The sequence below is a fragment of the Marinobacter sp. EVN1 genome (assembly GCF_000475375.1).
Lineage (GTDB): Bacteria > Pseudomonadota > Gammaproteobacteria > Pseudomonadales > Oleiphilaceae > Marinobacter > Marinobacter nauticus.
This window is the reverse complement of the sequence record NZ_AXCB01000016.1, coordinates 227,097-273,738: the sequence shown is the minus strand read 5'-3', so window position 1 is coordinate 273,738 and position 46,642 is coordinate 227,097. Positions and strand designations below refer to the sequence as shown.

Annotated in this window: 44 protein-coding genes (1 of these 44 running past the window's edge); 29 read left to right on the top strand and 15 right to left on the bottom strand. The window is 58.4% G+C overall.

Annotated elements, in window-relative coordinates; all coding sequences use genetic code 11:
• Positions 1 to 6 precede the first annotated feature (6 nt).
• On the bottom strand, positions 7 to 129 hold the full coding sequence (locus tag Q674_RS41560) for a hypothetical protein (RefSeq protein WP_023008678.1): 123 nt from the start codon (positions 127 to 129) through the stop codon (positions 7 to 9).
• Between the two features lie 253 nt (positions 130 to 382).
• Here Q674_RS41560 and Q674_RS29055 point away from each other — a divergent pair, with 253 nt between their 5' ends.
• From Q674_RS29055 to astB, 5 genes are all read left to right on the top strand, one after another.
• Positions 383 to 1,600 carry an aspartate aminotransferase family protein gene (locus tag Q674_RS29055; RefSeq protein ID WP_023008677.1) on the top strand — a complete coding sequence of 406 codons (1,218 nt, stop codon included), beginning with the start codon at positions 383 to 385 and terminating at the stop codon, positions 1,598 to 1,600.
• 168 nt (positions 1,601 to 1,768) lie between these two features.
• On the top strand, positions 1,769 to 2,785 hold the full coding sequence (locus Q674_RS29050; RefSeq protein WP_023008676.1) for an arginine N-succinyltransferase: 1,017 nt from the start codon (positions 1,769 to 1,771) through the stop codon (positions 2,783 to 2,785).
• Positions 2,786 to 2,812: 27 nt separating this feature from the next.
• A complete protein-coding gene (gene astA / locus Q674_RS29045) occupies positions 2,813 to 3,898 on the top strand; it encodes an arginine N-succinyltransferase (RefSeq protein ID WP_011786729.1) in 1,086 nt (361 codons plus the stop codon).
• Positions 3,898 to 5,373 carry a succinylglutamate-semialdehyde dehydrogenase gene (astD, locus tag Q674_RS29040; RefSeq protein WP_011786728.1) on the top strand — a complete coding sequence of 492 codons (1,476 nt, stop codon included), beginning with the start codon at positions 3,898 to 3,900 and terminating at the stop codon, positions 5,371 to 5,373. The genes astA and astD overlap by 1 nt, the downstream gene beginning before the upstream one ends.
• 14 nt (positions 5,374 to 5,387) lie before the next feature.
• Positions 5,388 to 6,728 carry an N-succinylarginine dihydrolase gene (gene astB / locus Q674_RS29035; RefSeq protein ID WP_011786727.1) on the top strand — a complete coding sequence of 447 codons (1,341 nt, stop codon included), beginning with the start codon at positions 5,388 to 5,390 and terminating at the stop codon, positions 6,726 to 6,728.
• A gap of 11 nt (positions 6,729 to 6,739) precedes the next feature.
• Here astB and Q674_RS29030 read toward each other — a convergent pair whose 3' ends face one another.
• Entirely contained in the window at positions 6,740 to 7,384 is a 645-nt protein-coding gene (locus Q674_RS29030) for a TetR/AcrR family transcriptional regulator (protein ID WP_011786726.1), read from the bottom strand.
• 163 nt (positions 7,385 to 7,547) lie between these two features.
• On the opposite strand from Q674_RS29030, the gene Q674_RS29025 reads away from it, so the two are divergent.
• Both Q674_RS29025 and Q674_RS29020 read left to right on the top strand, forming a co-directional pair.
• Positions 7,548 to 8,639 carry an efflux RND transporter periplasmic adaptor subunit gene (locus Q674_RS29025; RefSeq protein ID WP_023008675.1) on the top strand — a complete coding sequence of 364 codons (1,092 nt, stop codon included), beginning with the start codon at positions 7,548 to 7,550 and terminating at the stop codon, positions 8,637 to 8,639.
• Positions 8,639 to 11,665, top strand: a complete 3,027-nt coding sequence (locus tag Q674_RS29020) for an efflux RND transporter permease subunit (protein WP_023008674.1) — start codon at positions 8,639 to 8,641, stop codon at positions 11,663 to 11,665. The genes Q674_RS29025 and Q674_RS29020 overlap by 1 nt, the downstream gene beginning before the upstream one ends.
• Positions 11,666 to 11,689: 24 nt before the next feature.
• Here the strand turns inward: Q674_RS29020 and Q674_RS29015 are convergent, their stop codons facing one another.
• The 6 genes from Q674_RS29015 to Q674_RS28990 all read right to left on the bottom strand — a co-directional run bounded on the left by Q674_RS29015 (position 11,690) and on the right by Q674_RS28990 (position 16,833).
• The gene (locus tag Q674_RS29015; RefSeq protein WP_023008673.1) at positions 11,690 to 12,748 is read right to left on the bottom strand and encodes a succinylglutamate desuccinylase; all 1,059 of its coding nucleotides are present in this window, start codon (positions 12,746 to 12,748) and stop codon (positions 11,690 to 11,692) included.
• Between the two features lie 160 nt (positions 12,749 to 12,908).
• Positions 12,909 to 13,631, bottom strand: coding sequence for an ABC transporter permease (locus tag Q674_RS29010; protein ID WP_022990753.1), 723 nt, complete (start codon positions 13,629 to 13,631; stop codon positions 12,909 to 12,911).
• Positions 13,632 to 13,634: 3 nt separating this feature from the next.
• Positions 13,635 to 14,339 (bottom strand): ABC transporter permease, encoded by a 705-nt coding sequence (locus Q674_RS29005; protein WP_023008672.1) that lies wholly within the window; start codon positions 14,337 to 14,339, stop codon positions 13,635 to 13,637.
• A 46-nt stretch (positions 14,340 to 14,385) separates the two neighbouring features.
• Positions 14,386 to 15,138, bottom strand: coding sequence for a transporter substrate-binding domain-containing protein (locus tag Q674_RS29000; RefSeq protein WP_023008671.1), 753 nt, complete (start codon positions 15,136 to 15,138; stop codon positions 14,386 to 14,388).
• A gap of 106 nt (positions 15,139 to 15,244) precedes the next feature.
• Positions 15,245 to 16,015: an ABC transporter ATP-binding protein gene (locus Q674_RS28995; protein ID WP_022990754.1), complete on the bottom strand. Its 771-nt coding sequence runs from the start codon at positions 16,013 to 16,015 to the stop codon at positions 15,245 to 15,247.
• Positions 16,016 to 16,074: 59 nt separating this feature from the next.
• A complete protein-coding gene (locus Q674_RS28990) occupies positions 16,075 to 16,833 on the bottom strand; it encodes an FCD domain-containing protein (RefSeq protein ID WP_014422557.1) in 759 nt (252 codons plus the stop codon).
• Between the two features lie 338 nt (positions 16,834 to 17,171).
• Between Q674_RS28990 and dctP the strand changes: the two genes are divergently transcribed.
• From dctP to Q674_RS28945, 9 genes are all read left to right on the top strand, one after another.
• Positions 17,172 to 18,230 carry a TRAP transporter substrate-binding protein DctP gene (gene dctP / locus Q674_RS28985; RefSeq protein WP_014422556.1) on the top strand — a complete coding sequence of 353 codons (1,059 nt, stop codon included), beginning with the start codon at positions 17,172 to 17,174 and terminating at the stop codon, positions 18,228 to 18,230.
• Positions 18,231 to 18,332: 102 nt separating this feature from the next.
• Positions 18,333 to 19,043 carry a TRAP transporter small permease subunit gene (locus Q674_RS28980; protein WP_023008669.1) on the top strand — a complete coding sequence of 237 codons (711 nt, stop codon included), beginning with the start codon at positions 18,333 to 18,335 and terminating at the stop codon, positions 19,041 to 19,043.
• Positions 19,040 to 20,578 (top strand): TRAP transporter large permease, encoded by a 1,539-nt coding sequence (locus Q674_RS28975; protein ID WP_022990756.1) that lies wholly within the window; start codon positions 19,040 to 19,042, stop codon positions 20,576 to 20,578. The genes Q674_RS28980 and Q674_RS28975 overlap by 4 nt, the downstream gene beginning before the upstream one ends.
• Before the next feature lie 19 nt (positions 20,579 to 20,597).
• A complete protein-coding gene (locus Q674_RS28970; RefSeq protein WP_014422553.1) occupies positions 20,598 to 21,023 on the top strand; it encodes a GlcG/HbpS family heme-binding protein in 426 nt (141 codons plus the stop codon).
• A 12-nt stretch (positions 21,024 to 21,035) separates the two neighbouring features.
• On the top strand, positions 21,036 to 22,508 hold the full coding sequence (locus tag Q674_RS28965) for an FAD-linked oxidase C-terminal domain-containing protein (RefSeq protein ID WP_023008668.1): 1,473 nt from the start codon (positions 21,036 to 21,038) through the stop codon (positions 22,506 to 22,508).
• Positions 22,501 to 23,568 carry a glycolate oxidase subunit GlcE gene (gene glcE / locus Q674_RS28960; RefSeq protein WP_014422551.1) on the top strand — a complete coding sequence of 356 codons (1,068 nt, stop codon included), beginning with the start codon at positions 22,501 to 22,503 and terminating at the stop codon, positions 23,566 to 23,568. The genes Q674_RS28965 and glcE overlap by 8 nt, the downstream gene beginning before the upstream one ends.
• 2 nt (positions 23,569 to 23,570) lie before the next feature.
• Positions 23,571 to 24,779 (top strand): glycolate oxidase subunit GlcF, encoded by a 1,209-nt coding sequence (gene glcF / locus Q674_RS28955; RefSeq protein ID WP_023008667.1) that lies wholly within the window; start codon positions 23,571 to 23,573, stop codon positions 24,777 to 24,779.
• A 106-nt stretch (positions 24,780 to 24,885) separates the two neighbouring features.
• Positions 24,886 to 25,323, top strand: a complete 438-nt coding sequence (locus tag Q674_RS28950; RefSeq protein WP_023008666.1) for a DUF4124 domain-containing protein — start codon at positions 24,886 to 24,888, stop codon at positions 25,321 to 25,323.
• A gap of 83 nt (positions 25,324 to 25,406) precedes the next feature.
• Positions 25,407 to 26,609 (top strand): multidrug effflux MFS transporter, encoded by a 1,203-nt coding sequence (locus Q674_RS28945; RefSeq protein WP_023008665.1) that lies wholly within the window; start codon positions 25,407 to 25,409, stop codon positions 26,607 to 26,609.
• 6 nt (positions 26,610 to 26,615) lie between these two features.
• Here the strand turns inward: Q674_RS28945 and Q674_RS28940 are convergent, their stop codons facing one another.
• The 4 genes from Q674_RS28940 to Q674_RS28925 are packed head-to-tail and all read right to left on the bottom strand — an operon-like array spanning position 26,616 to position 30,407.
• The gene (locus Q674_RS28940; RefSeq protein WP_022990763.1) at positions 26,616 to 27,413 is read right to left on the bottom strand and encodes an ABC transporter ATP-binding protein; all 798 of its coding nucleotides are present in this window, start codon (positions 27,411 to 27,413) and stop codon (positions 26,616 to 26,618) included.
• Entirely contained in the window at positions 27,410 to 28,417 is a 1,008-nt protein-coding gene (locus tag Q674_RS28935) for a FecCD family ABC transporter permease (RefSeq protein ID WP_023008664.1), read from the bottom strand. Before Q674_RS28935 ends, Q674_RS28940 begins: the two co-directional genes overlap by 4 nt.
• Positions 28,414 to 29,439 carry a FecCD family ABC transporter permease gene (locus tag Q674_RS28930; RefSeq protein ID WP_031210046.1) on the bottom strand — a complete coding sequence of 342 codons (1,026 nt, stop codon included), beginning with the start codon at positions 29,437 to 29,439 and terminating at the stop codon, positions 28,414 to 28,416. The genes Q674_RS28935 and Q674_RS28930 overlap by 4 nt, the downstream gene beginning before the upstream one ends.
• 8 nt (positions 29,440 to 29,447) lie before the next feature.
• Entirely contained in the window at positions 29,448 to 30,407 is a 960-nt protein-coding gene (locus Q674_RS28925) for an iron-siderophore ABC transporter substrate-binding protein (RefSeq protein WP_023008662.1), read from the bottom strand.
• A gap of 129 nt (positions 30,408 to 30,536) precedes the next feature.
• Between Q674_RS28925 and Q674_RS28920 the strand changes: the two genes are divergently transcribed.
• From Q674_RS28920 to Q674_RS28905, 4 genes are all read left to right on the top strand, one after another.
• Positions 30,537 to 31,490 (top strand): LysR family transcriptional regulator, encoded by a 954-nt coding sequence (locus Q674_RS28920; RefSeq protein WP_023008661.1) that lies wholly within the window; start codon positions 30,537 to 30,539, stop codon positions 31,488 to 31,490.
• Positions 31,491 to 31,585: 95 nt separating this feature from the next.
• Complete coding sequence (locus Q674_RS28915; protein WP_023008660.1) at positions 31,586 to 33,616, top strand: TonB-dependent receptor domain-containing protein; 2,031 nt, start codon at positions 31,586 to 31,588, stop codon at positions 33,614 to 33,616.
• Between the two features lie 11 nt (positions 33,617 to 33,627).
• Positions 33,628 to 34,494, top strand: a complete 867-nt coding sequence (locus Q674_RS28910) for an ABC transporter substrate-binding protein (RefSeq protein ID WP_031210045.1) — start codon at positions 33,628 to 33,630, stop codon at positions 34,492 to 34,494.
• Positions 34,495 to 34,580: 86 nt separating this feature from the next.
• Entirely contained in the window at positions 34,581 to 35,435 is an 855-nt protein-coding gene (locus Q674_RS28905; RefSeq protein WP_023008658.1) for a hypothetical protein, read from the top strand.
• Here Q674_RS28905 and Q674_RS28900 read toward each other — a convergent pair.
• Both Q674_RS28900 and rhtB read right to left on the bottom strand, forming a co-directional pair.
• Positions 35,432 to 36,397 (bottom strand): calcium/sodium antiporter, encoded by a 966-nt coding sequence (locus Q674_RS28900; RefSeq protein WP_023008657.1) that lies wholly within the window; start codon positions 36,395 to 36,397, stop codon positions 35,432 to 35,434. The genes Q674_RS28905 and Q674_RS28900 overlap by 4 nt on opposite strands.
• A 90-nt stretch (positions 36,398 to 36,487) precedes the next feature.
• Positions 36,488 to 37,108, bottom strand: coding sequence for a homoserine/homoserine lactone efflux protein (gene rhtB, locus Q674_RS28895; RefSeq protein ID WP_023008656.1), 621 nt, complete (start codon positions 37,106 to 37,108; stop codon positions 36,488 to 36,490).
• Between the two features lie 75 nt (positions 37,109 to 37,183).
• Here rhtB and Q674_RS41320 point away from each other — a divergent pair, with 75 nt between their 5' ends.
• The 3 genes from Q674_RS41320 to Q674_RS28885 all read left to right on the top strand — a co-directional run bounded on the left by Q674_RS41320 (position 37,184) and on the right by Q674_RS28885 (position 38,962).
• Complete coding sequence (locus Q674_RS41320; RefSeq protein ID WP_022990772.1) at positions 37,184 to 37,339, top strand: hypothetical protein; 156 nt, start codon at positions 37,184 to 37,186, stop codon at positions 37,337 to 37,339.
• A 154-nt stretch (positions 37,340 to 37,493) separates the two neighbouring features.
• On the top strand, positions 37,494 to 38,243 hold the full coding sequence (locus Q674_RS28890) for a ParA family protein (protein WP_023008655.1): 750 nt from the start codon (positions 37,494 to 37,496) through the stop codon (positions 38,241 to 38,243).
• A gap of 50 nt (positions 38,244 to 38,293) precedes the next feature.
• Positions 38,294 to 38,962: an alpha/beta hydrolase gene (locus Q674_RS28885; RefSeq protein ID WP_023008654.1), complete on the top strand. Its 669-nt coding sequence runs from the start codon at positions 38,294 to 38,296 to the stop codon at positions 38,960 to 38,962.
• Positions 38,963 to 38,989: 27 nt separating this feature from the next.
• Here the strand turns inward: Q674_RS28885 and Q674_RS28880 are convergent, their stop codons facing one another.
• Positions 38,990 to 39,634 carry a hypothetical protein gene (locus Q674_RS28880; protein WP_023008653.1) on the bottom strand — a complete coding sequence of 215 codons (645 nt, stop codon included), beginning with the start codon at positions 39,632 to 39,634 and terminating at the stop codon, positions 38,990 to 38,992.
• Positions 39,635 to 39,831: 197 nt separating this feature from the next.
• Here Q674_RS28880 and Q674_RS28875 point away from each other — a divergent pair, with 197 nt between their 5' ends.
• The 6 genes from Q674_RS28875 to Q674_RS0120710 all read left to right on the top strand — a co-directional run.
• The gene (locus Q674_RS28875; protein WP_031210043.1) at positions 39,832 to 40,080 is read left to right on the top strand and encodes a hypothetical protein; all 249 of its coding nucleotides are present in this window, start codon (positions 39,832 to 39,834) and stop codon (positions 40,078 to 40,080) included.
• A gap of 143 nt (positions 40,081 to 40,223) precedes the next feature.
• Complete coding sequence (locus tag Q674_RS28870) at positions 40,224 to 40,787, top strand: NADPH-dependent FMN reductase (RefSeq protein ID WP_023008651.1); 564 nt, start codon at positions 40,224 to 40,226, stop codon at positions 40,785 to 40,787.
• A gap of 120 nt (positions 40,788 to 40,907) precedes the next feature.
• Positions 40,908 to 41,078, top strand: a complete 171-nt coding sequence (locus tag Q674_RS41205; protein WP_023008650.1) for a hypothetical protein — start codon at positions 40,908 to 40,910, stop codon at positions 41,076 to 41,078.
• Positions 41,079 to 41,286: 208 nt separating this feature from the next.
• Positions 41,287 to 42,804 carry a phospholipase D family protein gene (locus tag Q674_RS28865; protein WP_031210041.1) on the top strand — a complete coding sequence of 506 codons (1,518 nt, stop codon included), beginning with the start codon at positions 41,287 to 41,289 and terminating at the stop codon, positions 42,802 to 42,804.
• A 14-nt stretch (positions 42,805 to 42,818) separates the two neighbouring features.
• On the top strand, positions 42,819 to 44,156 hold the full coding sequence (locus tag Q674_RS28860; protein WP_023008648.1) for a serine hydrolase domain-containing protein: 1,338 nt from the start codon (positions 42,819 to 42,821) through the stop codon (positions 44,154 to 44,156).
• 357 nt (positions 44,157 to 44,513) lie between these two features.
• Positions 44,514 to 46,642, top strand: the 5' portion of a protein-coding gene (locus Q674_RS0120710; protein ID WP_152526062.1) for a type I secretion system permease/ATPase. 127 nt of this gene lie beyond the right edge of the window; 2,129 of the gene's 2,256 nt are visible here — the first part of the coding sequence; the start codon lies at positions 44,514 to 44,516; the stop codon falls past the right edge of the window.

Here is a 46,642-nt window from a genome sequence, read left to right as displayed (position 1 = left end):
CTTTTGTTAAGGGACACTAGCGTCAACGTCGCCTGCGTTCAGGTTAAACGCCTGCGCCTGAGAAGCCAGACCCAGAACCGTCATAGCCGCCGTCGCACGAATGGCCATTCTCAATTTGTTATTTTGCATCGTTGTTGTCTCCACATCTTTATTTTTGTTGGACCCACAAACAAGTTAGTTACGGTTAGGTGACAATTCAAACAGAATTGATCACTCTTTAGACGAATGTCTATACCCCCGAATTACCCGCCCGCGATGGCCTGGCCAGGCAGGGGTTAGCGGCGGTGGGTTTGAACTCGCAACCGGCTGTTCTTATGCCCTGAGTGGCGTATTATGGGCAGATTCACCCTGTCACTTAGCAATGAGTCACTGAGAGAAACCGATGAACAGAGAACCCGTGTCCCGCGAACTTTTTGATGAAGTCATGGTGCCCAACTACGCCCCCGGAAACATCATTCCGGTGCGAGGCGAGGGCTCCCGCGTTTGGGATCAGGACGGGCGAGAATACGTCGATCTCCAGGGCGGCATTGCGGTCACCAGCCTTGGCCATGCCCACCCGGGACTGGTTGGTGCATTGCAGGAACAGGCCGAGAAAATCTGGCACCTGTCGAACGTCATGACCAACGAGCCTGCCCTGCGGCTGGCCAAAACCCTGTGTGACCTCACCTTCGCCGAGCGGGTGTTCTTTGCAAACTCCGGCGCTGAAGCCAACGAAGCTGCCTTCAAACTGGCCCGTCGCTACGCCTGGGAACACTACGGTCCGGAAAAACACGAGATCATTTCGTTCAAGAATTCCTTCCACGGCCGCACCCTGTTCACCGTCAGTGTGGGTGGCCAGCCCAAATACCTGGAAGGCTTTGAACCGGCCCCCGGCGGCATCCATCACGCCGAATTCAATAACCTGGACTCAGTGAAAGCGCTGATCTCCAAAGAGAAGACCTGCGCTGTCGTGGTCGAGCCCGTCCAGGGTGAAGGCGGCGTCATGCCGGCAGATCCCGAATTCCTGCAAGGGCTGCGAGAGCTCTGCGACGAACACAACGCCCTGCTGGTCTTCGACGAAGTCCAAAGTGGCGTAGGCCGCACCGGCTACCTGTACGCCTACGAAATGTACGACGTAACGCCAGACATCCTCTCCAGCGCCAAAGGCCTGGGCGGCGGCTTCCCCGTTGCCGCCATGCTCACTACCGCCAAAGTCGCGGCCAGCCTGGGCGTAGGCACCCACGGCAGCACCTACGGCGGCAACGCGCTGGCCTGCGCCGTGGCCCAGAAAGTCATCGACACCGTCAGCCAGCCGGACATCCTCAAGGGCGTCAAAGCCCGCTCCGAGAAACTGCGCAAAGGCATGATGGACATCGGTGAACGCTACGGCGTGTTCTCCGAAGTTCGCGGTGCTGGTCTACTCTTGGGTTGTGTGCTGACCGAACAATGGCAGGGCAAGGCCAAAGATTTCCTGAACGCCGGCCTGGATGAGGGCGTGATGGTCCTGGTGGCCGGAGCCAATGTGGTGCGGCTGGCGCCTTCGCTGATCATTCCGGAAACGGATATTGAGGAAGCATTAGAGCGTTTCGAAGCGGCAGTAAAAAAGCTGACGGCTAAGTAGCATCTAGCCCTTGGGGCTGGGGTCGCCCTCCGGAAATGTCGGAGGCCATGGATGGCCGGAGAGAAGCGCACAAGGATGTGCTCGTAGCGGTTTCCGGAGGGCGACCCCAGTTCCAAGGGCGGGCGAGCTGGCTCCATCGCTCGCACCCGTCCGATAAAGGAGCGCATCATGTGGCGAGTCAGACCAGCCAAACTGGATGACCTGCAACAAATCCTGGACATAGCCGGCGCCCAAACCGCCAGGCTCTCGTCCACCTTGCCCAAAACCGAAGAAACCCTGGCCCGGAAAATCCAGCACTCCCGGGCCTCCCTGGCCGACAACGCCCCCGAAGGCACTCCGCGCCGCTTTCTGTTCGTACTCGAAAACACCGAAACTGGCGAAATCGCCGGCACCGCAGGTATCGACAGCCGCGCCGGCAACGGCCACCCGTTTTACAACTACCGGCGCGACTACCTCATCCACGCCTCCCACGAACTCAACGTCTCGCGCCGTGTCGAAGTCCTGTACCCGAGCCATGCCCTCACAGACCTGACCCTGCTGTGCTCCTTCACCCTGAGAGAACAACACCGCAACACCCAGGTATTCGAACTGCTATCCCGGGCCAGAATGATGTTCATTGCCAGCCACCGGGAATGGTTCACCAACCGAACGGTGGTTGAAATCCAGGGCATCCAGCACGAAAACGGCAGCGTGCCCTTCTGGGACAGCCTGGGTCGACATTTCTTCAATATGGACTTTGAAACCGCCGATCAATACTCCGGCCAGCTCAGCAAAACCTTTATCGCCGAACTCATGCCGCCGAACCCGGTGTACGTCACCCTGCTCAGTACCGAGGCTCAGGAAGCCCTCGGCCAACCACACCCGCTGACCGAACCCAACTATCAGCTACTCCAGCGCGAAGGTTTTCAGCCCGGATGCTACGTCGATATCTTTGACGGCGGACCGGTGATGGAAGTGCGCACCGACAGCCTGAGAACCCTGGTGACCAGTCAGCCCAAAACACTGCACGGCAGCCACCAGGACGATGGCGAAACCTGCCTGATCAGCGTCGGCGAAGGTGAGCACTTCCGCTGCCTGTTGACCCCGGTAGCGGAAACCCTGGCCGACGATGTAAAAGTGCCGGTGAGCACCTGGCATGGCCTGGAAAGCAGCGCCGGCGACCCGGTAAGGATTTCACCGTTATGAGCACGCAAACACGGGGGAGGGCGTAAGATGCTGGTGATCCGCCCGCTTCAGTCAGACGATCTGGAAGACCTCTATGCCATGGCCCAGAAGGCCGGCAAAGGTCTGACCACACTGCCCGCCGACCGGGAACTGCTCCAGCGCAAGATTGACCGCGCCCGTGAATCCTTCAATCAACGCTGCGCGCCGGAAGCGGCCCTGTATCTGTTTGCGCTGGAAGATATCCGGGCCAGAAAAACTGTTGGCATCAGTGGCATCGAGGCCCGGGTTGGCCTCGAAGAAGTGTTCTACAATTACCGGCTGAGTGTCACGGTCAATGCCTCCAGAGAACTGGGCGTGCATGTGCGCACGCCCACGTTGAACCTCTCCAACGACATGACCGACACCACCGAAATCTGCTCGCTGCTGCTTTCGGACGAGTATCAGGGTGGTGGCAATGGCCTGTTGTTGTCCCGCTGTCGCTTTATGTTCCTGGACGATTTCCGTAAACGTTTTTCCGACAAAGTGTTCGCGGAAATGCGTGGAGTCTCGGACAAAGACGGTAAAAGCCCCCTGTGGGATGCCCTGGGCAGCAAGTTTTTTGACATGGAGTTCAGCCAGGCCGACATGCTCTCCGGGCTTGGCAATAAATCGTTCATTGCTGAACTGATGCCGAAATACCCCATCTACCTGCCCATGCTGCCAGACGCTGCGCGGGCGGTCGTTGGTATGGTGCACGACAACACCCGGCCGGCGCTGAAGATGCTGCAGGCGGAGGGTTTCAACTTCAACGGCATGGTGGATATCTTCGACGGCGGGCCTGTAGTTGAGGCCTTTGTCCATAACATCCGTACAGTGCGGGAAGCGGTCAACCGGCACGCCATGGTGGTCAATCACAGCATTGATCTGGATGTGCCGGCAGAGCAGCGGGTGATGATCTCAAACCGGTCGTTCCGGGACTTTCGGGTAACCACCATACCCATGAACTGCATCGGGCCCGACACTGTCAAAATTCCTAGAGTGCTGGCGGAGGCTCTTTTAGTGGAGTCGGGTGATCCGGTGCGTATTGCCCCCTTGAAGGAGGGTGCTTTGTCGCCGATCCGGCCAAACAATTCCGAACCGGGAGGTGGTAAATAATGGCAAACCTGACAGGCAATGTGTACATCGACGGGCTATGGCTGCCAGGCCACGGAGCGCCCTTTGAATCGGTGCAGCCGGTGACAGGTGAAACGGTCTGGGATGGCAATGCCGCCAGTCTCGAAGATGTAGACGCAGCGGTTCGGGAAGCTCGCAAGGCGTTTCTGGCCTGGCGCCGGAAAAGTCTCGCAGAACGCCAGGCGGTGATTGAAGCCTTCGGAGAACTGCTTGAGGCCAACAAGGAAGAACTGGCCCATCAAATCGGCCTGGAAACGGGAAAGCCGCTCTGGGAGTCCCGCACCGAAGTGGCGGCCATGATGGGTAAAATCCCGATCTCCGTGAAAGCCTATAACGAGCGTACGGGGCACACTGAATCTGACGTGGCTGGCGGACATGCGGTGTTGCGCCACCGCCCCCATGGCGTGGTCGCCGTGTTTGGCCCCTATAACTTCCCGGGCCATCTGCCCAACGGGCACATTGTGCCGGCCTTGCTGGCCGGCAATACCGTGGTGTTCAAACCCAGTGAACTGACCCCGGGAGTGGCGGAACTCACCGTCAGGCTCTGGGAAAAAGCCGGTCTGCCGGATGGGGTGATCAACCTGGTACAAGGCGGTTCCGATACTGGCAAATGTCTGGCCCGCCACTCGCTGATTGACGGTTTGTTCTTTACCGGCAGTTCCACTGTCGGGCATCTACTGCACGAACAGTTTGGCGGCCAGCCGGAGAAGATCCTGGCGCTGGAGATGGGTGGCAATAACCCGCTGATCGTGCAGAACGTGTCGGATCTGGATGGCGCCGTGCACCACGCACTGCAGTCCGCGTTCCTCTCGGCCGGACAGCGCTGTACCTGTGCTCGCCGGTTACTGGTGCCTAAAGGCAAGAAGGGCGATGAATTCCTGGCACGGCTGGTGGAAGTCGCGGCCCGCATCACCGTAGCGGAATTCGATGCCGACCCGCAGCCGTTCATGGGCTCGGTGATTTCCGCGGAAGCGGCGAACCAATTGCTCAAGGCCCAGGCCGCGATGCTGGAAAAAGGCGCGACCTCGTTGCTGGAAATGAAACAGCTCAAGCCCGATACCGGCCTGTTGTCGCCGGGGATTGTGGACGCGACCGGGATAGAGCTGGAAGACCAGGAGTTTTTCGGTCCGCTGCTGACGGTGTATCGCTACAAAGGCTTCGATGAGGCCCTGGAGCTTGCCAACAACACCCGCTACGGCCTGTCTGCCGGCATCCTCAGCGATGACCGCAAACTCTACAACCGCCTGGTGGAGGAAGTGCGTGCCGGTATTGTGAACTGGAATCGGCCACTTACCGGGGCCAGCAGTGCCGCACCGTTCGGTGGTGTCGGCGCCAGCGGTAACCATCGCCCGAGCGCCTACTATGCGGCCGATTACTGCGCCTGGCCGATGGCCTCTCTGGAAGCCGGCAAGAGTGAGCTGCCGGACAGCCTGGCCCCGGGCCTGAATTTTGACTGACAGGAACAGCTGCCATGGTTAAGCATGCGGTAGAAGCAAACTTTGACGGCCTGGTGGGCCCGACCCATAACTACGCCGGGCTGTCCTGGGGCAATGTGGCCTCAAAATCCAACGTCAATGCGGTGGCCAACCCCAGGGAGGCGGCACTCCAGGGATTGGCGAAAATGAAGCGGCTGGCGGACCGGGGCTATGTGCAGGGCATTCTGCCGCCCCACGAGCGCCCGCACATTCCCACTCTTCGTGCACTGGGCTTTGAGGGCAATGAACGCCAGATTCTGGAAGCCGTAGCCAAAGCAGATCCCACCATTCTGGCGGCGGTGTCGTCGGCGTCCTGTATGTGGACAGCGAACGCGGCCACCGTGTCCCCCAGTGCTGACACCGCGGATCACCGGGTGCACTTCACCCCGGCCAATCTCAGTGCCAAGTTCCACCGCTCCATTGAGCACCAGGTAACGGGTCGTTCACTGAAGGCGATCTTTGGTGACGAAAGCTACTTTGCCCACCATCCGGCGCTGCCGTCAGTCAGCCATTTTGGTGATGAGGGCGCGGCCAACCACACCCGCCTGTGCAGTCGCTACGGGGAGCCGGGCGTTGAGCTGTTTGTGTATGGCCAGGTCGCGTTCAATGAATCCGCGCCGGCGCCAGGCAAATACCCGGCGCGCCAGACCCTGGAAGCGTCACGGGCCATTGCCCGCTTGCATGGCCTGACCGATCGCCATGCCGTGTTTGCCCAGCAGAATCCGGCGGCTATCGATGCCGGCGTGTTTCACAACGATGTGATTGCCGTCGGTAATGGCAATTGCCTGTTCTATCACGAGCAGGCTTTTCTTGATGAAGCCCGGGTACTGGCAGACATCCAGGAACGCCTGACCGGTGCCGAGCTGGAAGCCGTGCGTGTTTCATCAACTCAGGTGCCCATTGAAGATGCGGTGGCCTCCTATCTGTTCAACAGTCAGTTGTTGAACACTGCCGATGGCATGCTGCTGGCGGTACCGGGTGAGTGCCGGGAAGTGGCCTCGGTCAGCCGGTATCTGGATGAACTGGTGAAAGCCGATACGCCCATCACCGCGGTGGAAGTGTTTGATGTCAAACAGTCCATGCGCAATGGTGGCGGGCCTGCGTGTCTGCGCTTGCGGGTGGTGCTTAACGACGACGAGCTGCACGCCATCAACCGGGGCGTAATTCTGACCGATGCGCTCTATGAACGACTGACCTCATGGGTTGAAGCCCACTACCGCGACCAGCTCAGCCAGCAGGACCTGGCCGACCCGATGTTACTGGAGGAAGTGCGCAAGGCGCTGGATGAGCTGACCGGTATTCTTGGCCTCGGCAGCATCTACGATTTTCAGCTGTAGGGCTTACCGGTTCAGTGTACCGGCTCGCTGGAGATAGAGCGGGTCAGCATATCCATGGTATGGCGAATCAGTGCTTCGGAGGGAAACTCCTGAGCCTGAGTTGATTCTGCCTGGCACAGCATGATCACGCCATGGAGGGCGCCGCGCAGGTAAAGCGCGGTTTGCGCTGGCGACTGGATGCGGTCGCGGCTGATAGTACCGTCTTCCAGACCGAGATGAATCGCCGCTTCCATCAGCACCATCAGTTCGTTCTTTGAACACAGCATCTCCCTGGCCTGGTCTTCTTCCGCATCGGCGATGGCGGTGGAAGCCTTGGTCAGGGCAGTGAAGTAGTCCGGAGCTTCCACAAAGAAACGATAGTAAGCCTCACCCATGGCCCGGATCTTCCCCAGCCCGGTATCGGTTGCCTGCATGGCCTGCTCAAACCGGGTCACCAGATCCTGCCCCGCCCGCAGCATGATGCCTCGCTGGATGGCGGCCTTATCCTTGAAATAAACATAGAGCAGCGCCCGGCTCAGGCTGGCCGTGCGCGCAATGTCGTCCATGGAGGTGCGGTCGTAGCCCTTTTCTGAGAACACCCGTTCGGCGGCGTCCAGAATGGCATCGTACCTGGCCTGTTTTTCCCGTTCCCGTCGTGACTTCAGCGGTTCATTCATTGTGATCCTGAGCTTTCCGGCTTTGGCTGCATGATAACTGAAAACCGATGAAAGCCGATTATTGACAATTTGTCAAAGAGTGACATGATGTCGGAAACAATGGGCAACCTCCGATGGACCGGAGGTCACAATCAACCTGTTCAGGGAAAGGGGCTGGAACACTATGTCTCTCACACTACGTCACTCTCCGTTTGTTCTGGTCAGTGCACTACTGGCCGTGCTGTCTGTTTCCGGCTGCCGCGGTGGCGGCACCGAATCCGGCGAAAACGCTGAAAATACGCCGGTCGCCGTGCGGGTATCCGCTGTCACCGGGGGCCAGCTGGAAGAAATCCCTCTGCGGTTTTCTGGCATTGTCCGTGCGGCCCAGCGGGCAACCCTGACATTTCAGGTCAGCGGGACGCTGAAGGAACGCCCGGTTGAGCTGGGGCAGACGGTAAAGCCCGGTGATGTGCTGGCGCGTCTGTACAATCCGGCGCTGGAACCGGCGCGGGATTCCGCGGCTGCCCGCCTGGATGAGCTGAGAACCCAGTTTGAACAGGCCCAGCGGGAGTGGGAACGCTCCAGCCGGTTGCATCAGCGAGGCGTGGTTTCGGAGCAGACGCTGGAACAGATTGCCGCCCGCCGGGATTCGCTGAGGGCGAGCATGGCGACGGCCGAAGCCTCACTGGCCGAAGCCACGAGGTTGCTTGAGGAAAGTGTTCTGAAGGCGCCCTTTGCCGGGCAGGTGGAAGCATTGCTGGTGGAGCGGGATGAGTTCGTGGCAGCCGGGCAGCCGGTCATGCGTTTGTCCTCGCCGCTGGGGCGGGAAGTTGAAGTGCGGGTGCCCGCGCACTTGCTCGGCCATGTCCGGATTGGTCAGGAGCTGCCGGTTTGGCTGGTGCAGGACCGCAACCGAGAACCGGCTACCGGCACTGTGGTGGAGATTGCCCAGGGCAGTTCCATCCGTGGTGAACTGCATCCGGTACTGGTCAGCCTGCCGCCAAATTCCCTGTCCTCCGGCGAGCCGGTGGAAGTGGGCATTGCCCCGGTGCGGGAATCTGCCATTACCGTGCCCCTGCTGGCGGTCGTCCGTGACAGCACCGGCACCAGTGTGTTCCGGGTGCGAGACCAGGTAGCTCAGCGGGTTCCGGTAGAGGTTGACCGGGTCATCGGTGAGCGCGTGATGGTACATCCCGGCGCATTGAGCCCGGGTGACCAGGTGGTTTACGCCGGTATGACCCGGCTGGTGGATGGTGACACCGTGGAGGTGCGCTGATGACCCGCCGACTGCTTAATTATCAACGCTTGCTGGGCATGGTGGTGACCATGCTCTGCCTGCTCGGCATTGCCGCCTACAGCACCATGCCCCGTCAGGAGGATCCGAGTTTCCCATACCGGGCTGGCATGATCACAGTGAGTTATCCCGGTGCCAGCGCCGAGGCGGTTGAGCGCCTGGTGCTGCAGCCGCTGACCGATGAGTTGCGCCAGGTCGAAGAGCTGGACTGGAGCCAGGGCACCGCCAGAACCGGCGTGGCACTGGCCCGGCTGAAACTCCGGGACCGCATCTACGACACCGATTCGGCGTGGGATCGGGTTCGTCAGGCCATGGAGCGGGCGCGCCAGGATTTCCCCGATGATGTAGGCCTGATGGAGCTGGATGACCGTCTGATCGACATCCCGGCCGTGGTGCTGGCCGTGGGCGGTTCACCCTCAGTGACTGAGCTTTCGGAGGTGGCCGAACGCCTGAAACAGAACCTTCTGGATATCCCTGGCATCTCCCGCATTGAACTTGAAGGGGATGCCGACGAACAGATTACCCTGGCACTTGACGACGCCGCGCTGTATCGGCTGGGAGTTCCGCCCAAGCGGATACTCGACACCCTGGCCCGGCGCAACCAGACCATCCCCGGTGGCTTCGTGGTGGTGGAAGGCAAGCGCCTATCAGTATTGCCGAACACTGAGTTCACGGACATAGACGCGATTCGCGCGACGCCCATTGAGCTGCCAGATGGCTCCCAGGTGCCCCTGGCAGCGGCCGCAGAAGTCTGGCGTGGGCCGGCCGAGCCCCGGCAGCCAGAGACCTGGTTCGACGGCGAGCGGGTGGTGTTGCTGTCAATTATCATGGAAGAAGGTTCCACCGACGCCATCCGCTTTGGCGAGCGGATCCGGGAACGGCTGGACCAGGTGCGCCCGGACTTTGAGCCGTACCAGCTCCGCGAGATGTTTTTTCAGCCCGACAAGGTCTCTGACCGGCTGGATGACCTGGCCTGGAGCCTGGTGCTGTCGGTACTGATCATCGTGGCGGTGGTATTTACCGGCATGGGTATCCGCATGGGCCTGCTGGTGGCGTCCATCCTGCCCATGGTGGCCCTGATCAGCGTGGGGCTCTATGACCTCGGGGGTGGGGTGTTGCATCAGATTGCCGTTATCGGGATGGTCATTTCCCTGGGTATCCTGATCGACAACGCCATTGTGATTGTGGAAAACATACAGGGCCATCTGGATGAGGGCATGCGCCGGCTGGATGCCCTGCGCAAGGCGGTCGGTGAGCTGGCCGGGCCGTTGGGTGCGTCTACCGGCACCACACTTGCCGCCTTTGCGCCGCTGTTGATGGCCAAGGGCGGCGCCGCGGATTTCACCCGGGGCGTACCGGTGATGATCATGCTCACCCTTTCTGTGAGCTATCTGCTGGCAATTTCTGCCGTGCCCCTGCTGGCGGCGCGTTTTCTGAAGCCTCGGAAAAATATTCACAAAGACCGGCTTATCGGCCTGGCCAGCTACCTCGGTGGCCTGGTGTATCGGCACCCGGGCCGGTTGATTACCGCCGGCGCCCTGCTGGTGGTGATCAGCCTGGGCATGACCCCGTTCATGGCCCAGCAGTTTTTCCCCAACGCAGACCGTCCTCGTGTCATCGTCGAGATGTACATGCCCGAAGGCACCGATCAGGCCCGAACCTCTGAAGTGGCCGCCGTTCTTGAACAGGCCATTCGGACCCGGCCCGAGGCACTGGAAGTGCACCGCTTTGTCGGCTTTACCGGGCCGTCGTTCTATTACAATCTGCAGCGCTCGCCACAGGCGCCTAACCGGGCAAGGCTGGTGGTTCGCACGCCGACGCTGGCCGATACCACCGACCTGGTGAAATGGATCCGCCACGAGGCCGCCCGGTCGCTACCGGAGCTGGATATCACCGCCGGGATTCTGGGGCAGGGACCACCGCGGCCTGCGCCGGTAGAAGTCCGTGTCTTCCATCCGGACGACAACGCCCGCGCCCGAGCCACCGAGCAGGTCTATTCCATTCTCAGGGGTGTTGAGGGCACGGTGGATGTTCGCCACGATCTCGACATTGGTGTGCCCAGCATCGCCATCAATGTGGACGACGCCACCGCCGCCCGCTATGGCCTCACCCGAGCCGATGTTGCCCAGAGCCTGTATGGCCAGAGCTACGGCGCCGTGGCTGAGCGTTATCGACAGGAGGACGACCCGATACCCATCGTGCTGCGCTCCCGCGAAGGCACGTCGCTGTCACTGTCGCGCCTGCTGTCTGTGAATACCTACAACGACCAGGGCGATGCCATTCCGCTATCGGCCGTGGCTACGGTTGAAACTACCTGGGAACCGGCGGCGGTTTACCTGCGCAACGGGGTACGGGTGAATACGGTCAGTGCCAATCTGGAGGAAGACTACAGCTTCAGCCTGGCGCTGGACGGCCTGTATGCGGGCCTGGAACAGAACCCGTTGCCGGCGGGCACGCGACTGGACATGGGGGGAGATGCCGAAGGTTCTGACCGTGCCAACTCCGCACTGCTGACCGCGGCACCGATCGGCATGCTGCTGTTGCTGTTCTTCCTGCTGTTGCAGTTCAACTCCTTCCGGCGGGTGGGCATTATCCTGCTGACCGTACCGCTGGCAACCGTTGGCATTTTCCCGGGGCTGGTTCTGTCCGGTTCGCCCTTCGGTTTTCAGTCGCTGCTGGGGGTGATTGCTCTGGTCGGTATCGTGGTGAACAACGCCATCGTGCTGCTGGACGTAATGGATCGGGAGCTGGAACGGGGCCGAGCCATTGCCGATGCGGTGCGCACCGCTGTGGAACGCCGTACCCGGCCCATCCTGCTGACCACCGCAACCACCGTGGCCGGCCTGCTGCCGCTGGCGTTCTCAAGTTCCACCCTGTGGCCACCCATGGCCTGGGCCATCATCAGCGGTCTGCTGGCTTCGACGGTTCTGACCCTGCTGGTGATACCGTCAGTCTGCACCAAACTGATCAAACTGCCGGTGGGCGAACCCGAAAACGCGCCGGCCTGAACCTGGTGTCATGTACAGGGCGGCTCAGACAGAGCCGGCCCTGTACACTTCCTTGGCTCGGATCATCAAACCCACCCGCTGGCCCACAGGCACCGCCCGGTTCGGAAACACCACCGCCTCCGGCGCGGTTCCGACCCGGTAGTCGTCCTGATCATCCTCCCAGATCACCGTGCCAGGCTGATACTCCGTGAAGTTCGCCACATCGTCCGGAACATGAAACCGGAAAGACGGCCCGGTATTGAGCACCTCATGCACCACCTCAAACACCGTCAGATGATCAAATGGTGGCCGCACTGCCGGTGCTGCCTCGCCCCGGAAACGCCGGCGCAAGGCCCGCTCAATGCCTTGGAACCGTCGCAGATCATTCCTGCCAAACGGCTCCACCTTGCCCAGTTCAATGGTAAAACTCTCCGCCTTCAGCGTGCTGGCAGTGAACGATGAAAACACTGTCGATTCCTTATGCTGCAGCAACAGGGTCTCCACCTCGGCCTCCAGCAGGAACGCACACTGGCCGGCCGGAACCGACCGCCCTTCCACGAACGGGTACAGCGCAAAGCGCTCCCGTTTCGACGGGCGAATAGCGGTATGCAAATCATAATGGCTTAACGCCAGACCCTGATGCGCCATCGCAAATTGCCGACACATTTCCTCCAGAAACCGAGCCCGCCGGCCCTCCGCAAGCCTGGAATATTCCGGTTTGCCATGGGCACCATTGAACAACCGGTTCATGTTCACATCCAGAAACCGCTCACCCTCCACCATGGCAGGAGGGTTGCCCAGGATCAGCAGCAGCGGGCACGCCAGCGACCACTCCCCGGAAAACAACTCCGACACCAGAGTGTTGAGCACTTCAATTGGCGCCGTTTCATCGCCATGCACCCCGGCAGAAATGATCAGCGCTTCCTGATTCGGGTTAGCCCTGTCAGCCGGTGGCGTCAGCCACAGAACCCCGTTGGCCTTGCGGGAAACCTGGGTGCCATCGGGCAGGGAGGTTTTGGTTTCGGGCAGATCAGCGGAAGCGTTGGCGAGGGTATGGCTAAGCCAGTCCGGGTGAAAGTCAAAGATTTGATTCGTAGCCTTCATAGACTCCCCTGCAGCGTTTGGGGGCATCTGGCTGGATAGGCTTTCCGGGAATTTCGGAGGCCATGGATGGCCGGAGAGAAGCGCACAGGGATGTGCTTGTAGCGGTTCCCGGAAAGCCTATCCAGCCAGATGGCCATGCTCCCGGCGATGGGAGCAAAAGTTAGCCATTCACCGGCCGCTGATGCCGCAAAAGATGGTTTTCCAGCTTGCGGAAAGCAAACACCAGAATAAACGTCAGCGCCATATAACAAAGCGCCACGAAAATAAACGCATCAAACGGCGCGTAAAACCGCGAATAAATGTTCCGTGCCGCCCCTGTCAGATCAACAATGGTGACCACACTGGCAATCGCACTGGCGTGCAGCATGAAAATCACCTCATTGGAATAGGCCTGAACCGCGCGACGCGCCGCGCTTGGCAGAATGATCCGGCGCATCCGCAGAAACCAGTTCATGCCATAGGCTTTCGCCGCCTCGATTTCACCATGGGGCGTAGACATAATCGCCCCCCGGATAATCTCCGTGGTGTAGGCTGCGGTATTCAGCGTGAAGGCCAGCAGGGCAGGATAAAGAGGTTCTCGGAAGATCTCCCACCAGAAAGTCTCCTGAATCCCCGGAATCTGCGCTACTCCATAATAGATAATGTACAGCTGGATCAGCAGCGGCGTGCCCCGGAACAGATAGGTGTAGATCCAGATTGGCCCGGACACCAGCGGATTCCGGACCGTACGCAGAATCGCCAGCGGAACCGCCACCACCAGGCCGATGACCAGCGACAGAAACACCAGGTGTACGGTCGTCACCAGACCGTCCCAGTACTCCATCAGCGTCATGGCCGTGAAAATTTCGTTCTTGTTCAACCACTCGGCAATGAAATCAGGCATCGTTTAATTCCCCTGAACCACGCCGACATTGGCTCGACGATCAAGCCACTTGATAAACAGCTCCGACCCCGCCGTCAGCGCCAGATACACGGCAGCCACCGGTACGAAGAAGTGGAAAGGCATGCGCTCCGCCTTGGCGGCTTCCTCCGCCACCCGCACCATATCGGTCAGGCCAATGATGGACACCAGTGCCGTGGTCTTGAGCAACACCTGCCAGTTATTGCCGATGCCCGGCAGGGCATGGCGTAACATCTGCGGGATCATCACCCGCCGGAAGGTATGCCAGCGGGAAAAGCCATAAGCCTTGGCCGCTTCAATCTGACCGACGTCCACCGCCAGAAAGGCACCGCGAAAGGTCTCGGTCATGTAGGCACCGAAAATCAGACCGATGGTCACCACGCCGGAAATGAAAGGATCAAACTGGAAGAAAAAGTCGATACCGCGGGTTTCCCACAGATAATCCGAAAACATGTTCACCGCTACCTGGCCGCCGTAATAGAACAACAGCATCATCACCAGATCCGGAACCCCGCGAATCAGCGTGGTATAGGCGGTTGCGATGCCGGCGGCAACACGACTGCCGGAGAGTTTTGCACTGGCACCAACCAGGCCAAGCGTCAGGGCCAGGGCCAGAGACAGGAAGGCCAACTCAATGGTGATGACCGCTCCTTCTGCGAGGGCCGGGCCATAGCCTTTCAGATCAAACATGGGAGTATCCGGTCAGCGGGGGCGCCGTGGCGCCGCCCCCTGGTCATTACATCTTGATATCGTAGTTGAAGTACTTCTTCATGATGGTGTCGTAGGTGCCATCTTCCTTCAACGTGCGCAGGGCGGCGTTTACTTCATCGGCCAGGTCGGCATCACGCTTGCGCATGGCAACGCCCACACCTTCACCCAGTTTCACAGGCTCGCCCACTTCCTTGAAGCCGTCTTTGGACAGAACGGTCTGCTCACCCACCGGGTAGTCGACAAAGACCACATCCAGACGCTGACCTTCAAGGTCCAGTACCATGTCATCAGCGGTGGTGTAGCGCTTGATTTCAACAATGCCACCCATGTTTTCGGTCACGTAGGTGTCCATGGTGGTACCGCGCTGAACACCGACAGTCTTGCCTTTCATGGCATCCATATCAGTGACGTCGGTGCTGAAATCGTTGGGGCCGAACCAGCCGCCCGGGGTGTTGTAGTACGGCTCGGAGAAGAGCACGCGCTCGGCACGCTCCGGTGTGATCGACATGGAAGACATGATCAGATCAAACTTACGAGCCAGCAGGCCAGGAATCATACCGTCCCATGCCTGAATGACGAATTCGCAGTTGGCGTTCATCTCTTCACACATGGCGTCCGCCAGCTCCACTTCAAAACCGGTCAGCTCACCGTTTTCGTCTTTGTACTCGAATGGCTCGTAGGGCACATCAAAAGCAATGCGCAGGTTTCTTTCCTGAGCCTGGGCCGTACCGGCAACCAGGGCCAGGGCGCAACTTGCTGCAACAATCAGTTTTTTCATGTGTCACTTCTCCAGTAATTCGCCACAAAGGCTTTATTTTTTATGGAAGTTTCGGGAGCTTTTCTTCAACTCCTCGTCCAACACCGATTCAAGATAGCACTGGTGTTCAGAACTTGGGAGCAAGAAATTGCTTCATGCGCTCGGAATCCGGGTTATCGAAAACCTTGTCCGGGGTTCCCTGCTCCTCAATCACGCCCTGATGCAAAAACAGGACCTGGCTCGACACATCCCTTGCGAATGCCATCTCGTGGGTGACCACGATCATGGTGCGGCCTTCCTCAGCCAGACTCTGCATGACCTTCAGTACCTCGCCCACCAGTTCCGGATCCAGAGCTGAGGTTGGCTCGTCAAACAGCATCACCTCCGGCTCCATGGCCAGGGCTCTTGCGATGGCTGCTCGCTGCTGCTGCCCGCCGGACATCTGGGCCGGGTAGTAGTCCTTGCGTTCGTAGATGCCGACCTTGTTCAGGTAAGCCTCTGCGCGCTCAATCGCTTCTTTTTTAGGAATCTTCAGAACGTGAACCGGCGCTTCGATTATGTTCTCCAGCACCGTCATATGGGACCAGAGATTGAAGCCCTGGAACACCATGGAGAGGCGAGCCCGGATCAGTTCCACCTGGCGGTTATCGGCGGGCACCCGCTCACCCTTGCGGTTTTCGGTGAACCGGATTGGGTCGCCGTGCACAATAATGTCGCCGGAGGTGGGGGTTTCCAGCAGATTGATGCAGCGCAGAAAGGTACTCTTGCCGGAACCGGAACTGCCAATCAGGGAAACCACATCACCCTTACGGGTTTCCAGAGAGATGCCCTTGAGAACTTCCAGCTTGTCAAAGGTCTTGTGGATGTCCCTGCAAATAAGAGGCGCTGGTTCCGCCATGGCTGGCTCCTGAGACTGTCATACAAAGGCGCATGTTTTACGGACTGTTGCCGTGGAAATCAATACCGCTTTGTTGGGTTTTCGTGAAAGTTATTGGACTCGAGTGAGACTCGAATGACCTCTGCCCCCTGGTTTTCCAGGCTTCTCAATGAATCCTGAACAAAACGTACGTGGGCCATGGCCACCTTGCGGGCGGTTCTGGCCTTGCCCGCCATAATGGCCTGATAGATCTGCTTGTGCTGCTTCATGATTAACTGGCGCATCTCCGCCCTTGGATTCAGGTTGGCAACGGAGGCATGCACGGTCAGCAGCATCATGTTTTTCAGACCATTGAGCACATGTACCAGTACCGGGTTATGAGATGCTTCAATTATAGCCTGGTGAAAACCGTGGTCGGGTTTGGCGTTGCTGAGCGGGTCGGTGTCTTCCAGGGCCCGGTAGGCTTTGGTAATCCGGTGTAGATCACCTCGGGTGGCGCGCTGGGCTGCAAGTTCGGCCGCCTGGCCTTCCAACTGTTCGCGCACTTCCAGCAGGTCATAAAGGGTGCGGGGGTGGCCAGCAAACAGGTGCATCAACGGGCTGTTGTCTTCCAGATCGTCTGTGTTCGGGACAATGCTGGCAACAAAAGATCCCCGGCCATGCTGGGTTTCGATGACGCCCCGCCCCTGGAGTTCATGCAATGCTTCACGAATGATGGCCCGGGAAACCCCTAGTCTGGTCGAAAGCTGGCGCTCCGAGGGTATCTTCTGCCCCGGTGCCAGGCCGCCGTCGAGAATCAGCCGCTCTAGCCTGAAGGAAATTTCCTGCGATATCCCCATGTTTTCTACCTGACGGGTCTTGCTGGTCAGACCAGTTGCTGTTGTTCAAGTGCTCAGGAAGTCCTTCTCGGGTGTTGTCCTCCAGACCGCTAACTATGGCCTATAGCACCGAATTCGTCCATTTTTCCACAATTAAAAACTGGTCTGACCAGCTGGCAATTCTCTGGACTAAACCGCACCTGCCTACGAATATCTTTTTAATGCTGGCATTTGCTGGTGTTGGATTACCTCTGCATAACAACAAAGTGAACGGAGATGTTTCGATGAACATCAATGATAACAACGACAAGCATTGTGATTCAGACGCAAACCCACCACGCCGGAGTTTTCTCAAAAAAATGGCGGTTGGTGCAGCCCTGGCAGGCGCGCTGACACTGGGCGCCGGTCAGGCCCAGGCCGCGACTACCTGGAAAATTCAGTCGGTGTGGGATGCGGGCACGGTTGGCTATGACCTGTTCGAGGAATGGTGCAACAGCATCAAGGAAAAATCCGGCGGAGAACTTATTTTCAGGCCGTACCCGGCAAAGGCGGTCGCGGCCGACAACAACGCGCTGTTTGATGCGGTACGTAATGGCGTACTGCAGGGTATGAACCCGTTTACCCTGTATTGGTCAGGCAAGATCCCGGCCTCGGTGTTCCTGTCGTCTTACCCGGCCGGCCCGGATCAGCCTCACCAGTGGGACACCATGTTCTATTCCCTGGGCATGCTGGAGAAAACCCGGGAGATCTACAAAAAGTACGGGCTGTTCTACGTGGGCCCGATTCAGCACGACGCCAACATCATTCATTCCAAGAAGCCGGTGAACAGCCTGGCGGATCTCAAGGGCATGAAGATCCGGGTGCCTGGCGGCATGGTGGCTGAAGTATTCCAGCAGTTCGGGGTATCCACTGTCAGCCTGCCGGGTTCCGACATCTTCCCGGCTCTGGAAAAGGGCACCATCGATGCGGCGGACTACGTGGGCCCGGCGGTGAACTATGAGCTGGGCTTCTCGCAGGTGACCGATTACATCCTGTTCGGGCCTCCAGGGGTGATGTCTATTTACCAGCCGGTGGATCTGATGGACCTGACGGTGAACCTGCGTGCCTGGAACGCCCTGGATCCCAAGCTGCAGCAGCTGGTTGAGGAAGAGGTGCGCAATTACTCCCAGAAGCACTACCTGACCATCCAGAAGCGCAACATCGAAGCCATGGAGAAGTTCAAGGCGGATGGAGACACCGTCACGCGTCTGAGCCAGCAGGATCTGCAGGAGTTCCGTCGCGCGGCAATTCCCATCTGGTACAACTGGGCGAACAAGAACGAGGATGCCAAGGCCATCTTCGATATGCAGCTCGAGTACATGATGAACGACACCGTGGGCTACGTCACCGAGGAAGACCTCAAGGCGGCTGGCAAGTAAACCGGCACTACCAACAACAATCAAAAAAGCGGGGAAGGGCAGGGAAGCCTTGGTTCAGGGCGCTCTCTCCCTTCCCCCCGTTGTCACTGACGTGAGGACAGTATGTCTGATCTGAGCAACTTTGGCTTTGTGCTGCCGCACTGGTTCTACTGGGGTTGGCTGGCGGTAATGCCGCTGCTGATGATGGCGTGGGACCGTTGGTCCAGTAGCCGTGGCGTGCAGGCGATTGACAAGAATGCCCTGGCAAACGAGAAGCTTCAGCAGATCGAAGCCGAAATGTCGAAAACCATCGAGTCGGATTACGCGAACTGGTTTACCCGGATTATCGACTGGATCAGCGAAAAATATGGCGTGTTTATTTCCTTCTGGACCGTAAACGCCGTTGTTTTCTACTTTTTTGAAGTGGTTATGCGCTACATCTTCAATATGCCGACCATCTGGGTGCATGAGGCCAGCTTTCTGCTGTTCGGTATGCAGTACCTGCTGGCGGGCGCGTTTGCCCTGCTGCATGGCGCCCACGTGAGGGTCGATGTGATCTATAACCTGTTGCCTGTGCGGGGCCGGATTGGCATGGATATCTTCACCTCCATGTTCTTCTTCATGTTTGCGTTGGCGCTGGTGATTACCTCCTGGACCTTTTTCCAGAACTCCTACTCGATGGATGAACGTACCGTCGAGACCTGGGGCATCCAGTACTGGCCGGTCAAGGCCATGATGCTGCTGGGGGCTGTTCTACTTACCTTGGCGGGCCTGTCCAAACTGATCAAGGACATTGCCCTGTTCGTCAAGCTTGGCCGGGAGCAACACGCATGACTACCACTACAGTGAACAATCCGGGCCAGGGCAACCTCAAAGGCAAGCTTGGCACCTGGCTGATGATTCTGGCCACCGCTGCGCTGGCCTTTGTGATGTTTGTCGAGTTCGTCAACATTCTGTTCTACGACCCGTTCAGCGATGAGAAATTCCTGTTCAAGCTGGCCGGAAGCCTGGCCGATGTGAACATCGGACCGCTCACCTACCTGATGTTCGGCTCCCTGTTGGTGGCTTTGATGATGGGTCTGCCACTGGCGTTTGTTACCGGTGGTCTTGGGGTTGCCTTCATTTATCTGGTGGGCGACTCGCTGATGCTGAACATCATCCCCAGCCGCATCTTCCCGATGATGACCAACTCCGATCTGGCCGCTATTCCGCTGTTCATCTTCATGGCGGCGATGCTGGAACGGGCCGGCCTCATCGAAGAAATGTTCAATGTCGTCTACAAGTGGATGGGTGGTGTTGGCGGCGGCCTGGCCATTGCCACCATTGTGGCCTCGACCATTCTTGCAGCGATGGTCGGGGTTATCGGTGCGGCGGTCGTGACCATGGGGATCATTGCCCTGCCGGCCATGCTCAAACGGGGTTACGACCACAAGATCGCCCTCGGCTCCATCATGGCGGGCGGTACCCTGGGTATTCTCATTCCGCCCTCGATTCTGGCGATCCTCTATGCCGTGGTTGCCCAGCAATCGGTGGGTGAACTGTATCTGGGGTCGGTGATTCCTGGCGTTCTGCTATCCAGCCTGTATGTGTTCTATGTCTGGATCCGGGCGAAGCTGAACCCCGAACTCGGGCCTCCGATTCCCAAGGAGGAACGCATCGGCCTGAAAGACAAGCTGCTGCTTCTGAAAGACCTGATTGCGCCTCTCATTCTGGTGTTCCTGGTGCTTGGCCTGCTCTTTGGCGGCATTGCCACACCAGTTGAGGCGGCCGGCATCGGCTCCTTTGGCGCCATTCTTGTGGCGATGAAACACAAGGTGTTCTCCATCGCGACTCTGCGGGATGCTTCGGTCACTACCGCCAAGGCTTCCGCCATGGTGCTATGGATCATGTTTGGTGCCTCGGTGTTTGTAGGTTTCTACATTCTCCAGGGTGGTCAGGACTTTATTACCGAATCCATTCTGGGCACCGGCCTGCCGGCCTACGGCATCCTGTTCCTGCTGATGGTCTTGCTGGTGGTACTGGGCATGTTCCTGGACTGGGTCGGCATCCTGCTGCTGGCGGTGCCTATCTTTATCCCCATTGTGGAAGCCCTGGAGTTCCCGGGTCTGTTCGGCCTGCCGGGCGTGTCTGGTGACGACGTGGTGCTGTGGTTCGGGGTGTTGTATCTGGTGAATATGCAGATGTCGTTCCTGAGCCCGCCCTTCGGCTATGCGCTGTTCTATATCCGCGGCGTGTGCCCGCCGGAAATTTCCATGGGCACCATCTTCAAGTCATCCCTGGTGTTCCTGGCCATCCAGGCCCTGGGCGTATTCCTGTGCATTGTGTTCCCGGCCATCACTACCTGGCTGCCCAATCTCGCTTATGGCTAACCAAGAGGAGTAAATCGTTATGTTGACCATTCATCGTCTCGACCTGTCTGATGCACGCATCCTGATTGAGGGTGCGGCGGCCAAGGCCCGTGAAATCGGTGTGCCCATGTGCATCGCAGTGGTGGACGAGTCCGGCACGCTGATCGCCTTTGAGCGTATGGACGGGGGCAAAGTGACCAGTGTTACCATCGCACAGGACAAGGCATTTACCGCTGCGGCCGCGCGCAAAGCGACCCACGATTACAATGCCGCCAACGTGCCGGGCAACCTCGCCTTCGGTATACATACTGAAGTGGGCGGTCGCCTGAGCACGGTAGGCGGTGGCCTGCCGGTGATGGTAGACGGTGAAGTGGTCGGCGGTATCGGTCTCAGCTCGGGCACGCCACAACAGGACATGGACTGTGCCCAGGCTGGCATCGACCATTTTGAAAGCAAACGCCAGTAACCGGTGTCTCTTATGAATACTCAATCCCGTATCAGCAAGTCCCGGCTGGCGGAGCAGTTCCGGGCCTTTATTGACCCGGACTTCGTCATCACCGATGACGAAACCCTGAAACCCTATGAGTGCGATGGCCTGGCCATGTACCGGGAAATGCCCATGCTGGTGGTGCTCCCGGAAACCGTGGAACAGGTGCAGCGGGTCATGCGCATTTGCCACCAACACGGTGTGCCGGTGGTGGCCCGTGGTGCCGGTACCGGTTTGTGTGCCGGTGCCATGCCGCATAAGGAAGGGGTAGTGCTCTCGCTGGCCAAGTTCAACCGGATTCTGAACATTGATCCGATTGGTCGCACCGCACGCCTGCAACCGGGTGTCCGTAACCTGGCGATCAGTGAAGAAGCCGCACAGTATGGCCTCTATTACGGTCCGGATCCTTCCTCTCAGATCGCCTGCACCATTGGCGGCAACGTGGCCGAAAACTCCGGTGGCGTGCACTGCCTGAAGTACGGCCTGACCGTGCACAACATCCTCAGTGTGGAAATGATCACCGCCGAGGGTGACCGGGTAACGGTCGGCAGTGATGGTCTGGACAGTTGCGGTATGGATCTGCTGGCGCTGCTCACCGGCTCTGAAGGACTGCTGGGCGTGGTCACCGAGGTGAAGGTGAAACTGCTGCCCAAGCCGGAAGTGGCACAGGTGATCATGGCGGGCTTCGACAGCATCGAGAAAGCGGGCGACGCGGTGGGTGGCGTGATTTCCCACGGCATCATCCCCGGCGGCCTGGAAATGATGGATGGTCATGCCATTGTCGCGGCCGATGACTTCTGCGGTGCCGGGTATCCCCGGGATGCCAAGGCCCTGCTGCTGTGTGAAGTGGACGGCACCGAAGAGGAAGTGCACGAACACATCGCAGAGGCCGAAGCGCTGTTCCGTAAGCTGGGCGCGACCTCCATTCGCACCTCACAGAGCGAGGAAGAGCGGGCTCTGCTGTGGAAAGGGCGCAAGTCGGCCTTCCCGGCGGTGGGGCGGATCTCGCCGGATTATTACTGCATGGATGGCACCATTCCGCGTCGCTATCTGGCCAAGGTATTGCTGGAAATGGAAAAGATGTCAGAAGAGTTCGGCCTGCGGGTGGCGAACGTGTTTCATGCGGGCGATGGCAACCTGCACCCGCTGATCCTGTTTGATGCCAACGTGCCAGGCGAGTTTGAGCGCACCGAGGCGTTCGGCAGCAAGATCCTGGAACTCTGTGTTGAGGTGGGTGGCTGTATCACCGGTGAGCATGGCGTGGGCGTGGAGAAAATTCGCCAGATGGCGGTGCAGTTCAATGATGACGAGCTGCAGCAGTTCCACGATGTGAAAGCGGCCTTCGACCCCACCGGAATTCTGAACCCGGGCAAAGGGGTGCCCACCCTGAAATTCTGTCAGGAATACCGCTCCATCGAGCACAAGCAACACAAGCACGAAGAGGCGGACACTGCCCATGGCTGATCAGATCCAAACGATACAGGAGCAGGTGCTCCAGGCCCGCAGTAACGGGCAGAAACTCAACATTGTCGGCGGCGGCAGCAAGTCCTTTATGGGGCGCCAGAGCGATGCTGATGCCAGCACTCTGAGCCTGGCCGAGCACACTGGTGTGGTGGAATACCATCCGGTAGAGCTGGTGCTGACGGTACGTGCCGGTACCACCCTGAAAGAAATTGAAGCGGTGCTGGCGGAGCAGGGCCAGTGTCTGCACTTTGAGCCGCCGCATTTTGGCGACGCATCCACCATCGGCGGCACAATGGCCTGCAACCTGTCCGGCCCGGCCAGACCCTGGGCGGGATCGGTGAGGGATCAGGTGCTGGGTATTCGCCTGCTGAACGGCAAGGGCGAACACCTGCGTTTTGGTGGCCAGGTGATGAAAAACGTGGCGGGATACGACGTTTCCCGTCTGCAGGCCGGCGCCATGGGAACACTCGGGGTGATCACCGAGATCAGCCTGAAAGTCATGCCGAAGCCGGCGGCCACCGTTACCCTGGTGCGGGAGATGGCCATGGACGAGGTGGTGGAATACATGAACCGCCGTGCCGGTGAGCCCAAACCCATCACCGGTGCTTGCTGGGTAGATGGCAAGGTGTACCTGCGCCTTGCCGGTGCAAAATCAGCGGTTGAGGCGACCGCCGAGAAATGGGGTGGCGAGGTTATGGCTGAGGGTGACCAGTTCTGGCGAGAGGTTCAGGACATGCAGCACGGCTTCTTTGACGATCCGGAAGCACCTCTCTGGCGGTTCTCCCTGGATTCCACCGCCAGAACGCCGAAGCTGGACGGCCCCTGGATGATCGACTGGGTTGGCTCCCAGCGATGGTATCGCGGCCAGGCCTCACTCAGCGATCTGGAGCCACTGGCTCGTGCTGCCGGTGGTCAGGTCAGCCTGTTCCGGGGTGGTGATCGCACTGCCGAAGTGATGCAAAGCCAACCCGAGGCGTTGAAAACCATCCAGCGCCGCGTGAAACACTCGTTCGATCCCGACGGCATTTTCAATCCCGGCCGTCTCTATAGCTGGTTGTAATTATGCAAACGAATCTGGTTCAACAATTTGCCAATGATCCCGAAGGTCAGGAAGCGGAGGAGATCCTCAGGGCCTGTGTGCATTGCGGTTTCTGCACCGCAACCTGCCCAACCTACCAGGAACTGAACGACGAGCGGGATGGCCCCCGTGGCCGCATTTACCTGATGAAGATGTTCCTTGAAGGCGGCGAAGTCACCGAGAAGACCCGCGAACACCTGGACCGCTGCCTGACGTGTCGAAGCTGCGAAACGACCTGCCCTTCTGGCGTGAAGTATGGCCGCCTGGTAGACATCAGTCGTGGTTTGATGGAAAAAGAGCTGCCGCGCAAGCCGCAGGAAAAATGGCTGCGCTGGGCGCTGACCCGCTTCCTGCCGGACCGCCGGCTGTTCGGGTTGATGCTGCGTCTGGGCCAGGCCTTCCGTCCGGTACTGCCGGAGAAGCTGCGCACCAAGGTGCCCCCTCGCCGACACGCAAGCCCCTGGCCCTCGTCGAGCCACAGCCGTGTGGTTCTGGCTCTGGCCGGCTGTGTTCAGCCGTCAGCTGCGCCCAATACCAACGCGGCTGCGGCCCGGGTGCTGGACAAGCTCGGTGTGACCATGGTGGAAGCCCCCGAGGCCGGATGTTGTGGCGCGGTGAACTACCATCTTTCCGAACATGAGCGCGGTCTGGAACAGATGCGCCGCAACATCGATGCCTGGTGGCCCGCCATTGAAGCCGGAGCCGAGGCCATCATCATGACCGCGTCAGGTTGTGGTGCCATGGTCCAGGATTACGGCCATCTGCTGAAAGATGACCCGGTGTACGCCAATAAGGCAAGGAAGGTCAGCGAGCTGTGCACTGATCTTGGGGCGTTCCTGCTGAAGGAAGACCTGGAGCCCCTGAAGGCCAGTGCCCAGGCGGGCAAGGTGGCGTTCCACTGTCCGTGTACCCTGCAGCATGCCATGAAACAGAATGGGGTGGTGGAGCAGGTGCTCACCAAGGCGGGTATCGACCTGGCGGCCACCAAAGACAAGCACCTGTGCTGTGGCTCGGCGGGTACCTATTCCATTACCCAGCCGGAGATGAGCCAGAAGCTGCTGGATAACAAGCTCAAGGCGCTGACGGTGGATAACCCGGTACGGATTGTCACGGCCAACATTGGCTGCCAGTTGCACCTGGAGAGCAAAGCAGACGTACCGGTGAACCACTGGATCGAGTTGCTGGACCGCTGATCCGTTCCTGAAAGTGGCGCTGGCTTTCGGTATAGTTACCAGCGCCTGTCCCGCTGCTGTGATGGTGGCGGGGCTCTCCCTCAAACTATTCACAGGATGTGAACCCATGCCAAGGAAACTGGCCCTGAGCCTGCTTCTCGTTACCGCGGCAGCGCCCGCCACTGCTGAAATCTACCGCTGGACCGATGCTAACGGGTCCATACACTTTTCCGATACGCCACCCAGGCAGGTGCGACATTCCAGTGTTTCGGTGAAACCACCGGTGACCGTCCCCATGGGCGAAAACATCCGCCAGGCCGACCGGGTGCGGCAAAGCCGGGCTGAAGTGGAACGCTTGCTGGCTCCCGGCAGCAAGGATCGCTATGCCCAGGCCAGAGAGGCAAAAAAGCAGGCGCAACAGTGCGAGAAATATCGGAAGCAGTTGGACCGGATTCAGGGCCAGTTGCGAGCTGGTTACAGCAATGATCGAGGCAATGGCCTGCGCCAGAAACGACGCAAACTCAGCCAGCTCTATAGCCGGGAGTGCGTGCTCGACCAGAACTGATTTCCGCGCTGGCTTCGGAAACCGCGCATTGCGGTCCTTTTCTGAATATTGTTAGCTATCTATCTAGTCAGCGGAGGTAGCATTTGTCTCATTTTCAGCTCGCGTTATTACTTGGTATGACCGTCGCCCTGGGGCCTCTGGCTTTGGATGCGTATTTGCCCGCGTTCCCCGATATTGCTGAGGGTTTTGGTATTCCCCATGCGGATGTGGGCCTGACTCTGAGTGCCTATGTCGCCACCCTTGGTCTCGCACAACTGGTGGGCGGGCCTTTGTCGGATCGCTATGGCCGCAAGTTGATACTGTTTGTCGGGCTGACCATTTTCGCCATTGCCGCGATGATGATTGCCGGAGCCGATACCCTGGCGGAGTTGGTGGGCTGGCGAATTGTACAGGGCATCGGCGGTGCCTTCTGTGCGGTCTCGGTGCCTGCGATTGTCCGCGACCAGGTGGGCGGGCAGGAAGCGGCGCGCCTGTTCGGCCTGATTGGCCTGATCATGTTTATTGCCCCGGCTGCGGCACCTTCACTGGGTGCGTTGATGCTTGCGCTCGGCGATTGGCACTGGATTTTCGTATTTCTGGCCGGCTACGCGCTCTTGCTGGCGGTCGTGCTGCAAATCGCCCTGTTTCCCAGGTTGAAACCCAGGCCCCAGGCTTCGACGCCGGTGAAAACTCTGGTAACCAACTACATGCTGGTGCTTCGCCACGGCACAACCATGCGCTTTATCGGTATTCAGGTGATGTGCTTCAGCACCATGCTGCTGTTCATTACCCATTCGTCGTTTATCTACCAGGAGTGGTTCGGCCTGTCCAACGCCAGTTTCTCTATGCTGTTCGCGGCCAATATCGGATTGATGGCGGTGCTGAATCTGGTCAACCGGCCGCTGTTGCGGCGCGTCCCATCAGTCATCCTGTTGCGGGTACAGGTTATGCTGCAGTTCCTGATGCTGGTCGGGTTGGTTACCGTGGTCATTCTGGACGGGCCGTTCTGGGCGGTGGCGTTGTTCATCATTGGCGCCATTGGCTGTCAGGGCGGGATCGTGCCTAACAACATGGCCAATGCGCTGGAGTTCTTTCCGCATCTGGGCGGAACCGCCGCCGCTATGCTGGGCGCCTCTCAATTCACCCTGGCTGGAGGGATCAGTGCGCTGTCATCGGCTTTAGGAGGTGATGCACTGCTGCCTATTGTACTGAGCATGCTGGCCTGCTCGGCTGGCGCGGTGGTGCTGGCGGCCAGAGCTCCAGCCGCGATTGCCCGGGAAAAGGCCAGGGCCGAAACCCTGGCCTGAGACCGCTCAGGGATTGCGGCGCACGTTGACCAGTAACGGACTACCGGTGGCCGGGTCGTGAATCAGATCGCAGCTGACGCCGTAGAGTTCCTGCACCAGCTCCGGTGAGACAATCTCCGCCGGAGTGCCCTCCTCAATAATGGTTCCGTTTTTCATGGCCACCATATGGTCCGCATAGCGACAGGCACTGGCCAGGTCGTGCACCACCATGGCGATGGTCTTGCCTTGTCCGCTCAGTGCCCGGATTAACTCAAACACTTCAATCTGGTGGCCAAGATCCAGGGCCGATGTAGGTTCGTCCAGCAGTAACAGCGGCGTTTGCTGGGCCACCGCCATGGCAATCCAGGCCCGCTGTCGTTGCCCGCCAGAGAGGGTGTCCAGTGCACGGTCAGCCAGTCCGGCAACATCGGCGGCCTGTATCGCCTGATCGAAGGCCCGTTGGTCTTCTTTCGACCACTGTGCCATCCAGCCCTGATGAGGCTGGCGGCCAAAGCGCACCAGGTCGGCAACGGTGAGACCTTCCGGGGCGGTGTTGTCCTGGGGTAGCAGGGCCAGTTTCCGGGCGACTTCTTTGGACGGCAGGCGATGGATATCCTTGCCGTCCAGAAGCACGGAGCCGCCCTTGGGCGTATGAATCCGGGCCAGGCCATTCAGCAAGGTGGATTTTCCGCAGCCGTTGGGGCCCACGATGGCGGTGACCTGGGCCGTTGGCAGATGAAGGCTCAGATTCTCCGCTACCACAAACTGACGGTGCGCCAGAGTGATGTCGTCGGCGGCAAGGGTCGCGGTTTGGGGGTGGCTCATGTCAGGCTCCGTGGCGAAGGTCTCAGCAGTATCCAGAGCAGGTAAGGGCTGCCGACGATGGCGGTAATGATGCCTACCGGAATTTCCAGCGGCGCAAACAGCGTGCGGCCTAACAGGTCGGCAATCAGCATGAAGCTGGCGCCCGCCAGGGCCGCAGCCGTGAGCGGAACCTTGCCCGGGCGGCACAGGGCCCGGGCAAGCTCCGGCGCCAGCAGGGCAATCAGGCCAACCGGCCCGCAGACCGATACTGCCAGGCCCGTGAGCATCACCGACAAACCCAGGCCGATTATGCGGGTGGCTTTCAGTCGTGTGCCCAGGGCAATGGCCACCGCATCCGTGAACTGCAAGGTATTGAGGCCCCGGCTGAGGCTCATCAGAATCAGGTAGCCGGCCGCAAGGCCCATTCCGAGCACCAGCACACTCTGGCCGGAACGGGCATTCAGGCTGCCCACCGTCCAGGGATAGGCCGCATTGGCGGCATCAATCGCCACCCGACTGAGCATTACCTGGGTGACTGCGCCCGCGATGGCGCCAATACCGATGCCGGCGACGATAAAGCGATAGCCCCGGGTGCCATTGGCGCCCGCCAGACCAAAGGCAATCGCCGTGGCGGCTGCCGCTCCAGCCAATGCCATGGCTGATGGTGCCAGCGATAAACCCACGCCCACCACCGACGCGACCGCAAAGGCGGTAGCCGCGTTATCGATGCCGATAATGCCCGGTGTCGCCAGACGGTTACGGGCCAGGGTCTGCATCAGGCACCCGGCCATGGCCAGCGCTGCCCCACTTAGTAGTCCCGCGATTACCCGGCTCAGACGAAGCTCGTTGATCACGAAATCGGTCATCGGGTCTGCGTGGCCGGCTAATGCCCTGAGGGTATCGAACAGGGAAACCTGCACGGTACCGGTGGCCAGCGAGATGATGGTTGCCAGGACTAACAGCCCGAGCAGGGCGGTATTAACCAGCGTGTTGCGTTTATCCGGCATGGCGAATCCTGCGGTCATAGCGAAGGCATCCGGCCGGCCCGGACAATGGCCAGCAGCACCGGAGCGCCAATCAGCGCGGTAACCACCCCCAGAGGCATTTCGGCGGGCGCGGCAATCAACCGGGAAAGCACGTCGGCACCCAGTACCACGGCAGGGCCAACAGGCACACACAGCCAGAGGGTCTTGCGGATATCGGGGCCGGAAAAGGCCCGGGCAATAAACGGCACCACCAGTCCGACAAAGATCAGGGGCCCGGCGAGGGCCGTTGCCGAGCCCACCAGCAGAGCAACCGTGAAAGTGATCAGGAAGCGGATTCGCCCCGGGTGATGTCCCAGCCCGACGGCCGCTTTTTCGCCCAGGGCCATGGCTGCCAGTGGTCGTGCCACGATAGCAATCAGGACCAGGGCGAGAGTGATGGAGGGAAGCGTTGCCCAAAGCATGGACAAGGGTTTGCCGGCCACGCTGCCGGTAATCCAGAAGCGAATCTCATCGGCGGCTCGCTGGTCCATCAGCATCAACATGGAGGTCAATGCCAGCAGCAGACCGGTCATGGTGGCCCCGGCCAATACCAGACGCACAGGATCATTGCCCAGGCCCTGCACCCTGGTAGCGGCAATCACCAGGGCACAGCCAGCGAGCGCTCCAAGCTGGGCGGCCAGGGTGGTGAGAGTAGCTGTGGTGGCGCCCAAGAGGATGGCCAGGGCTACTGCAAAGCCACTGCCAGCACTGACGCCCAGCAAGCCCGGCTCGGCCAGTGGGTTGCGGGTCATGGACTGGAGCAGGGCACCGGCCAGGCCCAGTGCGAGGCCGGTGATCAGGGCAATGATGGTGCGGGGCAGCCGAAGCTCGGTGACCACGAACCAGGCTTCCTCCGTGCCATTGGCCATCAGCGCCGCCATGGCATCGCTGGCAGACACCGGACCGGCGCCATAGAGCAGGCTGGCCAGTACCACCAGCAACAATAAAAATCCCGCAGCCAGAAGCGGCGGGAAAAAAGCGCGAGACGCAACCACGCTAGTCGGGGATAGAGCGTTCAACATTGGGCGCTTCAGGGCTGAATGGCAGTGACCGCGGCTTCGATGTCATCAAGAATGGCCAGTACCGCAAGAGGTCCGGTAGCGCTGGTCCAGAGTTGCCCGCTGACGGTGATCACCCGGTCGTGTTCAACTGCATCCAGGCGGGCAAAAGCCGCGGATTGGCGGGCTGCCTCCAGTGCTTTGTCGCCATCCTCATTCAGTGTCGCCAGGAATACCCAGCTTTGGTCCATGCTGGACAGGTTCTCCAGGCTCAGTGGTTCGCTATGGGGGCGACCTTCTTTAACCAGATCATTGTCATCTATCCGGAAGCCTACTGCCTGAAGAATCGAGGCCGAGAACAGGCCTTCCGCCATCACCAGTGGCCCCTGGGGCATCCAGCGAATCAGGGTGGCATCTCGCTGGGCTTCCGGGATGCGAGCCTCCACAAGGGCGGCCACTTCGCCAATGCGGGATTCGACTTTAGCAATCACCTGCTCAGCGGCCTCTTCCTTCCCCAGGGCTTTGGCGAACAGGCGGGTTTCCCGTTCCCAGCTGTCCGGCTGGAACATGGGAACATCTGACACGATCACCGGCGCGATCCGCGACAGCAACTGGTATTGCTGCTCATTGGTGCGCGGTGCTGCCAGAATCAGATCGGGCCGGACGGAGATAACCGCTTCAATATTGGTTTCGGCCGGTGCGCCCACAATAGCGATATCGCCTGCCCGGGACTTGATGTAATCGGCAACGTCGCTGCCGGCACGGGTAATTACAGCACCCACTGGGTTGGCATCGACAGCCAGTGTCGTGTCCAGGGCCCCCTCGTACAGTGTGACTACTCGCTCTGGCTGGCCGTTGACCGTTACCGGGCCATAGGCCGTTTCCACAGACCGGGTACCCGCGAGACTGGTACCCGCGCCCATGGCGGAGAGTGCCAGTACGGCAATGGATCGGAGAAGCGTCTGTCTGGGGGTGAGAGTGCGGCATGTCATGGTCAGTGCGCTCCGGCAGCGGGGTGTTAGATAGCTTGCAAATTTTAATGGAAAATAATGATAATGGTTCTCGTTAAGGTTTTAAAGTGATAAATTGGAACGGTCAGTTGCAAATAATGGAACCAAATCATGTATGACTTGCAGGAGCTGGAAGCTTTCGTGTCGGTAGTGCGCACCGGCAGCCTGACCGCCAGTACCCGGGATCTGGGACTACCCAAGTCCACTCTCAGCCGCCGGATTCGACAACTGGAGGAGAATGTGGGGCAGCCACTGTTGCTGAGACAATCCCGGAAGATCGTGCCGAACGATGCCGGGCGTGTGTTCTACCGCTATTGCAACGACATTCTCGAGTTGGTGGTGCAGGGGCGGGAGGCACTGGACGAACTCAAAGCCGAGGTAACCGGCAAGCTGGAATTGCGTTGTCACGAATCTTTTGTGCGTGGCTGGTTTTCCGGGGTGGTTGAGTCCTTTATGGCTGACCATGACGACCTTCGTGTTGCGATTCACACCCAGAGGAACCTGCCGGAAGCGGTCGAGGACGGTGTGTGTATCTGGCTGGGTGAGGCCGGCGAGACAGCGCTGCGCCAGGAGGTGCTCGGTGTGCTCAAGCAGGGTATTTTCGGTAGCCCGGCCTATTTCCGGCAGCACGGCAAGCCGGCTGCACCGGGAGAGCTTGCCCATCATCCCTGGGTGGATCTGCTGGGTATGGCAGACACCGGGGTAATATTGCACCACTCCCGCCAGGGCAATTTTCCGCTATCGCTACCGGACCGTCGGTTTACCGTGGACCAGTTCAATGTGCAGGGTGACGCCATTGCCGCGGGCCGCGGCCTGGGCTTGATGCCGGTCTGGCTGGTGGAACGTCGGCTGACGGCTCATCCCGGCAGTTTTCAGTCCTGTCTACCGGAGTGGTATGGACCCGACCTGCCAGTGACCTTGCTTTATCCTCATGGTGTTCTTCCCCGTCGGGTGCGGGCCTTTATTGCTCATCTACGAAGCTGTATCCCGGAGGAATGGACTGGGGGTGTTGGTACTGCCACACAGGCTGTTCCGAAAAGCGGAACGCATCATTCCAACACCTGAACCCTTGCGCTGTGTTAATGTTCACGCCACTGATAATGATTCGCAAGTGCGAAAACTGATATATCGTGAACGTTGCACAACACAAGGAGTTATTCATGCGCCGTCGTTTTCCTTTGCTGGCGTCAGCGGTTGCCCTGACCAGTGCCAGCACCGCTGGTCTGGCCCAGGCCGAGCCCGTTGAGCTGGGTGAAATTGTGGTGACTGCCGCTGGCTTTGAGCAGAACATCTCGGATGCGCCGGCCAGTATTTCGGTGATCTCTGGCGAGGAGCTGGCGAAGAAGTCCTACAAGAGTATTGTCGATGCGGTGAATAACATCCCGGGAGTGTACGTAACCGGTGGCGGTGGTGCGCAGGACATTAGCATTCGGGGGATGGACGACAGTTACACGCTTTATCTGGTCGACGGCCGGCCGGTCTCAGCGGGGCGTTCGGTAAACACCAACGGCCAGGACGGTGGCAAGCAGATTGCTCTGCCGCCCATCTCCATGATCGAGCGGGTTGAAGTCATCCGTGGCCCGATGTCGTCGCTGTACGGTTCTGAAGCCATGGGCGGCGTCATCAACATCATCACCCGCAAAAACCGTGGTGAGTGGGCGGGCACTATCTCATCCGAGTACACCAAATCTCTGAACGATGTCAGCAACGACAGCCGGCAGACCAGCCTGTTTGCCGGCGGCGCATTGGTGGAGGACCTGCTCAGTGCGGAAGTGAATGCTGCCTGGGGAGGGGATGATGAGAGCGATTTTGCCGGTGCCGATGACTCCGCACGCAGTACCCCGGAAAGCAAGCGCAAGCAGGGTGGTGCCAAGCTGATTCTGACTCCGGATAGTCGCAACGAATTTGCCCTGAGTTACGACAGCTCCCGTCTGGAAGAGACCAGCACACCCGGCAAGAGTGTGGCAGAGGATGAAACCGGCTCAAACTACATCTATGACAAAGATGTATACGTGCTGTCTCACGCCGGCAACTATGGCGATTGGTTGACCCGGAGCTTTATCCAGCATGACCTGTCCGAGCGGGTACAGGATCAGACCAAGAAAGAGAAAGTATCGATGCTGGATACCCAGGCTACACGGTTCTGGGGCGACCATGTGCTGACGGTGGGTGGCCAGTACAAGAAGGAAAAGCTGACCGACGAAACCAACGGTTTGCTGACATCCAATATTCCAGGCGCCGTCCGCAGTGTTGATCGCTGGATCGCTGCGGTGTACTCGGAAGTGGAGTGGGGGCTGACCGAGCAGTTGTCGGTGACCACAGGGCTGCGTTACAACGACGACGAGCTGTTTGGCGGTGAGTTTTCACCAAGGGTTTACGCACTTTACGATCTGACGCCAGAGCTGACCCTCAAGGGTGGGGTGTCTACGGGATATCGTCAGCCGGGTCTGGCCGATGTGACCGAAGGCTTCGGCCGTGGCACTGGCGGCGGTGGCTCACCTGCGCCGCATCCACGGGCATTGATCATCGGCAACCCGGAACTGGATCCGGAATCCAGTATCAGCTACGAGGCGGGAATGGTGTTTGATAGCCGGGCCATGGGGCTGAACGCCAGCGTGATGCTGTTCCAGACCGATTTCAAAGACAAGATTGCCGAAGACCGGCTTTGTGAGTCTCCCAATGGGGATCGCGATGACCCGGCCACCTGGACCTGCAGCTTTCAGGGCAACGACTACCTGTTCCTGAGTACCCGGGCCAACATCGACGAAGCCGAAATGCGAGGCGTCGAACTGACGCTGGATTATCGGCTGACCGACTCGGTCACTCTGAATTCCAGCTACACCTACACCGACTCTGAACAGAAGACCGGGGAGTACAAAGGCGAACCGCTGAACAAAATTCCTGAGCACATGGCTAACGCCAACCTGGACTGGCAAGCGAATAACCGCCTGAATCTTTGGTTCCAGGCCAACTACCGTGGCGAAACCAGCGATTACCTTGGCCGCCGTAGCATGTCAGATGGCACGCCGGGTTATACGTTGATGGATGCCGGTTTGCTTTACCAACTGACCGATTCTGCCCGGGTGACCGCGGGTCTGTACAACCTGGCTGATAAAGAAATCACCAATGATGACTATGGCGTGGTGCTGGATGGCCGTCGCCTGAACCTTGGCCTGGCGGTCGACTTCTGAGGATAGTAACCATGACTTCAATGAAACGAATTATGGCTTTTGCTCTGGCCGGCATAACCCTGACCGGGTGCGCGACCACGACGGAAGTAACCGGTCCCACGGTGATCAGCTACGATCACGGTGCATTGGACACCTTGCTGGAGCTGGGTCTGGAAGAAAAGGTTGTGGCCATTCCACACCAGAGCCTGCCGGATTATCTGGTGGGTCTGGGCGAAAGGTTGCCGGACGCAGGCGGTCTCAAGACACCCGACCTGGCATTGGTCACGGATCTGAAACCGGGATTGGTACTGATGACCGGGCGCCAGGGCGCGGAAGCCCTTGCGTCCTTTGCGAAGGTGGCTCCAGTACGTGATGTCACGCTGGAGGGGAATGATCTTCAGGCCGCGGTGAATGACCGGGTGCTCAGCCTGGCTGGCTACTACGGCCTTGAAGAGGTGGCTGGGGTAGAGCTGGACGCGCTCTGGCAGCACGTTGAGGCGCAAAAGGCGACCTTGGCCGACGCAGGTACCGTTACCGTGGTGACCCATAATAACGGGAACTTTTCACTTCGGCAGGAAGCATTGGTCTACGAGCTACTGGCGTTGACACCTGCGGCTGTGCCAGACAGTGTGCAGCCCGTCGTGCGTGGCGAGCGTACTTTCTATCCGGTAACAGCCGATGTTCTGGCGCAAATGGCGCCGGATAACCTGCTGGTGGTTGATCGCAGTGCCGCGATCGGAGATGAACCGCTGGCGCCGAAGACGTTGAAAGCTTCGTTGGCCGAGGCTGGTGTGTCTACCGAAGTTGTGGTGCTTAACCCAGGCCTCTGGTACCTGTCCGGTGGCGGCTTGCAGAGCGTACGGCTGCAAGTGGATGAAGTGGTGAACGCGGTGCGGTAACTTCCGCGCAGCAGAATCTTAAGGCCTGCCGGCAAACGCCGACGGGCCTTTTTTGTTTGCGCCGCTTTGGTCAATAATGCTCAGATATGAAACTGATCCTCAGCAGAAAAGGCTTCGACAGTTCCGCTGGCGGCTGCCCCAATCCGGTCTTCCCGGATGGCAGCTGCCTGGCGCTGCCCATTCCGGACGACCAGTCGCCCATTCGCTACAGCCAGATCCGGCACCATGGCGAAAGCATTGGTTCGCTTGTGTCGCAGTTGACGGGGCAGCGGGCGTTTTCCAGACGTGGTGCGCATCTGGATCCGGATGTCATCGAAAACGCCTATCCCCGGCTGCCAGGCTGGCGTCCGGTGCTTGGCCAGCACAGTTCGGCCCAGGCGCACCTGGCCAATCATGACATTGGGCCTGGTGATCTTTTTCTCTTTTTTGCGCTGTTCCGGCCGGTGGAACGTTATCGGAGACGATGGCGCTTTGTGCCCGGTAGCCGACCGTTTCACGCTGTCTGGGGCTGGTTGCAAGTGGCAGACGTCTGGCCTCTGGGCAACGCGTCGTCGGTACCGGAGTGGGCGCGCTATCATCCGCATCTGCATGGCGAGCGATCAGCACAGAACAGTCTCTATGTCAGCGGCGACAGGCTTCAGATTCCAGGCTTGCGTGAGGATTTGCCAGCCGCCGGAGCCGTGGAGGCTTTGTCAGATCAGCACCGGCTGACCGCACCCGGAGCCTCAATGGTCACGGACTGGCGCTTACCGGCTGGCTTCATGCCTCAACCTGGTAAGTCACCCCTCAGTTATCATCACAATCCGGAACGCTGGCGCCTGGAGGATTCCGGAGAATACTGCCGCTTAAAGTGCGCGGCACGTGGTCAGGAGTTTGTCCTGGATCTGGAGCAGTATCCGGGAGTCAGTGAATGGTTGCTGACCCCGGGACTGCTCTCTTAAAAGGTGGTGCTTAGCAGGTAGGCCGTATAGCCCACGAAGATGGCCAGCAGCCCAACACCTTCCACACGATTGATACGCCCGGGCCCGCAAAATCCATAGCCTAGCACAAACAGGGCGAGGGTCAGGCCCACCATCACTGGAATATCCCTGATCAAGACTTCATTGGCCACCGCCATGGGGGCAATGGAGCCGGCAATACCGACCACGGCCAGGGTGTTGAACAGGTTGGAGCCCAGAATATTACCCAAAGCCAGATCATGCTCGCCCTTGCGGGCCGCAATGATAGAAGAGGCCAGTTCCGGCAGAGATGTGCCAATAGCCACAATGGTCAGGCCGATCACAAGGTCACTGACGCCAAAGCGGGTGGCAAGATCGACTGCGCCCCAGACCAGAATACGGGAGCTGATAATCAGCAGAACCAGCCCCACGACCAGCCAGAGCATCGCGTTGCGAATGGGCATGGGATGAGTGGCAAGCTCGGCATCCATTTCGGTGGCGAAGACATCATCAGTTTTTCTCATGCCAGACCAGATACTCCAGCCCAGCACCAGCGCAAACAGCACCAGCAGGCCGGTCGCATCCAGCCGGCTGAGTTCGCCGTCAAACAGCAGCCAGGCCGCCGCCAGGGTAACCAGGGCCAGAATCGGCAATTCCTTGCGCATCACCTGAGAGTGTACGGCAATGGGGGCAATCACGGCGGTGATACCGAGAATCAGGGCGATGTTGGTGATGTTGGAACCATAGGCATTACCCAGCGCCAGGCCGGGGTTGCCCTGAGAGGCCGCCAGCGCGGAAACCACCATCTCCGGTGCCGAGGTACCAAAGCCAACCACCACCATGCCAATCAGTAAAGGTGGCATTCCGAAATGGCCAGCCGTAGCGGCCGATCCTTCAACAAACCGGTCGGCACTCCAGACCAGAAGGGCAAGGCCGGCAAGAATGGCGAGAGATGCAATCAGCACGTTGTTGGCTCCCAGGTTGATGTCGGAGTATTTGACGGCAATCGCAATGGCCGCACAATTACACAGAACTACCTATCAGCCAGTGGCAATTCACGCTCTCTTGAAACTGGCCAGGGCCACCGCTGCGGTCACGAACAGGCCACCAAAAACCCGGTTCATTTGCCGCTGGCGCGCAGGGGTGGTCATGAACCGGAACAGCTGGCTGGCGAGAATGGCATAGCCTACCATCACCAGGATATCGACAAAGATCAGCGTAGCCCCCATGGTTGCCAACTGAGGACCATGGGGCGTGCCCGCCACCAGAAACTGGGGGAACAGGGCAATCAGGAAGATGGTGGCTTTCGGGTTGGTGAGGTTTACCAGAGCTCCGTTCCAGAACTGCTGTCTTGGACTGAATCCGGAGAGGTCCGCCCGGGATGCTTCAATAGGTGGCTCCCTCCATTTCTGGATGCCGAGCCAGATAAGGTAAACCACGCCAATCCATTTGATCACTGCCAAAGCAGTATTGGAGGAGGCGACGATTGCGCCCAGCCCGGCGCCTACCAGCACGATCTGTGCGCCGTAACCGAATTGCTGACCGGCAATGGTGGGCAGAGATTTACGCACCCCGTAGCGAAGCCCGCTGCTCATGGAATTCACCGCGCCGGCACCAGGCGAAATACTGATAAAAACAGCTGCGACCAGAAAGGTCAGCCAGACAGTGAGTGTCATTGCTTACGCTCTTGCTGAATCCGAAGATGTTATACTAACCGCCACAAAACACCGGCCAGAAGAGGAGACTGTGAGATGGCCAGAAAACGGGCGAAAGCCACGCAGCATAGTGCTGTGCAACGGGAATTGAGAACACCAAAATACCAGATGCGTGTGGTTGAGGACAAAACCAAATACAAGCGCAGCCGGGACAAGACGGTTCGGTCGGAGGGCTTTCGCAAAGCCGCGTGAAAGTGGTTTTACGAAAGCCTTTCGTGCCCTCCTATCCCGGACAGTTCTTGCCAGTCGTCGCTTGCCGGTTGTCATAAAAGCTTCATGAATGGCCGCTGGGTCGCTGTTATCCTGTAGTGTTTACTGACATGGAACACGGCAGGAGCCGCACAGGATGAGAATCATCGCCTTCTACAGCCCCAAGGGCGGGGTTGGAAAGACCGCCGCTGCGGTCAACACCGCTTACCTGGCCAGCCGGGACAATCTGAGGACCTTGCTCTGGGATCTGGACCCACAGGGGGCCTCCAGTTTCTACCTTGCCGGAGCAGAGCCCGTGAAGGGCCGTAAACTCTCCAAATTGCTGGAGGGGAAATCGCCCATTGCCCGCTTTATTCACGAAGACGTTTATCCCAACCTGGATTTTATCCCCGCCCATTCCAGCTTTCGAAATTTCGACATCAAGCTCGAACAGGAGCACGATGGCAACGCGCTGAAAGACCTGTTGGCGCCTTTGTCGGAAGACACCAGTCTGGTAATTCTGGATTGCCCGCCCACGTTATCCCGGCTTACCGAGCAGGTGCTGGATGTGGCTGACAAGGTGTATGTACCGGTGGTACCCACCTGGTTGTCCCTGAATAGCTGGGACCAGTTGAAAGAGTTTGTGAAGGATAAAAAACTCGGTGTTAAGAAGTTGCGTCCGTTCTTTTCAATGGTGGATAGGCGTAAGAATCTGCATCGGGATGTGTTGGCGCGGGACGCAGAGAAGCTTGGCTTGCCTGCGCTTGCTGCCGTCCCCTATGCGAGTGCGGTTGAGCGCATGGGGGAAGAAGGACAACCACTTGAAGTGCTGGCCCCAGGCTCACTGGCGGCAGGAGAATTCCGCAAACTGTGGTCGGGTATCAAAACGGATCTTTGGTCTCGATAGCCTGAAAAGTGGTAGAGTCTCGGCACTTATTCGACACGAGTGGAGCCTTGATGACACCCCTTGAAACACTGCAAATCGACACCGGCGACAACCCGCAAACCACCATAATCTGGCTGCACGGTCTTGGCGCCAGCGGTCACGACTTCGAGCCGGTGGTTCCGGAGTTCCGGTTCTCGCGGGAGCAGCCCGTACGTTTCATTTTTCCCCATGCACCGGAGCTGCCAGTTACCATCAATGGCGGAATGGTGATGCCGGCCTGGTACGACATTCTTGCCATGGACGTCGATCGTAAGGTTGATGCCGAACAGCTTCGCGCGTCCGCAGCCATGGTTGCCGAGCTGATCCGGGCCGAGCGGGAGCGCGGTGTTGCCAGTGAAAACATCATTCTGGGTGGTTTCTCCCAGGGCGGTGCGGTGGCTTATGAGCTGGCCCTCAGCTATCCGGAGCGTCTTGGCGGCCTGTTTGCGCTGTCTACTTACTTTGCCACGGTTGATACCATTGAGCTGAGCGAAGCCAACCGCAAGTTGCCGGTATTTATCGGCCATGGTCGCTTCGACCCTATCGTGGCCGAAACACTTGGCCAGGCGGCACTTCGGAAACTTCAGGATCTCGGGTACGAGCCGGAGTATCAAAGCTATGGAATGGAACATAGCCTGTGCCTTGAAGAGGTAAGAGACCTGGACGCTTTCCTGTCTCGTTTGACCTCGGGAGACCGCTAACTCGGACGGGGACTCATCTTCCCCGTTCTATTCGCTGGCGGACTGGTCGGAGCTGTCCGATTCCGAACGACCTCTGCATTTGGGCTGAAGCTCTTCCTCAAGCCAGCGGCGTACCTCGTTGCGGTCTCTGCGCCGGTTTAGCTGCTCGCTGTGAATGTTGTGCGGGAATATTTTGGGTCTGCCATCGTGGCGCAAAGTGAAGCTCCGGCGCACACCTACGGGGTAGGTGCTGGGGCCGTGAATCACGGCTGCCCGAAGTTCAAATCCTGTAATGTCCTCGAAAAGATAGTCGCTGTCTTCGTCCTCGCTGTTCTTGCCGAGAATCACATTCCGGAACGAGCCCAGAACCAGGTAGCCACCGGAAGGCACCGGGCCTTGCCGCAGAGCATGCTGTACGTTGGAGTCATCCGGTGCGACGCTCTCGTATTGCGTAACCGTCAGGGTTTTCTCTTGCCCAGCCCGGGTATGCACCACAACCTGTACACACTGAATATGCACCGTTTCCTGCCCCATGTTCACCAGCAAACACAGTGCATCCGGGTTCTCGTTCTGGGCGTGGTGGATGACCAGATAGGGGCGGTTATTTCGTTTGTATTGCAGGAAAAAGAGCTGAAAGTAGACGATCCAGACAACCGCCATTATGGCGCTGCTGATCGGGCTGACGTAGTCCATTGGGGTAGCCTCCGGTTCCTGTTTTCGGAACTAACATAGCAGCCAGCCGGTCCAGGGTTCAAAGACATGGATTGTGACAGTCTGTTGAACACGGAAACGGTCTTGAGGTGTGTCAACACAGCGACACAAATCCTGCCTACACTGGCCGTGACGGATCGAAACCGGTCCCTTGCCTGAGTACCCGAAGAGGTTTTGCCATGAACCCGCATATGCTCGATATCGCACTTCCCGGAAACCCGAACCTGAAACTTCAAGAAGTCGCTCCTGACAGTGATGATCACAGCACGACCCACGAGAAGAACACCTCCTTTGAAATGATTGCCGAAGATGGCCAGGTGGTTGGTTACGTGAAGACCTGGCATGAATCCGACGGCTATTCCGGCTATGTTCAGTTTGATTCAGAGGGAAATGTTCTGGACTGGAAGGTGCTCCGGGATCGTCAGTAAAACTGAACAATTCCTGCAGAAGCTTGTGTTATCTATCGCCTGGCGCTGAGGCTAGACTGACCAAGACTACATAACGGCGTGAACCGGTATTGCAGTACGGTTTGCGTTGGTGGATCTGTCTATTCAGCAAAAGGAAACCTGCCATGTCCCTCAAGTTACAGACAATCATCTGCAGTACTCGCCCCGGCCGTGTAGGCCCCGCCATCGCTGAGTGGTTCAACGGTTTTGCCAACGAACAGGGCGGCTTTACAAGTGAGCTGGTGGATCTGGCGGATTTCAACCTGCCGGTTTATGACGAGCCCAATCACCCGCGTCAGCAGCAGTATCAGCACGAGCACACGAAAAACTGGTCGGAGAGTGTGTCCGGCGCGGATGCCTACGTGTTCGTACTTCCGGAGTACAATTTCTGCCCGCCGCCTTCATTCATGAACGCGATCAATTACGTCTACAACGAATGGAATTACAAGCCGTGTGCCTTTGTCAGCTATGGCGGTGTCTCTGGCGGGCTACGGTCTGCACAGATGGCAAAACAACTGGTGACCACCGTTAAAATGATGCCCATGGTGGAGGGCGTGATGGTGCAGATGCCCTGGGAACTTCTGGATGAGAATCGCAAGTTCCAGGCGACCGAGCATCATACCGGGTCGGCCTCGACCATGCTGGCGGAGCTGGCCAAGTGGGCCGAGGGAATGAAGCCCATGCGTTAAGTTACTGAGCGCTCTGATTCCCGATCATTATTTGCCACAATTCAAGCATAAAGCTTTCGGGATTCTACCTCCGTTGGTCGTTTATGGTGAACGCATACCTAACGACAACGGAGGTGAACCATGAGCACAGTAGAGCTGATTGAGCAGTGGCTGGAGAAGTGCGACCAGGCACATCAGGCGCAGACACGCTACGACCAGGACCCAACGCCGACCAACTATTCCCGGCTTAAAAGAGCGCAGGAAGAGCGCGGTGCGGTGGAGCGGCGAATGGCTCCGTTGGCGGGTGCATAAGGGGTTCAGCGTTATCGACATCCAGAACAACCTGGCCCGCTTCAGATGGGCTAATTCGAGCCCTTGACGCTACGCTACCTGTTGCATTAATTGATCTGGACTGATCTTTTCTGATGCAAGTTGGGACGGCATTGGGGCAGGCACATTGAGACAACTTATTCCGGATTCTGGTTTCACGAAACAAAAGCAACGGACGTTAACGTTGCTGATGGTCTTCTTTTTATCGGTCTTGTTGTCGGCCTGCGCATTGCCAATCGCTGACCGATCGGAGTCCAGCGCCCTGGACCTGGATGAGGCCGCCGATACCCGGCTCGGACAGGCCATTGCGCCGCAGCTGGAGAGCTATCCTGGTAATAGTGGCATCCATACCTTGGCAAACCCTCGGGATGCCTTCGCCGCCCGCGTGCTGCTGGCGCGCGCCGCCGATCGAACGCTGGACGTTCAGTATTACATCTGGCATGGCGATATAACCGGAACACTGCTGTTGGAAGAACTGCATACGGCGGCTGAGCGGGGAGTGCGGGTCCGGTTGCTGCTGGATGATAACGGCACCTCCGGGTTAGACGCCGAACTCGCTGCCTTGGCAAGTCATCCTTCCATTGAAGTACGACTCTTTAACCCGTTTGTGATCCGTAATCCCAAATGGTTGGGGTACCTGACGGACTTCTCGCGGGCTAACCGCCGGATGCACAACAAGTCATTCACCGCTGATAACCAGGCAACCATTGTGGGTGGGCGGAACGTTGGCGATGAGTATTTTGGTGCCACTGCCGGCGTTCTTTTTGCGGATCTGGATGTGCTTGCCATTGGCCCGGTTGTACCCGAGGTATCGAGCGATTTTGATCGCTATTGGGCCAGTGCCTCGGCGTATCCCGTCGAACAGCTGTTGCCCGACGCTTCCGATGCGGATTTGCGTGAGCTGGAGCGTCGTGCGCTGAAGCTTGAGAACGACCAGGCGGCGACAGACTATGTGAAGGCGGTTTCCGAATCCGATTTTGTGCGTCAGCTGCTGTCTGGAGCACTGGAGTTCGACTGGGCCAGAACCCGAATGGTCAGTGATAGCCCCGCCAAAGGGCTTGGGAGATCTGAAAGGGAAGATCTGCTGGCGTATAAGCTTGGCGAGATTCTTGGAGAACCCGAATCCCGGGTCGCATTGATTTCCCCGTACTTCGTGCCAACCCGGGCGGGTGTTGATGCGTTTGCGGCTTTGGCGAACAAAGGTATTGAGGTAAGCATACTGACCAATTCGCTTGATGCCACCGACGTAGCCGCTGTTCATGCGGGTTATGCCAAACGTCGCAAGGCTCTGCTTGAGGCCGGTATCCATCTGTATGAGATGCGGCGGCTCTCGCCTGATGTTGAACGGAACCAGAGTGCCGGGCCCTTCGGTAGTTCGGGCTCCAGCCTGCATGCAAAGACCTTTGCCGTTGACGGCGAGAGACTGTTCGTTGGCTCCTTCAATTTCGATCCCCGCTCGATCAACCTGAACACCGAGCTGGGCTTTGTGATTGAGAGCCCGGCGCTTTCAGAAAAGATCCACGAGGCCTTTGAAGAAAGCATCCCGTTGCGGGCTTACGAAGTTCGACTAACCGAGAACGGTGAGCTTTATTGGATAGAGCACGTTGATGGCGATGTCATCCGCCATGAGCAGGAACCCAATACAGGGTTTTTGCAACGCACGGGGATTTTCCTGTTGTCGATACTGCCAATTGAGTGGCTGCTTTGAATAAGGAAAAGACAATGAACTCAGCTGTACATCTCGGCTTTGCGCTGTCTCTGGTGCTTGGCGGGACTGCTGTGGCCCAGGAAGCGACACCGCTGTCTGCGCCGGACTCCACTCCAGACGCTCTCGGACTGATGCAGGGTTTTCCTCCGGCGCCCGACAAAATGATTCGCTTCACGGATCCGGACTATTTTGCCTTCCCCAAGCTGCGCTGGACGGTCTGTCATTTTCGGGAGCTGATGCCAACGACTGCGGTTCGTAATGGCAGTGAAGGTGTCAGTGAGCTTCCTGTAGACATGGATGCCGGCATAGAGGGGGTCGAATTCTTGCCCCTGGGAGGTAAGGCCTCAATGACCTGGCGCGATGCCTTTGACGCGAATTACACCGACGGCATCCTGGTTCTGCACCAGGGCAGGGTGGTTTATGAGCGTTACGATGGCTGCCTTGATGAGCACACTCTGCACGGCGCAATGTCCGTCACCAAGAGCCTGACGGGGCTTCTCGGCGAGGTGCTGGTGGCCGAAGGCAAGCTGGATGAAACCGCTTTGGTGGGAGACATCATTCCCGAACTGGGGCGCAGTGCATTCGGTGATGCAACGGTTCGCCAGGTTCTGGATATGACCACCGCGCTGGACTACTCGGAAGACTATTCTGATCCTGATGCCGAAGTCTGGACCTATGCCAGGGCCGGGAGTCCGTATCTGGTGAGCGAACAACGTGAAGGGCCTCGAAGCTACTTCGATTACCTGAAAACGGTCAGAAAAGACGGAGAGCATGGTGAAGCGTTCGGCTACAAAACCATTAATTCAGATGTGGTGGGCTGGCTGATCGCAAGAACGACCGGGGTTTCGGTTGCCGACTACTTTTCCGAGCGTATCTGGTCAAAGATCGGGGCAGAGCGTGAAGCTTTCTATACGGTCGATTCCATAGGTACTCCATTTGCTGGCGGCGGATTCAACGCCACGTTGCGTGATATGGCGCGAATCGGTTTACTCGTGCTGAACGAGGGTAAGTGGGCCGGCGAGCAGATTATCCCGGCCCAGGCGATTGCCAGTATTCGCAATGGTGGCGACCGGGCGGTGTTTGCCAAAGCCGGATATGAACTTCTCGATGGCTGGAGCTATCGTGGCATGTGGTGGGTCAGCCACGACGACCACGGGGCGTTCGCGGCGCGCGGTGTGCATGGCCAAACGATCTGGATAGATCCTGCTGCCGATATGGTCATCGTCCGCTTTGCCTCCAACCCGATTGCCGGCAATGCGGCGAATGATCCGACTTCCTTGCCGGCTTACCGGGCTGTGGCGGATTATCTGAAGAGTCAGGAGCGCGGTGCAGGGCCAGCGGGAGGGGCTTGATGGAGCGAAGGCATTGACACCTAAAACAACAAAGCCCGCACAAGGTGGGCTAACTCATTGAATTTATCGTGTCCGGTGGCGGCATTGTCGTGTCATCAAAAGGGTTTTCGCAAATCTTCTTGGGTATGCCAGTATGAAAAGGTTTTAAGCGCGGATTCTTTGATACGACTCCTACGGTTTGGACAAGCTGGTGAGTAGAGCCAATGGAGAATTGCAGCGACGGAGTTGTTGATTTCGTTCCATATCACTCTTAGTGAAAGGTGCGAAGCGTGTCACGTAAAAAAAGGGTGAGCATGGCATCGAAATCCCACTCTGCTACGGTAGGTAGTACCACGCAGTAACAAGCAGCATTCAAGGATGAAAACGCAAGATTCGAAGCAATCGGGACAGATGGACTCTGGGCTCTCTTCGCTCTTAATTTTGGCTCGCTTCCATCAGGTTGCTGCCGACCATGGGCAATTGAATCATCAGTTCGGGACACGGGGTGAATATTTCGGGCATTCGGAAATTGTCAGAGCCGCTCGCCATCTCAAATTGAAAGCCCGTACATCCTCCACTCAATGGGACAAACTGATTTCTTTGAGTCTGCCTTCAATCGCCGAGTCGAAAGATGGCTCTTTTTTTGTAGTTGGACGAATCGAAGGCGACGAAGTCCTTATACAAGACCCCGCCTCATCTGCTCCGGAGAAGCTCGCCAAGGAAGTATTTCTAGAAAGATGGAGTGGTAAGCTGATCCTCATCTCCAAGAGAAGCTTGCTGCCGGGTTTGGATGATAAGTTCGATATCAGTTGGTTTATCCCGGCCATCCTGAAATACAAACACCTTCTTCGCGACGTCATCATTGCCTCATTTTTCATTCAGCTATTCGCGCTTATTACCCCGCTCTTTTTCCAGGTAATGATCGACAAGGTGCTCGTTCATAAGGGGTTGACGACCCTGGATGTGCTGGCATTCGGCTTGATCGTGATTTCGGTGTTCGATGTCATCTTGAATGGCCTAAGAAATTATGTGTTCACCCATACCACCAACCGTGTGGATGTCACACTGGGTGCAAAGCTTTTCAATCACCTTCAACACCTCCCGATTGCCTACTTCATGAGCCGCCAGGTTGGTAACACTGTGGCGAGGGTTCGAGAACTGGATACGATTCGGAACTTCATTACGAGCTCTGCACTTACCTTGGTGATCGACCTCTTCTTTACCTTCGTGTTCTTCGCGGTGATGTATTTCTACAGCCCAACCCTCACATGGGTTGTGCTCGGTTCTATTCCTTTCTACATAGTGCTGTCAGTTGTTATCACTCCCATTCTACGACGACGTCTGGACGAACAATTCAAGCGCGGCGCAGAGAACCAGGCATTCCTTACAGAATCCATGTACGGCATTGAGACCGTGAAAGCTATGGCGGTCGAGCCGCAGATGCAACGCCGCTGGGAGGAAAATCTGGCGGCTTACGTGGCGGCATCGTTCAAAGCAACCAACCTTGGGAACATTGCCAACCAGTCTGCCCAGTTCATCAACAAGATCGTCACCGTACTCATTCTCTGGGTTGGAGCCACCCTGGTTATGGCGAACGAGTTGAGCATCGGTCAGCTCATTGCCTTCAATATGATTGCGGGTCGGGTTAGTGGCCCTATTCTCAAGCTGGTTCAACTTTGGCAGGACTTCCAGCAAGCGGGTATCTCTATTAAGCGCCTGGGCGACATTCTGAATACACCTGCTGAGCCCGGCCACAACCCCAACCGAACAACACTGCCCAGGATTAAGGGCGATGTTCGGTTCGACAACATCAGCTTCCGGTACGACCCGAACGCTCCGTTTGTTTTGCAGCAGCTGTCACTGGAAGTCGGCGCTGGTGAAATTGTTGGCGTGGTGGGGCGTTCAGGTTCAGGAAAGAGTACGCTGACCAAGTTGATCCAGCGTTTGTATCTCCCGGAAAGTGGTCGGGTTCTGATCGATGGCATCGACTTGTCGCAGATGGAGCCGGCTTGGCTACGCAGACAAGTGGGCGTGGTGTTGCAGGAAAATCGACTTTTCAATGGTTCGGTAAAAGACAATATCGCTTTCGTTGATCCTAGCCTGCCGATTGAGGAAGTCATCAAGGCCGCCAAGCTGTCCGGTGCGCATGAATTTATCGTTGATTTGCCGGAAGGCTATGACACTCCGGTGGGCGAGCAGGGCACAAGCCTATCGGGTGGCCAACGGCAGCGCATCGCCATCGCTCGCGCACTGATCACCAATCCCCGAATACTGATTTTTGACGAGGCAACCAGTGCGCTCGATTACGAATCGGAGCGTGTCATCCAGGAAAACATGCGAGCTATGTGTGAAGGCCGCACAGTATTTGTTATTGCTCATCGCCTGACCACGGTTCGCCATGCTGACAGGATTGTCGTAGTGGAAGCTGGTCAGATTGTCGAAAACGGCAGTCACGAATCTTTGCTGTTGCAGAAAGGCTATTACGCCAAGCTTTTCGATTATCAAAG

Excerpts from the sequence above, each read along its gene's own strand:
- Q674_RS41560 (WP_023008678.1), bottom strand. The coding sequence starts at position 129 with ATGCAAAATAACAAATTGAGAATGGCCATTCGTGCGACGGCGGCTATG.
- Q674_RS29055 (WP_023008677.1), top strand. The coding sequence starts at position 383 with ATGAACAGAGAACCCGTGTCCCGCGAACTTTTTGATGAAGTCATGGTG.
- Q674_RS29050 (WP_023008676.1), top strand. The coding sequence starts at position 1,769 with ATGTGGCGAGTCAGACCAGCCAAACTGGATGACCTGCAACAAATCCTG.
- astA (WP_011786729.1), top strand. The coding sequence starts at position 2,813 with ATGCTGGTGATCCGCCCGCTTCAGTCAGACGATCTGGAAGACCTCTAT.
- astD (WP_011786728.1), top strand. The coding sequence starts at position 3,898 with ATGGCAAACCTGACAGGCAATGTGTACATCGACGGGCTATGGCTGCCA.
- astB (WP_011786727.1), top strand. The coding sequence starts at position 5,388 with ATGGTTAAGCATGCGGTAGAAGCAAACTTTGACGGCCTGGTGGGCCCG.
- Q674_RS29030 (WP_011786726.1), bottom strand. The coding sequence starts at position 7,384 with ATGAATGAACCGCTGAAGTCACGACGGGAACGGGAAAAACAGGCCAGG.
- Q674_RS29025 (WP_023008675.1), top strand. The coding sequence starts at position 7,548 with ATGTCTCTCACACTACGTCACTCTCCGTTTGTTCTGGTCAGTGCACTA.
- Q674_RS29020 (WP_023008674.1), top strand. The coding sequence starts at position 8,639 with ATGACCCGCCGACTGCTTAATTATCAACGCTTGCTGGGCATGGTGGTG.
- Q674_RS29015 (WP_023008673.1), bottom strand. The coding sequence starts at position 12,748 with ATGAAGGCTACGAATCAAATCTTTGACTTTCACCCGGACTGGCTTAGC.
- Q674_RS29010 (WP_022990753.1), bottom strand. The coding sequence starts at position 13,631 with ATGCCTGATTTCATTGCCGAGTGGTTGAACAAGAACGAAATTTTCACG.
- Q674_RS29005 (WP_023008672.1), bottom strand. The coding sequence starts at position 14,339 with ATGTTTGATCTGAAAGGCTATGGCCCGGCCCTCGCAGAAGGAGCGGTC.
- Q674_RS29000 (WP_023008671.1), bottom strand. The coding sequence starts at position 15,138 with ATGAAAAAACTGATTGTTGCAGCAAGTTGCGCCCTGGCCCTGGTTGCC.
- Q674_RS28995 (WP_022990754.1), bottom strand. The coding sequence starts at position 16,015 with ATGGCGGAACCAGCGCCTCTTATTTGCAGGGACATCCACAAGACCTTT.
- Q674_RS28990 (WP_014422557.1), bottom strand. The coding sequence starts at position 16,833 with ATGGGGATATCGCAGGAAATTTCCTTCAGGCTAGAGCGGCTGATTCTC.
- dctP (WP_014422556.1), top strand. The coding sequence starts at position 17,172 with ATGGCGGTTGGTGCAGCCCTGGCAGGCGCGCTGACACTGGGCGCCGGT.
- Q674_RS28980 (WP_023008669.1), top strand. The coding sequence starts at position 18,333 with ATGTCTGATCTGAGCAACTTTGGCTTTGTGCTGCCGCACTGGTTCTAC.
- Q674_RS28975 (WP_022990756.1), top strand. The coding sequence starts at position 19,040 with ATGACTACCACTACAGTGAACAATCCGGGCCAGGGCAACCTCAAAGGC.
- Q674_RS28970 (WP_014422553.1), top strand. The coding sequence starts at position 20,598 with ATGTTGACCATTCATCGTCTCGACCTGTCTGATGCACGCATCCTGATT.
- Q674_RS28965 (WP_023008668.1), top strand. The coding sequence starts at position 21,036 with ATGAATACTCAATCCCGTATCAGCAAGTCCCGGCTGGCGGAGCAGTTC.
- glcE (WP_014422551.1), top strand. The coding sequence starts at position 22,501 with ATGGCTGATCAGATCCAAACGATACAGGAGCAGGTGCTCCAGGCCCGC.
- glcF (WP_023008667.1), top strand. The coding sequence starts at position 23,571 with ATGCAAACGAATCTGGTTCAACAATTTGCCAATGATCCCGAAGGTCAG.
- Q674_RS28950 (WP_023008666.1), top strand. The coding sequence starts at position 24,886 with ATGCCAAGGAAACTGGCCCTGAGCCTGCTTCTCGTTACCGCGGCAGCG.
- Q674_RS28940 (WP_022990763.1), bottom strand. The coding sequence starts at position 27,413 with ATGAGCCACCCCCAAACCGCGACCCTTGCCGCCGACGACATCACTCTG.
- Q674_RS28935 (WP_023008664.1), bottom strand. The coding sequence starts at position 28,417 with ATGACCGCAGGATTCGCCATGCCGGATAAACGCAACACGCTGGTTAAT.
- Q674_RS28930 (WP_031210046.1), bottom strand. The coding sequence starts at position 29,439 with ATGTTGAACGCTCTATCCCCGACTAGCGTGGTTGCGTCTCGCGCTTTT.
- Q674_RS28925 (WP_023008662.1), bottom strand. The coding sequence starts at position 30,407 with ATGACATGCCGCACTCTCACCCCCAGACAGACGCTTCTCCGATCCATT.
- Q674_RS28920 (WP_023008661.1), top strand. The coding sequence starts at position 30,537 with ATGTATGACTTGCAGGAGCTGGAAGCTTTCGTGTCGGTAGTGCGCACC.
- Q674_RS28915 (WP_023008660.1), top strand. The coding sequence starts at position 31,586 with ATGCGCCGTCGTTTTCCTTTGCTGGCGTCAGCGGTTGCCCTGACCAGT.
- Q674_RS28910 (WP_031210045.1), top strand. The coding sequence starts at position 33,628 with ATGACTTCAATGAAACGAATTATGGCTTTTGCTCTGGCCGGCATAACC.
- Q674_RS28905 (WP_023008658.1), top strand. The coding sequence starts at position 34,581 with ATGAAACTGATCCTCAGCAGAAAAGGCTTCGACAGTTCCGCTGGCGGC.
- rhtB (WP_023008656.1), bottom strand. The coding sequence starts at position 37,108 with ATGACACTCACTGTCTGGCTGACCTTTCTGGTCGCAGCTGTTTTTATC.
- Q674_RS41320 (WP_022990772.1), top strand. The coding sequence starts at position 37,184 with ATGGCCAGAAAACGGGCGAAAGCCACGCAGCATAGTGCTGTGCAACGG.
- Q674_RS28890 (WP_023008655.1), top strand. The coding sequence starts at position 37,494 with ATGAGAATCATCGCCTTCTACAGCCCCAAGGGCGGGGTTGGAAAGACC.
- Q674_RS28885 (WP_023008654.1), top strand. The coding sequence starts at position 38,294 with ATGACACCCCTTGAAACACTGCAAATCGACACCGGCGACAACCCGCAA.
- Q674_RS28880 (WP_023008653.1), bottom strand. The coding sequence starts at position 39,634 with ATGGACTACGTCAGCCCGATCAGCAGCGCCATAATGGCGGTTGTCTGG.
- Q674_RS28875 (WP_031210043.1), top strand. The coding sequence starts at position 39,832 with ATGAACCCGCATATGCTCGATATCGCACTTCCCGGAAACCCGAACCTG.
- Q674_RS28870 (WP_023008651.1), top strand. The coding sequence starts at position 40,224 with ATGTCCCTCAAGTTACAGACAATCATCTGCAGTACTCGCCCCGGCCGT.
- Q674_RS41205 (WP_023008650.1), top strand. The coding sequence starts at position 40,908 with ATGAGCACAGTAGAGCTGATTGAGCAGTGGCTGGAGAAGTGCGACCAG.
- Q674_RS28865 (WP_031210041.1), top strand. The coding sequence starts at position 41,287 with ATGGTCTTCTTTTTATCGGTCTTGTTGTCGGCCTGCGCATTGCCAATC.
- Q674_RS28860 (WP_023008648.1), top strand. The coding sequence starts at position 42,819 with ATGAACTCAGCTGTACATCTCGGCTTTGCGCTGTCTCTGGTGCTTGGC.